We start from the raw sequence: 57,671 nt of genomic DNA on the forward strand, positions 1-57,671 counted from the left end.
CAGCCCCTCGACAACCACCCGGATCCCTGTGGGAGCGGGCTTGCCCGCGATGAACGCCAGCGCAACGCGTTTATTCAGACAGAACGCGTTATCGTTTACGTCCATCGCGAGCAAGCTCGCTCCTACAAGTCATCTGCATCGCGCGGATGGAGCGCAGCTTGCGCCATCTCAAGGCCTGATCCAGCCCCTCGACAACCACCCGGATCCCTGTGGGAGCGGGCTTGCCCGCGATGAACGCCAGCGCAACGCGTTTATTCAGACAGAACGCGTTATCGTTTACGTCCATCGCGAGCAAGCTCGCTCCTACAGTAATGGTTGTTTCGAGATCCGGACCATGAGCTTCATTACCTGGGTGGCGGTGTTGGGGGCTGTGTTGCTGACTCTGGCACTGACCTCGTCGTACCTGCGCTGGATGCCGGTCACCACGTCGGCGGTGTGTCTGGTACTGGGCGTCGCCATCGGTCCGGCGGGCCTGGGTTTGCTCACGCTGGATATCAAGGATGCCGCTTTCTGGATGGAGCATCTATCGGAAGTAGCGGTACTGTTTTCGCTGTTTGTCTGCGGGTTGAAGTTGCGCCTGCCCCTGGGCGATCGCCGATGGCGGGTGGCATTTGCCCTGGCGGGACCGGTGATGATCCTGACCATTGCCGGTGTAAGCCTGTTGCTGCATTTCGGGTTTGGGTTCCCGTGGGGGCCGTCGCTATTGATCGGGTCGATTCTGGCGCCCACCGATCCGGTCCTGGCCTCTCTGGTACAGGTCAGCGATGCCAAGGATTACGACCCGGTCAGGTTCGGGCTAACCGGTGAAGCCGGTTTCAACGATGGCATTGCATTCCCCTTCGTGATCCTCGGCTTGTTGTTACTGCAACACAGCGACAATACAGGTGCATGGCTCGACGACTGGATCCTCAAGAGTCTGCTATGGGCCGTGCCCGCCGGACTGCTGACCGGTTACTGGATGGGGCGCGGCATAGGCCGCCTGACCTTGTTCATGCGCATCAAGAATGCCGACAGCACCTTCTCACCCAATGATTATCTGGCCCTGGCCCTGATCGCACTGGCCTATGTCGTGGCCGAAACCATCCAGGGTTACGGGTTTCTCTCGGTGTTTGCCGCCGGCCTGGGCTTGCGCCAGGCCGAGGTCAAGACAAGCGGTGGCACCCACGCACCGGCCGAACACCTGGTCCAGGCGGTGGTCGGTCATCAGCATGTCGAACCCGAAGCGGCCGTGGCCGGCAATGTGGACCACCTGCAAGACACGCAAGTTGCTGCCGGGATCATGATGGGCGACATGCTATCGTTCGGCAGCCTGGTGGAACGGGCCATGGAAGTGTTTCTGGTCACCTTGCTCGGGGTCGTGTTGGTTGCACACTGGGACTGGCGGGCGCTGGTGCTCGCACTGGTGCTATTCGGGATGATTCGCCCGCTGGCGGTCTGGCTGATGCCCTGGGGTTCGCTGCTCAATGGCCCGCAGCGCTGGTTGATCGGCTGGTTCGGCATTCGCGGCATCGGCAGTTTCTACTACCTGTTCTACGCCTTGAACCACGATCTGTTGCCTTCGGTGGCCACCTTGTGTGCCGACCTGACGCTCTCGGTGGTGGCCCTGAGCATTCTGGTCCACGGCATCAGCACCCAGCCAATGCTGGCCCGCTATGAACAGCACAACCGCCGCGTCACTTCATCGCCAAGGCAATGATTTCCACCAGGTTGAGTTGGGTAAAAGGTTTCGGCAAACGCGGCAGATGAGCGGCAAAGCCTTCCAGCCGCTCGGCATAACCGGTGGCGAGGATGATCGGCACGTCCGGTCGCATGCTCCTGATGGCATTGGCCAGTTGTGCGCCACTCATCTGAGGCATGGCCATGTCGGTGATGACCAGATCGATCTGCGGTTCACTACTGAACAGTTCCAGCGCCCTGGCACCGCAAGGCGCACTGATGACCCGATGCCCGAGGTCCTCGAGCAGCAGGCAGGTGCTGGTCAACACCAGGCTGTCATCGTCCACCACCAATACGCTCAGACCAGGCCCCGTCACGGCCGGCGTTTCGGCGACCGGTTGCACGGGCGAATCACCGGTGGCGACCGGCAACCAGAGTTCGGCGGTCGTGCCATGGTCCTTCTGGCTTTTGAGGATGAACCGTCCGCCCAGTTGTTCAATAAAACCGTGAACCATCGACAACCCCAGGCCCGTGCCTTTACCCACGCCCTTGGTGGTGAAAAACGGGTCCATCGCCGAGACCAGCGTGGTTTCATCCATGCCCTCGCCGGTATCGGCAATGCTCAGGCAGACGTAGCACCCCGGGGCCAGGGATGAGGTGGCTGTGTCGGTCACTTCACGGTTTCTGGCGCTGAAGCTGATGGTTCCGCCATTGGGCATGGCGTCACGGGCGTTGGTGGCCAGGTTCAGTACGGCCAGTTCCAGCTGATTGAGGTCCGCCATCACCGGTTCGAGATCTTCGGGGAAGTGCGTTTCGATTTTCACCGAAGGCCCCAGGGAACTGCGTAACAGCCCGGAAATGCCTTCCACCAAGGCCGGTATCCGCACAGGTTCCGACTTGAGTTCCTGGCGTCGGGCAAACGCCAGCATGCGCTGGGTCAGGGAAACGCCGCGCAAGGCACCCTGGGTAGCGTTGTCGATCAAGCGGGTTAATTTGGGGTTATCCGTCACCCGTTTGCGCACGATTTCCAGATTGCCGAGGATCACCGTCAGCAGGTTATTGAAATCGTGAGCGATGCCACCACTGAGCTGGCCGATGGCCTGCATTTTCTGCGCCTGGAACAAGGCCTCCCGGGTTTGCTCCAGCACCTGCTGCGCTTGCGTGACGTCAGTGATATCACGGGTAATCTTGGCAAAACCGAGCAAGGTGCCGGTGTCACCCCAGATCGGATCGACGATGACGTGGGCGAGGAACCGCGTACCGTCCTTGCGCATCCGCCAGCCCTTGTTTTCAAAGCGCCCTTCACGCTTGGCGATATCCAGCGTCCTTTGTGGCTCGCGGGCTTCGCGATCCTCCGGGGTATAGAAGATCGAAAAATGCTGGCCAATGACTTCTTCCGGCAAGTAACCCTTGATGCGCTGGGCACCAAGGTTCCAGTTGCTCACGCGTCCGTCCGGCGAAAGCATGTAGATCGCATAGTCGGTAACGCTCTGCACCAGCAGGCGGAACTGCTGCTCGCTTAGCTTGAGGATTTCCTCGGCCACCCGGCGATCGGTCAGGTCGCGGGTGATCTTGGCGAAACCCAGCAAGGTGCCCGACGGGTCGAAGATCGGATCGATGACCACATGGGACCAGAAATGAGTGCCGTCCTTGCGCACCTGCCAGCCTTCGCCCTCGAAACGCCCTTCACCAAGCGCCGTGTCCAGTGTCCGCTGGGGCAAGCCGGCACGACGATCGTCATCGGTGTAGAAACGCGAGAAATGCTCACCGAGGATCTCGGCCTCCTCATACCCCTTGAAGCGCCTGGCGCCGGCATTCCAGCTGGTAATGATGCCGTCTGGATCAATCATGTAGATCGCATAGTCGATCACCGCATCGATCAATAGCCGGAAACGACCGTCTTCGATGGCACTGACCTTGGTTCGATCTTCGCTCATTGATCCCACCGCCTCATTGTTTTTCTGGAGTATGCGTCATACCGGGAATTTGGACAGCCCACCAACGCGGCAACAATTGTTTGACCTTACTCTCGCCAAAACGGTCATCGATCAACATCACTACTCCTTGATCCTGTTGCGTACGGATGACCCGTCCGGCGGCCTGCACCACTTTCTGTACACCGGGAAACAGATAGGTGTAGTCGTAACCGGCGCCAAAGATAGCGGCCATGCGCCGTTTCAGTTGCTCGTTCACCGGATTGAGTTGGGCCAGCCCCAAGGTGGCGATAAATGCACCGATCAACCTGGCACCGGGCAAATCGATGCCTTCACCAAAGGCCCCGCCCAGTACTGCAAAGCCGACCCCCTGGCCGTCGGCGTGGAATTGGTCGAGAAACTGCTGGCGTTGCGCTTCACCCATGCCTCGGGACTGCGACCACAGGCTGATGTGCGGATGTTTCTCGGCGAGTAGCTGCGCCACCTGCTGCAAATAATCGAAACTGCTGAAAAACGCCAGGTAGTTACCGGGGCGCTTGCAGAACTGCCTGGCGATCAGGTCCACGATCGGTTCGAGAGAGGACTGGCGATGCACGAACCGCGTGGAGATCTGGTTGACGATGTGCACTTGCAGTTGATCGGCATGAAACGGCGACTCGACGTCGATGCACACCGTGTCCGCCGGCGTTCCCAGTAAATCGGCGTAATAGTGCCTTGGGCTGAGGGTCGCGGAAAACAGCACGGTGCTGCGCGCGGCAGTCAGGCGCGGGCGGATGAACCCTGCGGGTACCACGTTGCGCAGGCACAGCTGCGAGAGATTGCGCTTGCGTTCGAGGTCGCGCTTGCTGATGTCGAACAGGAACTGCTCATCGAACAGTTCGGCCACCCGGCAAAACTGCAGCATGTCGAAGTAGAAGCCTTGCAGTGCGCTGTCCAGCCCTTGTGGGTGATCGTTCAGGTAGTCACCGATGCTGGCGCTGCACGATGACAGTGCCTGAAGGAGTTTTTCCGGCGCCTTGTCATAGGCTTGATAGGCGCCGATTTGCGCGTCATGCAGGGCATTCCACTCGCGGCTGATTCGCTGCATTGGCTTTTTCAGCACCTCGGGTGCGGTTTTTCGCACAGCGTTGAAGGTCGCCTGATCGAGGCTGGCGCTGTACATCTGCCGGCCGCGCTCCACCAGGTTGTGGGCTTCGTCGACCAGCACCGCGACCGTCCAGTGATTGGCCTGGGCCAGACCGAACAGCAAGGCGCTGAAATCGAAGTAATAGTTGTAGTCGGCAACCACCACGTCGGCCCATCGCGCCATTTCCTGGCTCAGGTAATAGGGACAGACATCGTGTGCCAGGGCAACCTCGCGCAGGGCGCCCTGGTCCAGCAGGCTCAGTTGACTGGCCGCCTGCCGCGCGGCCGGCAGGCGATCGTAGAAACCCCGGGCCAGCGGGCAGGACTCACCGTGGCAGGCTTTGTCCGGATGTTCACAGGCCTTGTCCCGGGCAATCATCTCCAACACCCGCAACGGTGGCGCATCGGCGCTGGCCAGCAGCACTTGCGCAGCGTCCAGGGCCAGCTTGCGTCCCGGGGTTTTCGCCGTCAGGAAGAACACTTTGTCCAGCTGCTGCGGTGCCAGTGCCTTGAGCATGGGAAACAGGGTGCCCAGGGTCTTGCCGATTCCCGTGGGCGCCTGCGCCATCAGGCAGCGCCCTGTGCTGACGGCCTTGAACACCGACTCGGCCAGATGGCGCTGCCCCGGCCGAAAATCGGCGTGAGGAAAGGCCAGGCGCTGCGCCGCGAGATTGCGTCCGTCACGATGGACGACTTCCTGTTGCGCCCATTGCAGGAAGCGCGCGCATTGCCGTTCGAAGAACTGTTGCAGCTGCGCGGCCTCGTGGGGTTCGACCAGGCAGGTTTCCTTTTCACTGACGATGTCGAAATACACCAGCGCCAGGTTGATCCGGGGCAGATCCAATTGGCGGCACATCAACCAGCCATAGATTTTCGCCTGGGCCCAATGCAACTGACGGTGGTTGGCCGGTTGTTTGCTCAAGTCACCGCGGTAGGTCTTGACCTCTTCCAGGCAGTTTTGCCCCGGGTCATAGCCATCCGCCCTGCCCTTGACCGTCAAGGTCTGAAACCGGCCCTCAAGGGCGACTTCGCTTTGGTAGCCCTCGCTGCGCCGCGAGGCCACCGTGCGGTGCCCGACAATGCCCTCCAGCGCAGTGGGCGACGGCGTGAAGCGCAGGTCGAGGTCGCCGGTCTTGGCGGTGAACTCGCACAGCGCCCGCACCGCAATGCTGTAGCTCAAGCGTCCTGCTCCGCCCATTGCACATAGCACACGGCGATGGGCATCTGGTGTTCGTGGCAGAACTCCAGCCAGCGCAACTGGTTGTCCTGCAGGCGATCGCCCGGGCCCTTGACTTCGATCATGCGGTAGGTCTTTTGCTGCGGCCAGAACTGGATCAGGTCCGGCATGCCGGCGCGATTGGCCTTGATGTCCAGCAAGAGGCGATTGAACCAGTGCTTGAGATGCTCGGCGGGGAGGCATTCGAGGGCTTGCTCCAGCAACTCTTCGCTGAGCACGCTCCAGAACACGAACGGCGACTGCACGCCCCACTTGGCGGCATAACGCTGGCGAATGGTCTGCCGATAGCGCCCGTCTTCGAGTTCGGCCAGGCAGGCCTGGAACAGTTCGGCCCGGCGGGCCTGGAAGTCCTCGCTGAGCAAATCCACCGGCCCGCGCTGGAACGGGTGAAAAAACGCACCCGGCAAAGGCGCGAAGATCGCGGGCCAACACAGCAGGCCAAACAGTGAGTTGATCAGGCTGTTTTCGACGTAGTGGATCGGTGCTGAATCCTCAGCCAGATGCGCCTGAACGTAAAACTCGACCGACACTGCCGGATCGACTCTTGGTAATTGCAGGTCCAGACGTTGCATTTCCCGAGGCGCCGCCCGTTTGATGGGCGGCCCGCCGAGCTTGCGTCGCAGGCGCGGCAGCACGCGGTGCAACTGCTGGTGTTCGGCGGCACTCTCCGGTGCCTGTTCGGCCTGCTCGGCCAGATCCAGCGCCAACTCGAACTCCCCGCTGCGCTCCAGCACGCGAATGAGCCGCGCCCGCGCACCCGGATAAGCGCATTCACGGTAGAGATCCAGGGCCATGGCGAAATCCGCAATGCGTTCGCAATGCTGGCCCATCTGGAACAACAGCTTGCCGCGCCGGCGTTGCAACCAGGGATTGTCCAGCGCCAGGCCCTTGATGCGCCCGGCCACCTCTTCCAGCGCTTCACCGGCTTCGAATTGTTGCTGGTACGCGTGCAGCAGGACACAGGCATCCACGTCTTCGCGGCTGCGCAAGCCGCGGGACTCGGCGCTGAATTCGACTTTTTCGTAGGTGTAGATACCCAGGTCGGCCAGCACGAACTCCGACCAGTCCTGATACAGGTTGCCGAAGAACATCAGGCGCAGGCGATCGCACAACTCCATGATGGTCAGGCTGAGCAGGCGCTCATCCAGCCATGGGCACCAGTCGTTGAAGCTTTGCGCCTGGGGAAATTGTTCGCTCAGTGCTGGCAGCCAATCGGTTTTCCGGCCTTTGGGTTGATCGATGACGGAGCCAAAGGTCTGGAGGATTTCACCCTTGAGCAGCAGTTCGAACAGTTCCTCGACCGCCAGCGGCATGCGCTCATCGACCCAACCGAGTGTCAACAGCGGGCCGGCGGCGCCGGGGATATCGCCAATTTCGTCGTAATGCAATTTGCCGGCCCTGAAATGAATGCCCTTGCGCATGACCATTCTGACCAGCAGTGCCTGCGATTCACGGGGTAACCGCTTAAACTCATTAATGAATCGCAGCTCGTCGACGCTCAGTACATCGGCAAAGCGCTGCTCAAGCCAATCAAGCACTTGCATGAAGTTGTTCAAGTAGTAGAACGGATCGTCGAGGGGATTTGCGGTCACAGGAAATGGGCCATGGCGAGCGAGTACTGGTTATGCGTACAGATACCAGTTCCACCCTGCCCGGTGCAATCGGAAAAGGATAAATGGAGGCGCTGTACGGAATATTTTCCGGGCAGTAGAACTTTCTGCCCCCTGGCGGCACCAACCGCCATAGGCATGCAGTGACAGGCGCGAATGGATGGCACTGCTTCACAACGAACGGGAGGTGATCATGGACATCAAGACTTTGGGTTTGCCCCTGGCCGTCGCGGCCCTGCTGATGCTGGCCGGCTGCTCGACGCCAACGGTGGTGACCCTGCAGAACGGCACTCAGTACCTGACCAAGGACATGCCGAAGACCAAAACCAAGGACGGATTCTTTGAGTTCGAGGACATTTCGGGAGCGTTGGTGAAAGTCAGGGCCGATGAAGTGGCGACGATTCGCGAGGAAGACTGACGTTTCTCCTGGCACGATGTGGCAGGTTTCGAGCACTGCCTTACACTCGATAGACCCCGTGCGACCGAATGAATGTGCAACGCCTGGACACAGGCGTTGCAATACGGGCATCACGCATAGACTCAGGTGACGCCGAAATGAAAATGGTCATGCCACTTCTGGCCTCTGTGCTCGCCGTCAGCGCGTGCGTGACGGCGAGCCTTTGTGACGCAGCGACAAAGGCAAAGCCAAAACCCTTGCCAACTTACAAAACCAGTTTCGATTGCACCACGCCCCAGGCATCCACCGAAAAGCTTATCTGTCACGACGCTCAGCTGGCGCGCATGGACCTGGAACTCGATCGTCTTTATCGCCTGGCGCTCACCGACGAACATTCAGTGCCGCGCCCGAATAAAGTCGAGATTGACCAGCGGTTCTGGATTGAGTCGCGTAACCAGTGTGGTGCCGGCCCGCAAGCCAAGACGTGCGTCATCGCCAGTTATGCCGAGCGTGCGTTCCAACTGCGCCAGGGTTCGGCCATTGCCAGAACCAAGGACCCGAGCAGGCTCTCCGAAGGCCCCTTGGCTTATCGTTGCGCAGGGTTCAACGCATTGGTTGCCGCGACCTTCTTTACGGTCGAACCGGGCGTGGTGTTCCTCAAATGGGCCAACTCCTCGGTAACGCTGAACCAGGTGCCGAACAATTCCGGAACCCAGTACAGGGGCAAGGATTACAAAGGCAGCTACAGCTTCTGGCAAATCGGCGATGAGGTTTTTTTCCAGATACCCGGCTCAGGCCAGATGAGTTGCGCAGCCGAGCCGGTCGGCTGACAAGGATGGCAACGGGACATCCTGTCCCAATTGCCTGACCAGGTCTTCAGCTGCCGGTGCGAATCTTGTTCCACACGCGTGTGCGAACCCGGTCGATGTTCAATGGCATGGCTTCCAGGGCAAAGAGTTTCCCCATCATTTCCGGGCTTGGGTAAACCTTGGTGTCGTTCTTGATCGCCGGGTCGATCAGGCTGTCAGCCTGCTCGTTGCCATTGGCGTAGTGCACGTAGTTGCTGACGCTGGCCATGACGTCCGGGCGCAGCAGATAGTTCATGAAGGCGTAACCGGCCTTTTCGTCGGGAGCGTCGACCGGCATCGCGACCATGTCGAACCAGATGGCGGCGCCTTCCTTGGGAATCGCATAACCGATGTCGATGCCATTGTTGGCTTCCCTGGCACGGTTTTCCGCCTGCAGGATGTCGCCGGAGAAACCGACCGCGACGCAGATATCGCCGTTGGCCAGGTCACTGGTGTACTTGGACGAGTGGAAATAGCTGACATAGGGCCGCACTTTCAACAGCAAGGCTTCGGCCTTCTTGTAGTCTTCCGGGTTCTTGCTGTGGGGCGGCAACCCGAGGTAGTTCAACGCGGCCGGCAGCAGTTCGGGGCCGTTGTCGAGGATGGCCACGCCGCACTTCTGCAACTTCTGCATGTTCTCGGGCTTGAAAATCAAGTCCCAGGAGTCCACCGGGGCGTTGTCGCCCAGCACCGCCTTGACCTTGGCAATGTTGTAGCCGATGCCGGTGCTGCCCCACAGGTACGGGAAGCCGTGCTCGTTGCCCGGATCGTTGGTCTGCAAGGCCTTGAGCAATACCGGATTGAGGTTTTTCCAGTTCGGCAACTGGCTCTTGTCGAGCTTCTTCAGGGCGCCGCCCTCAATTTGCCGCGCCATGAAGTGGTTGGACGGAAACACCACGTCGTACCCGGATTTGCCGGTCATCAGCTTGCCATCGAGGGTCTCGTTGCTGTCGTAGACGTCGTAGGTGAAGCCGATGCCGGTTTCTTTCTGGAAGTTTTTCGTGGTGTCCGGCGCGATGTAATCCGACCAGTTATAGATTTTGACGGTTTCGGCCGCCTGACTGATCGATGCAACAAGCAGCAGCGGAGCCAGGGTCAGTGTCTTTCGGAGCATGAGTCGATTCCTGTAGGTTGTTTTTGTTGGCAGGCAATCAAGGATCAGAAAATCAGGACGTAGGTCTTGCGCACGGTTTCCTGGATATCCCAGATCCCGAGGCTGTTGGCCGGCAACATCAGTGCGTCGCCCGCTTCTATGTGCAGCGGTTCGCCGCCGTCCGGGGTGAAGGTGCAGCGCCCCTGGATGAAGTGACAGAATTCCTGGGCGACGATCTGCCGCCGCCAGCGCCCCGGGGTGCATTCCCAGACGCCGGTCTCGACGCCGTCGTCGCGTTCGACGCTGGTGGTCGAAGCCACGGCCACGGGCGTGCCCAGGGGCACGGCGACCGAGTTGGATTCCTCCAGCTTCAGGGTTGCGGTGTGCTTGAATTGCGTGATGCTCATGGGATTACCTGTCGATATGGCCTGTCGATGAAGAGCGCGCCGTTTAGTGCATGAAACCTTCCATGAAACCGGCCACCCCGCTGGCCAGCTTGCGCCGCCAGGGCGCGGTAGCCGGGTTGGCCAGGGTCTGGTCCTCATGGACAAAACTGCGGATGATTGCGTTGTAGCCAAGCCAGCGGATCGGTTCCGGCTCCCAGGCCCTGAGCGCGTCGAGGCCCCGCTGCGGGATGACCCACGGCTGGCGCACCAGATCGGTGTCGCGCCCCAGGATCAGGTCGGCCAGCGTTCGTCCACCGAGGTTGCTGGCGCCAACGCCCTCCCCGCCGTAACCGCCAGACAAGGCGATGCCTTTGGTCCGGTCGCAGAGCATGTGCGGCTTGAAGTGCCGGGACATGCCCAGGTTGCCGCCCCAGGAATGAGTGATCTGCACGTTCTTCAACTGCGGGAACAGTTCGCCGAACAGGTAGCGCCGCAGGTCCTTTTCATCCGTGGTCAGCTCGAAGTCATGGCGCAGCTTGCCGGCGAACTGATAGCCGCCACGGGCGCCAAAGATCAAACGGTTGTCAGCGGTGCGCTGGCCGTAGGTCACCTGGCGACTGGCCTCGCTGAATGCCTGGCCACGGCTCAGGCCGATTTCATCCCAGGTGGCCGCCGACAAGGGCTCGGTCGCGACGATCAGGCTCTGTACCGGCATCTGATAACGCCCCAAGGGCGGCAAGGTGACGGCGTAGCCTTCTACTGCCGGAACGACCCAGTGACAGCGCACCGACGCTTTCGCCGTGCGCAGGCTGCCGGATTGCCAATGGGTGACCGGGCTGTTTTCGTAGATCCTGACCCCCAGGCGCTCCACCATCCGGGCCAACCCGCGTACCAGCCTGGCCGGGTGGAGGGTCGCCACGTGTGGCGCATAGATGCCGCCATAGGGTTTGGCGACGCGGATCTGCTGCGCCAGTTGTTCCGGGCTCAGCCAGCGATAGTGGTTGTCGTCGAGGCCCTGGCGATGGAGATCGTCCAGGTGGTGACGCAGGCTGGTCGCCTGCTCCGGATAACGCGCAGCGCAATACAGCACCCCGCCTTTACGGAAATCGCAGTCGATGCCCTCACGTTCGAGGACAGTCTCCACTTCATCCGGAATGCCATGCAACAAATCATAGGAAGCGCGGCGCTCTTCGACCGGCAAACCGGCCAGCAGACGATCTTCACCCAGCAAGTTGCCCATCAGCCAGCCGCCATTGCGCCCCGACGCGCCGAAACCGGCGGTCTGCGCTTCGACAATGGCGATGTTCAGCTGCGGTTTGTGCTGCTTGAGGTAGTACGCGGTCCAGAGACCGGTATAGCCCGCGCCGATGATCGCCACGTCCACATCCAGGTCCCGCTCCAGCGCCGGACGCGCCAACAAAGGCTCGTCGAGCTGGTCCATCCACAAACTGATAGTGCGCCACGCCGGCATGCAAGACTCCGCCACTGAAAACTTCGATGGCGTCGATCCTAGTGCGTGGGCTCAGGCGCTGTCTTGCGCGCGTGCACGCAAAGAAATTTGTTTGACGTAAGCCTTGGGTGACTGACCGGTGTGCTGGCGGAAACAGCTGTAGAACGCCGACAGCGAATTGAATCCGGCGGCGAACGCCAGTTCATCGATACGCAGCGGTGGCGTGGCGCCATCCAGTGCCGCGAGCAAGTGTTGCAGGCGCGCCTGGTTGACGTAGCGGTAGAAGCTCTGGCCCAACACCTGGTTCAACAGATAGGAAATCTGGTTACGGCTGTACCCGCACTCCTTGGCCACCCGTTGCAGGTCGAGCTCCGGATCAAGATACGGCTGCTGGCGCTGGAAATACTGCTGCAGGTCATCGGCCATGAAGCTCAACTGGCGAGGCGACAGGCCCAGCCGGCTGACCGCCGGGCGCTGGCCGGGGGTGGTTTTGCTGACGGGTTGCTCATGCACCAGCGAAGCGTATTCATTGACCCGCCAGATCAGCCCGTCCTTGACGGTGATCGCCTCGCTGGCGCGGAACGACACCAGTCCTTCACCACCGCGCAGGGTGATGCGGTACTGAATGAAGGCGGTGTTGCCGTCCAGTCGAATGCGGTCGGAGTGCTCCAGCGCTTCATCCGGATCCCGGGGCATGCTGCTGCGCACGTAGTCGCGCAATTCGGCCAGGCCCATGACCCGGTTCTGGAAAAAATCGTTGTACTGGACTTCAGGGTGATAGAGCGCCATGACGCCGTCCAGGTCCCGGTGTTTCCAGCGCAAGTGATAGCGCATGACCGTCTCGCCCGTGGCCTGGGTTTGCAGCGGGCCATCATCCTCGGCGTGCATTGAAAGTCTCGACGCAAAAAACCGAGCTTGCCCAACTTCCGCTTTGTCTTCAACGACTAAACGGATACGGGTTTTGGGCCGCCAATATCAAGCAAGCGTGACCTGAATCAAAAAAATGGCGGCAATCGCCAAACGACCTGAAAAAACCACATTCTTTTCACATCCGGATGCTACTTTTAAAGACTGTCACTGGTTGAGCCATTGAAGGTTCTTCCCTCCTACCATGAGCTAAAGGAAGCGCTCGATAATGAAGGCGGGCAACACATGAATAGAGGGTTCAGTAAGGTCACGTTTCCAAACGCCTGCCAGCTGATGCGCTGGCATTTTCATCCCATGGGTTTCGAGGCGAGCATGGACGCGCCGGGCAGCATGATTGCCCGTCTTTTCGATCGTGCCACTGGCGAGACCATGATCGCCATTGCCGGTATTCCTTGCGCCACCGTCATGAATGCCGCGGATGTAGAACGAATAATCGAAGCGGTGGAGGATGAACTTGAAGCCTTCGTACCACCCCAGGCCCTCAGGAGTTATGCCTAAAGCCTGTCCACCCCCCTGTAGGAGCGAGCCTGCTCGCGATGGTCGTTAACGATAACGCGTATTTACTGGCTAAACGCGGCGCTCTTGAGTCCATCGCCGGCAAGCCGGCTCCTACAGTGTCTCGATTCAGGCGGTGCTTTGGCTTTTACGATGATCGACAAAGAACGCTTTGCCCTTGCCGATCCGGTCTGACGCCTTGGGCATGTTCGCAGCCTGGGTGTCTTGCGCATCGACGTACCAGTAGCAATGGCTGACGGCACGGGTAATACCCACGTACGCCAGGCGCAGGATCTCGTCCTTCTGGGCATTGTCGTAGGGTTCGCTGTCACCGGCCTTGCCCAGGCCCGCCATCCGGTAAACCTGATTCTTGTAGGGCGAACTGGTCATGTGTTGGCAGTCGCCCAGCAAAAACACCGCATCGGCCTGGAGGCCCTTGGCACTGTGATACGTCAGTTGCTTGAGCCTGCGAGCTTCATGGGACAAGCTAGAATCAACATTAACTACTGACTGAATATGCTCTTCTATCAATAACTTATCGCTACTTTTTCGATAAAGCATCAAGATTGAATCACCCTTTCGGTAATGCTCCATCAGGCGCTGCGCCATGCCCTGGTCATCTCGATCAAGGACGTTCACCGGCAGCAGTGCCTTGGGTTCACCGCTGGCCTTGGCCTTCTTCCCGGCAATCGCCGGTGCTGCGCGCACAATGTGCTCGGCGGCATCGATGATGTGCTGGTGGCTGCGGTAGTTGTCACTGAGCATGACCTTGGTGGTGCTCGGCGACGGGAACTCCTTGTTGAACTCCATGAAGTAGCTCGGCGAACTGCCGCGCCAGCCATAGATGGATTGCCAGTCATCGCCCACACAGAGCAGCGAGGAACGTTGGGCACCGCGTCCGACGTGCATGGCCGGCCCGCGACTGCGGATCTCCGCCAGGCTGGCCCTGATCCAGGAGACGATCTGCGGCGAGACGTCCTGGAATTCGTCGATCATCAGGTGTGACAACGGCCGCAGCAGCTCATCACTGAGCAGCTTGAGGTTTTCCGGCGAATGCTCGCTGAACAGGGCGAACATCCGGTTGTAGGTCATGATCGGTGGTTTCTGATCGAGCAAATGATCTTCCAGCGCCCGCCAGTAAAGGCTCAGGGCCTCGAAGAAGAACCGGTCGGGATCGTCCTTGGCGAAACTCATCTGCCCCACGGCACTGGGCACATCCAGCCCGAGGTTTTCGATGAACCCGGCGGCGGCGACAAAGCAATCGAGCAACGGTGCGGAGGCGAGCTCGCCCTTGACCTTGTAATCGAAGCCCGGCCCGGCGCTGGCATCGCCCGCTAGCGAGGCCAGAACACGCCTTGATGATTCGTAACTGTCTAGCCATATCAATGGCTTACGACAGAAAGCTTGAAACAGGGTGCGCTTTACTGCCCATTCTGCGCGCACCGTCAGCTTGGCATTGGGGCGTGTGACTTGCGGGTTCTCCCGAGGATCGAACCCCAGCACCACCCAGGCGTCCAGCGTCGGGATGTAGCCGTGACAGTGGAATGCAGAGCCGTTGATATCGAACGACTGGCGATTCGGTTCGATGCCCTTGATGGGCCAGGTACCGGCGCGAAACCACAGGTCTTCAATGACGTCACACAACTCTTCATCACGCTTGGCCGCCAGTTCGGTGACGCCCATGCGTTTCTGCACATCGGGGTGATCCCGCTCCAGCTCCTTGAGTTGCAAGGCATGCCGGGACAATGGCTTGATCAGCTCACGAAAGCGCTCGTCATTACTGTGCAGACGGTGATAGCAGGCATTGAGCTGTTGGCGCTGAGCGTCGTTGATACGCAGGTCGAACGGATTGCTGTCGACCTCTTCGTCCCCCTGTGCAGCCCTCAGGCTGAGGTTCTCGAAAGCCTGCAAACGCTCGAAACCCGGAAGACTGCGCACCATCGGCAGGATCCGCGAGTGAAAGGTGCGCACCAGGTCCCGCGCCTCCTTGAAACTGATCGCGCGGCCCCAGAGCGCAAACAGTTCGATCAGCTTGTTGATGAAGTCCTTGCGCGACTCACGGGTGAAGGTCACCACCGTCATCGAACTCAGCTCGAAGCCCAGGTAATGGCTCAACAGCAATATGCGCAGCACCAGCGTGGTCGACTTGCCTGCGCCGGCACCGGCGATCACCGAGGTGGACGGCGTGTCGCTGAAGATCATTTTCCACTGTGCGGCGCTGGGCTGGGCATGGGCCGGCAGCAACCGGGCCACATCTGCCTTCATGCGCTTCTTCAACTCGGCGCTCAACGGCAGGCGCCAATCGTCGAACAGCAGGTCATCGACATTCGGTGGACGGTGTTCAGTAGAGCGCGAGTCGCGGATCAGCAGGACCTGCCGACCCTCCTCCAACCCCTCGAGCTTGCCTTCCCTGTAGCCGTAATCGACCCCGGCACTGTGACCGCTGCGAAAACCGTCAGCCTGGCCATGCAACCACGATGCACGATGCTGTGCGTGCAGGCGGGTCAGGCTGTAGCCGAAGAACCGGGCGAGCAGGCGCTTGATCAGCGGCATCTCGGCCAGGGGGCGAAGTTCAGGCGGAAGATCGGGGGTGTGTTGCGGCACGCGGACTGACTCCAGGGTGTGAGGCTGTTGAGCGCTATGGTGTCTGCATTTGCCATTGAGTTCTAGTGAATTGCTTATGACTCATTGGCTTATGCGATGAAGTGAAAGTTGGATGAGAAAATTTCGAGCCCATTTCATATCAATTGATTCGATGGGAATGCCGCATTTTTTACGCTTTTTATCGATTGTTGCCTGATGGATGATGGCCATCATCAACCACCGGTCTCGCTTCGTGGCTCAGGCGCCCCGCCCCATGACGAACCTTTTCTGGAGACGATCATGCTTGAACTCAGACCTTTCAAAACCCTTGGCGGTGCTCACCACGGCTGGTTGGATGCACATCACCATTTTTCGTTCGCCGAATACTACGATCCACAGCGCATGAACTGGGGCAACCTGCGGGTCTGGAATGACGACGTGATCGCTCCCGGCACCGGCTTCCCGCAACACCCGCACCGGGACATGGAAATCATCACCTATGTCCGTGAAGGCGCCATTACCCACCAGGACAACCTGGGCAACAAGGGCCGGACCGAAGCGGGCGACGTCCAGGTCATGAGCGCCGGTACCGGGATCGCCCACAGCGAGTACAACCTGGAAGCGACGCCGACCCGGATTTTCCAGATCTGGATCATCCCGAATGAGACCGGCCTGGCACCGTCCTGGGGCGCCAAGCCGTTCCCGAAAGGCGATCGCGAAGGTTTTGTCACCCTGGCCAGCGGCAAGGAAGGCGACGAGCAGAGCCTGCGCATCCGCGCTGATGCCCGGCTGGTGGCTGCCAATCTGAAGGCCGGTGAAACTGCTGAATACCTGTTGGACAGTGGTCGTCGTGCCTACCTGGTCCCCGCCACCGGGGTTATTGAAGTCAATGGCTTGCGTGCAGAAGCTCGAGACGGTGTCGCGGTGGCCGATGAGCAGGTGCTGCGGGTGACTGCCATTGAGGACAGTGAGATTGTTCTGGTGGACCTGGCGTGATCTGCTGAGGGCAATTGCAAAAAAAGGGGCGACCGTGTTGGTCGCCCCTTTTTTGGGTGCCTGTTCAAATGTCTTCGCTGGCAAGCCAGCTCCTACATGGGGAATGCGGTCCAATGTAGGAGCGAGCCTGCTCGCGAAAAACCCGAGGATACCGCGGGGTGTCAGGCTGCCAGCGTTATCGTTGACGACCATCGCGAGCAGGCTCGCTCCTACAAGGAAATGGCACCATCCACCAGCGTTTGCGCCTCGGCCACCAGTTGCTTGAGGTGGTCGTCGCTGACAAAGCTCTCGGCATAGATCTTGTAGATGTCTTCCGTGCCCGACGGACGCGCCGCGAACCAGCCGTTTTCGGTCATGACCTTGAGACCGCCAATGGCCTGGTCGTTGCCCGGTGCGTGGCTGAGGATGCTCTGGATCGGCTCGCCGGCCAGTTGGGTCGAGGTGACCTGTTGCGGCGACAGCTTGCTCAACAGGGCTTTCTGCTCCGGGTTGGCCTTGGCGTCGACCCTTACCGAGAACGGTTCACCCAGTTCATCGGTCAGGGCACGGTACGCCTGGCTCGGATCGCGACCGGTCCGGGCTGTCATCTCGGCAGCCAGCAGGGCTGGAATCAAGCCGTCCTTGTCGGTGCTCCAGACGCCGCCGTCCTTGCGCAGGAACGAGGCACCGGCGCTTTCTTCGCCGCCGAAACCCAGGGATCCATCGAACAGCCCGTCGGCAAACCACTTGAAGCCGACCGGCACTTCGTACAGGCGACGGCCCAGGCGTTTGGCCACGCGATCGATCAAGCCGCTGCTGACCACGGTTTTGCCCACGGCAGCATCGGCGCGCCATTGCGGACGATTCTGGAATAGGTAGTCGATGGCAACGGCGAGGTAGTTGTTCGGTGCCAGCAAACCGCCGGACGGCGTGACGATGCCATGGCGGTCATGGTCAGGGTCGCAGGCAAACGCCACGTCGAAGCGCTCTTTCAGGCCGATCAGGCCTTGCATGGCATGGCTGGACGATGGGTCCATGCGGATCTGGCCGTCCCAGTCGACGGTCATGAAGCGGAAGGTCGGGTCGACCTGTTTGTTCACCACATCCAGGTCCAGACGGTAATGCTCGGCAATCGCCGACCAGTAGCGCACCCCTGCTCCACCCAGCGGATCGACGCCCAGGCGCAGCTTGGCATCACGGATGGCGTCGAAGTCGATCACGTTGATCAGGTCGGCGACATAGGTGTTGAGGTAATCGTGACGATGGGTGGTGCTGGCCTTGAGTGCCTGCTCGTAGCTGATGCGCTTGACGCCTGCGAGCTTGTTGGCCAGCAGTTCGTTGGCCTTGGCTTCGATCCACTTGGTGATGTGGGTATCGGCCGGACCACCGTTGGTGGGGTTGTACTTGTAGCCACCGCTTTGTGGCGGGTTGTGCGACGGCGTGATGACGATGCCGTCCGCCAGGCCGCTGGTGCGACCACGGTTGTAGCAGAGAATCGCATGGGAAATGGCCGGTGTCGGGGTGTACTCGTCGCCAGCGGCAATCATCACGGTGACGCCGTTGGCCGCCAGTACTTCAAGAGCGCTGGCACCGGCCGGCGTGGACAGCGCGTGGGTGTCGATACCGACAAACAGCGGGCCATCGATGCCTTGAGCTTCGCGATACAGGCAAATGGCCTGGCTGATCGCCAGCACGTGCCATTCGTTGAAACTCAAGTCGAACGAGCTACCGCGGTGCCCCGACGTACCGAAGGCAACGCGCTGGGTCGAAATGGCGGCATCAGGCTGGCCGGTGTAATAGGCCGTTACCAGTCGCGGGATGTCGACCAACAATTCTGCCGGTGCCGGTTTACCCGCAAAAGGACTGAGTGTCATGCAAAACCTCTGGAATAGAGTGGTTCAGGAAGTGAGCAGCAGTTTACTGGCAGTTTGACCGCAACGCGATGGGATCGATCCCACACAGTGGAGGTTGTTATTTTTTTGTCACTCACTCGATCGATTCCAGGCGCAGCGCATCCCCCAGCAATCCCAGCGCGGCCGCCAGGTTGTGATCACCGCCGAAGGTATGACTGAGGCGCAAATGCTGCCCATGCAGACCGTGGAGGCTGAACAGTTCGCCCGGTGCGATGATCACCTGTTGCGCCAGCAGGCGCTGGAACACACGGCGCACATTGACCCGGCGCAACGAACGCACCCAGATCGTTGCACCGCCTTGCGGCTCGACTAAATGCAAGGCATCTCCCAGTCGCTCCTGCAACAACTGGGTCATTTGACTCTTGCGCTCCTTGAGTAGCCGTCGCAGCACCAGCAGGTGTTGATCGATGCGGCCGCTGCTGTACAAACGGGCGATGGCTTTCTGGCGAATCGGCGACAGTCGAAACGAACGCAGCAGGAAGTGCCGTTGCAGCTCGGCGCTCAAGTGCCTGGAAAGCAGGTAGCCGTAGGGCGCTTCCGGTCCAATGATTTTCTCGAACGCGGAAAACACCATCAGCCGTTCAGGGTCCAGCAAGTCGCGAAAACGCAGGCCGCCCGGGTCGAATCCGAGTTCGCCATAACAATCGTTTTCCAGCACCCAACTGTCATGCGCGGCCAACAGCCGGGCAATGGCCTGCCTGTTTTCCTCAGGCGCCAGGCTGCCACGGGGCATGTTGAGGGCCGATGACAGCATCACCAGTCGTACCGGCTCGGTCTCCAGCAACGTTTTCAGCCGGTGCGGATCCAGGCAGCCATCTGCTTGCACAGGCCACTCGATCACCCGCACACAGGCGGCTTGAAACAAACGCAGGATCGTCCAGTCGCACGGTGATTCAACCACTACCGTGGCGTCTTTCAAGCCCAGCACGGCGATGAGGATTTCCAGGACGCCGCGCAGGTCGGCACCGATGTAGACATCATCGGCATGCCAGTAACGCATGGGAGACGTGGTGTAGCGTGCGGCCAGGGCGGTGCGCAACTCGAGCTCGCCGCAGGGTTGCGAGGGCGACTGCGGCTGCCTTGGATACTGGCGCAGCATCTCTCGCTCCAGCAGCAACAAGGGGCTGTCGAGCGGCTGCAACAATGCCGGCTCATCGGCGCTCAGGACCAGCATCCCCGGACGCCTGGCATTGACATAGACAGCTTCGAGCAGATCGCTGCCGCTGTCCTGCGGGTTGAAAGACGACACTGGCAACGCGTAATAACCCGACTTGGCCACCGAAAACACGCGCCCTTCCTTCTCCAGCAGCGAATAGGCGTACTGAATGGTCGAGATCGACACATTGAGGCGCTCTGCCAGCTGCCGCAGCGACGGCAGGCGGATGCGTGAATCCCCTTCGGACTCATTGATCAAGCTGCCCAGATACCGATAAACGGCCTGATAGGCGAAATCCGTTTCTCGTGGACCTTTCATGGCTGAAGGCCGACCGCACTGGCTGATAGTCCGCTCACCCTCAGTGACCCGCTGACCATTCATCCACCAACGTGTTGCCAGTGTCAGGATCGCCCGCTGCCTCTTGCAACGCGGCGCACTGGATCTGCGCTTCGAGCCCCCCTTCGTCGCTGCCTGGCGCCCGTTCCATGCGATAAAGCCGGCCAATCAGGCTGACGGGCAATCCGCTGACATCAATCATCCATTGCATGATCTGTTCGGCAACCGGCTGCCCCTGCATGGCCCGGTGCAACTCGGGCATGGCCACCAGCATGCCCGGGTGGCACTGACGCAAAAATCGCTCAAGCCCCGCACCCTCTTCGATAAACGGCGCAAAAAGCAGACACACCAGTTGTGCTTCGCTCAGGCCCAGGTTCTTTTGCGCCTCGACCGCCGCTCGGGCACGCTGATCGCCCAGTGTCGCCGGGTTGCCGAACACCTCGATGGCCTGCTCGCACAAACGCTCGGGCAAACGCTTGCGGCGCATCATCACCAGGGCGCGTTGCAGGTATTGCGCAACGCCTGACTCATAATCGCGGCCCTGCACGAAGCTCGCTTGCAACCCACGTACGTGCGCCGAGATCGACGCGCTGACGAATTCGTTGTCGCTGATCTGCGCGGACAGTTCGTCAGGCTGGAAGCCGAGAAATTCAGTCAGCAATGACCAGCGCTCCTCCAGGTTGCTGACCAGCAGGTCGTGAATCTCGATGCAGGTGGTACGACGGCAGGTCTCAAAGCGCTCTTCAGGACGCCATCGGGCCTGGTCGTCATCGGCATAGAACGCCTGATAACAGTCGCTGCCCAGCTCATCGAGCAATGCAAACAACCCCGCGTGGCCGGCCTCGCCCACGGGCGAAGGCTTGAGCCCTGCCTTGGTGGCGGCACGCTTCAAGCCGTCGATGAACTGTTTCTGCTGACGCGGCGTGTCACTGACGAGCAAAGCGTCGACACCACCGTCCCAGCGGGCGATTTGGCCGTAGAATTCGCCCGTGGCCAGATATCCGTCATCCCACAGGTCGAACCCGCCGTGCCACGCCCGGCGATGCCCGATCAGCAGCAGGTTCAGGCGGCTGGACTCGCGGCCAGCGTCGGAGATCCACGTCAGGTGATCGAACGGCAACACTTCCCGATCATCAACCATCAACACCTCGACCCGCGGATCGTCATAGACGAACAGTGCGCTGTTGGTCCGGTGCATGTTTTCCACGGCCGCCCGGCTTGTCCCGTTCAACCGCAACGAGGCGATGCGCAACTGAAATGTCGCCGGCGCCCGCGTGGCGATGGTCAATTGCGCCGCACGCAACAGCGCCAGGCTGTAGCAGTTGTCGCGGACCCCGGACTGGACCGCCAACACCTTGAAATCGCCAATACGCTCCATGCCCCCCGCCGCCACTGCCAGACGCTGAATCAACAACTGCAATGCAGTGCGCTCGGCACGGGAGAAGAAACCCAGCAATCGCTGCAGCACTTGTTGATAGACATAGTTCATCGCTTGGTCATGGATGCTGGTCATCTTTATTTACCTGGTACTCGTAAGTTCAATATCGCGCGGACAACACATTCCGCTGGACTGTCTGCACAAATGGAGTCATCGACTTTATTGCCAAATGCTAGCAATTGAATTTTCTGGAAATCATTTGAAACAATCGTAACAACCCTTCTTGCGCACGCCGAATACAAAGCTGTAGCGCCCGGCTGGCAAGGGTTTTCTCGATTGGAGACGGAGTCCTAGGAAGCGTCTTACAGAGCCCCACAGACACTTAACACAAGAAATAAGGAAAGCAGTTGTTGCTGACTCTTTGGCTGCTACACAACAACTAACTAAATTGGAAGTGTGCACCGAGGGCGCACATTGAAAAGTTTTAGCCTGACACCCTGCCATGACTCATTCCTTGAGATGAAAGTAATCATTCAATTATCAGGGCTTAGTGGCTTTTTAGAAGCTACAGATTACGGGCAAAAACCAGTTCAGTTGCTGGACCGGGCTGCGGATCGACGGTTTTTTTTGCTCTTCTGTAGGAGCAGCCGGTCGACGCTCGATTGCTCGCGATGGACTTTAACGATGACGCGCAAACTGGATAAGCGTGGCGCACTTGAACCCATCGCCAGCAATCGAGCGTCGACCGGCTGCTCCTACAGTTTCCCAGGATTGCGTGATGAACCTTTTTTTGGGGGGGGCACAAACGAAAGAGTCCGTGTGGGCACGGACTCTTGGGGGGGGGCTTTTGCGTCGACTCTTGGGGTAAGTGCTATGCCGGTTCGACTTGCAAGGCGACCCGCTCGCGACAAGGGCATTCGTCCATGTAGCGGTGTGCCTCGACCACCTCGGCAAACGGGAAGACCCGGGTCTTGAGCGGCAGCAGCACGCGGTCAGCGGTCAACTGGTTGATGTCGCGCAAGGCACGTTGCAGTGCGACCTGGTCCTGGATGATGCCCAGTTCCGGCTTGCCGGTGAAGTTGCCGATGCAGTGCACGAAGAACTGAATGTTCTTCTGGAACGCCGCGCAGGCCGGGAATGGCGTCTGGTTGCCACCTTGCAGGCCGTACAGCACCAGGCTGCCGCGAGGCGCCAGCACATCGCCCAGCAACGACATCTGAGGACCGCCCAAACCATCGAAGACCACATCCACACCGCGGTTATCGGTGATCTTGTTGATCCGTATCAGCAGATCTTCTTCCTCGGTAACGATGACTTTTTCGGCGCCCAGCGACAACAGATACTCACGTTCCTCTGCTGACTTGGTTGCGGCAATCACACGAACACCCAAGGCCTTGCCCAGTTGTACGAACGAAGGTCCGGCGCAATGGCTGGCGTCGGTCACCAGGGCGAATTGCCCGGGCTTGACCCGTGCCAGGTCGGCATAAGCAAAATAGGCGACCAACAGCGGCGTGTAATGCACGCTGGCTTCGATCGGGCTCAGCACGTCCGGGTAACGGGTCAGCGACGAGCGCGGCAGGACAATCAGTTCTCCGTAGACCGGATAGTCGTTCGGGCTTTGGGCCGGGAAACTGGCGACCTTGTCACCGATCGCCAGGTCATCCACACCCTCACCGACAGCCGTGACGATACCGGCCATTTCCTGGCCAAGGCCCGAAGGCAGACGGGCGTGGGACGACGCCAGGTTCTGGCGCCAAAGAGTGTCGTACCAGCTGATGCCAATGGCCTCGACGCGCACCTGCACTTCGCCCGGTGCAGGCAGAGCCGCCGCATGCTCTTCGCATTTGAGCACCTCGGCTGGACCAAACTTGTGAAAACGGATCGTGCGGGACATCACAAACCTCGCCAAATGAACCTCTAATGCCATGAACTCTAGCTGGGCTTTCAACCCAACACTATCAGTGGGTATTAATAGTCGACATGCCTGTCATTGATTCCGCAGCGGCGGCGACATTGTCAAATGCCGCAAGATACCGAAGCCTCCTTTGCAGGAAATCTGAATTACCCGGTGCAGAGTACCAGCCTTTCCCCTTAATATTCCTGCTGGCCATTGTTCTCATATGGCCGCCCACGTCAAGTTTGCTGACTCTGCCAGGACTCCAGATGAATCGTAATGACCTGCGTCGTGTCGACCTGAACCTGTTGATCGTTTTTGAAACATTGATGCACGAACGCAGCGTGACCCGTGCTGCGGAAAAACTGTTCCTCGGCCAGCCGGCCATCAGTGCTGCGCTCTCGCGCCTGCGCGGGTTGTTCGATGACCCGTTGTTTGTGCGTACCGGCCGCAGCATGGAGCCGTCCGCCCGGGCGATCGAGATCTTCGCCCTGCTCTCGCCGGCTCTGGATTCGATTTCCACCGCGGTCAGCCGTGCGGCCGAGTTCGATCCTGCCACAAGTACCGCCGTGTTCCGCATCGGCCTTTCGGACGACGTCGAATTCGCCTTGCTGCCCATGCTGCTCAAGCGCCTGCGTGCCGAATCACCGGGGATCGTGCTGGTGATACGCAGGGTCAACTACATCCTGATGCCAGGGTTGCTGGCCTCCGGTGAGATCTCCATCGGCGTCAGCTACACCACCGACCTGCCGGCCAACGCCAAGCGCAAGGTACTGCGCCGCAGCCAGCCCAAGCTGTTGCGCGCCGACACCGTGCCGGGGCCATTGAGCCTGGATGATTACTGCGCGCGCCCCCATGCACTGGTGTCGTTCGCCGGCGACCTCAGCGGCTTTATCGATGAAGAACTGGAAAAGCTCGGGCGCAAACGTCATGTGGTGCTCGCAGTGCCGCAGTTCAACGGCCTTAGCACCTTGCTGGCCGGCACTGACATCGTCGCAACCGTGCCGGACTACACGGCCGATGCACTGACGGCCGCGGGCGGTGTGCGCGCGGAGGATCCGCCGTTGCCGGTGCGCAGCTTTGAACTGCACATGGCGTGGCGCGGGTCGCAGGATAATGATCCGGGGGAGCGCTGGTTGCGGTCGCGGATTCAGATGTTCTTTGGGGATCCGGATAGTCTCTGAGAAGGATTGGCTGCCTGATCGGCTATGCAGCGGGCAATCCTTCCAGCGTAAATCATGGCAAACGGTGAAATGGGCGCGGCGCAAGCCTGAATGAAAACGGGTGCACCGACGTCGAACCGGGGAAGATCAGCAAAAGAATTTCGTATACCCTAGCGCTATCTCACTCCAAATGACCGCCGCCGTGAACCTACCCAAACTCAACGCACCCGACCTCGGTAACACGCCTTCAACGTCGGAAATCATCACCCGCCATCTGCGGGATGCGATTGTCGCCGGGCATTTTGCCGAGGATGAGCCGATCCGCCAGGACGACATCGCCCGCCAGTTCAATGTCAGCAAGATCCCGGTGCGTGAAGCCCTCAAGCGCCTGGAGGCCGAAGGATTGGTGATGTTCCAGCGCAATCGCGGGGCGATGGTCACGCGGGTTTCCGATGCGGAGCTGGCGCAGATGTTCGAAGTGCGGATGTTGCTGGAGGACAAGATTCTGCGCCTGGCCATTCCGAACATGACCGAAGAGACCTTCGCCCGTGCCGAGCGCATCTGTCAGGAGTTCATCGGCGAGGACGACGTAGGGCGTTGGGCCGAGCTCAACTGGGAGCTGCACTCCTGCCTGTACGAGCCTGCGCAGCGACCGTTTCTGGTGAGTCTGATCCGTTCGGTCAACGACAAGCTGGAGCGTTATCTGCGCATGCAGATGAGCTTGTCGGCCGGTAAGGAACGGGCCGATCACGAACACCGCGAGATCCTGGCGGCCTGCCGCGCCGGGGATGTGGACCTGGCGGTGAAGCTTCTGGACGAGCACATTGCCGGCGTCTGCACGACCCTGTTCGAGCACCTGCCCCACCCCCACTGACCGTTGTGGATGCTGTGCCGATTTCGTCATCGACGCAGACTAAATCCATCAAGCCGACACCCCGCCGCACGGGCCACTCTTGCGTTCACTCAACCGAATGGACGTGGCCCTCTCATGAAACGCATCTCTGTGATCGACTCCCACACCGGCGGCGAACCGACCCGCCTGGTGACCGCCGGCTTTCCTGACCTGGGCACCGGCAGCATGGCCGAACGGCGCAAGGCATTAGCCGAACAGCATGATCAATGGCGCGCCGCCTGTATGCTGGAACCACGGGGCAGTGACGTACTGGTGGGCGCCCTGCTCTGCACGCCGGTGGACCCTGGCGCCTGTGCCGGGGTGATTTTCTTCAATAACACCGGTTATCTGGGCATGTGCGGCCACGGCACCATCGGCCTGGTGGCGTCGTTAGCGCACCTGGGCAAAATCGGCCCCGGCGTGCACAGCATCGAAACGCCGGTGGGCACGGTGCAGGCAACCCTGCACGAAGACCATTCGGTGAGTGTGCGCAACGTGCCAGCCTACCGTTATCGCAAGGCGCTGGCGGTGCAGGTGCCGGGCATCGGCCAAGTGGTCGGTGATATCGCTTGGGGCGGCAACTGGTTTTTCCTGGTCGCCGAGCACGGCCTGCGGGTGGCCGGCGACAACCTCGAAGCGCTGACCGCTTACACCTTCGCCGTGCAGCAGGCACTGGAAGCCCAAGGCATTCGCGGTGAAGACGGCGGCTTGATCGATCACGTCGAGTTGTTCGCCGATGACGATCACGCCGACAGCCGCAACTTCGTGCTCTGCCCCGGCAAAGCCTATGACCGTTCGCCCTGCGGCACCGGCACCAGCGCCAAACTGGCATGCCTGGCGGCCGACGACAAGTTGCAACCGGGGCAGATCTGGCGCCAGGCCAGCGTCATCGGCAGCGAGTTCGAGGGTTCCTATGAACTGCAGGGTGAGCGCATCGTGCCGACCATTCGTGGTCGCGCGTTCATCAGTGCCGAGGCGAGCCTGATCATCGAACAGGACGACCCGTTCGCCTGGGGCATTCGTCCATGAACGAGGGCCAGGTGGCCGATGTGATCGTGATCGGCGCCGGCATTATCGGCGCCGCCTGTGCCCAGGCGCTGGCCCGTCGCGGCTTGCAGGTGCTGGTGCTGGACGCCGGTCTGCACGGCGCTACAGCCGCCGGCATGGGCCACTTGCTGGTACTCGACGACAACCCCGCCGAACTGGCCCTGAGTCAATATTCGTTGCAGCGCTGGCGCGATCTGGGCGCAGACCTGCCCGACAGCTGTGCCTACCGCTGCAACGGCACGCTGTGGCTGGCGGCCAATGCCGAAGAAATGGCGGTGGCCCACAGCAAATTCCTCAACCTGCAAGCCCAGGGCGTGGCTTGCGAACTGATCGGCGCCAGTGCCCTGCGCCAGCGCGAACCGGAACTGCGCGAAGGACTGGAAGGCGGCTTGCTGATCAATGGCGACGGCATTCTATACGCCCCGGCGACGGCCGGATGGATGCTCGAAACACCGAACATCCGCCAGCGCCGGGCGCGGGTCAATGCGGTCGATGGCAACCGCGTCTGCCTCGATGATGGTCACTGGTTGAGTGCCGATGCCGTGGTATTGGCCAACGGTATTCAAGCCAACGAGCTGTGCCCGGAATTGCCCATCGAGCCGAAAAAAGGCCACTTGCTGATCACTGATCGCTACCCCGGCAGCGTCACCCATACGCTGGTGGAACTGGGTTACGTCACCAGTGCCCACAACGCCACGGGGCCGTCGACCGCCTGCAATATCCAGCCGCGCCCCACCGGGCAACTGTTCATCGGCGCCTCGCGGCAATTCGGCACCACCGACCCGCAGGTCGAAGGCTGGATGCTCGCCAAGATGCTCAAGCGTGCCGCCGAGTACATGCCGGGGCTGGCCCGGCTCAATGGCATCCGTGCCTGGACCGGCTTTCGCGCCGCCAGCCCCGACGGTTTGCCGCTGGTGGGCCAGCATCCACACCATCAAGGCTTGTGGCTGGCAGTCGGTCACGAAGGACTGGGCGTAACCACCGCCCCCGGCACCGCCGATTTACTGGTGGCGCAACTGTTCAACGAAACCCCGCCACTGGTCGCACAACCTTATCTGCCCCAGCGTTTTCTCGGAGAACCGGTCTATGCCTGAATTGTTGCTGGACGGCCACGCCCTGAAAGTCGCCGAAGGCACCAGCGTCGCCGCTGCCCTGGCCTTGGCCAGTGACGGCTGCACGCGCACCTCGGTCAGCGGTCAGCGCCGTGCGCCGCTGTGCGGCATGGGCATTTGCCAGGAATGCCGGGTGACCATCGATGGCCGGCGTCGCCTGGCTTGCCAGACCCTGTGCCGTGACGGCATGCAGGTGGAGACTCGCCCATGAATGAATATGCTGATCTGTTGATCATTGGCGCGGGCCCTGCCGGGATGAGCGCCGCCCTTGCCGCCGCCCCCAGCGGCGCCCGCATTGTCATGCTCGACGACAACCCGCTGCCTGGCGGGCAAATCTGGCGCGACGGACCTCAAGCCAACGTACCCGGTCAGGCCCGGCGCCTGCGCGAGCGTCTGGCGTCGTGCAACAACATCCGCCATCACGCCGGTACTCGGGTGATCGCCAATCCCGGCGCGAAACAACTGCTGGTGGAAGATGACGACCATGGCTGGTTGATCAGCTACGACAAACTGATTCTGTGCACCGGCGCCCGTGAATTGCTGTTGCCCTTCCCCGGCTGGACCCTGCCGGGAGTCACCGGTGCGGGTGGTTTGCAGGCACTGATCAAGGCCGGTTTGCCGGTGCAGAACGAGCGCGTGGTGATCGCCGGCAGCGGCCCGCTGTTACTGGCCAGTGCCGCCACCGCCAAACAGCATGGCGCGCAAGTACAACGCATCGCCGAACAAGCCTGCCGCAGCGCCGTCGCCGGTTTCGCCGCGCAACTGCCGCGCTGGCCCGGCAAATGGCTGCAATCGTTCAGCCTGTTCGACCACCACTACCGCACCGCCACCCACGTATTGGCGGCGCTTGGCACCGACCGAGTGGAAGGCGTGCGCCTGCAACAACAAGGCAACATCGTCGAACTGGAATGTGATCGGCTGGCCTGTGGTTTCGGGTTGATTCCGAACATCCAGTTGGGTCAGGCATTGGGTTGCGCCATTGAAGATCAAGCCATCGCAGTGAATGCCTGGCAGGCCAGTAGCCGCGCCGATCACTATGCGGCAGGCGAATGCACAGGGTTCGGCGGCAGTGAGCTGGCCTTGGTGGAAGGTGCGATTGCCGGCCACGCTGCGGTCGGTAATCTGCAAGCCGCCAGGCAATTGTGGCCGCGCCGGGCGCGCTGGCAGGGTTTTGCCAAGGCGCTGAACAGCGCGTTCGCCCTCGACCCGCGACTCAAGTCCCTGGCCCAACCCGACACCCTGGTTTGCCGCTGCGAAGACGTGCCGTACGCGGCATTGACCGGTCACTCTGACTGGCGCGAAGCCAAACTCGCCAGTCGCTGTGGCATGGGCGCCTGCCAGGGCCGGGTGTGTGGCGGCGCTGTGCAGCATTTGTTTGGTTGGCAGCCCTCGGCACCGCGCCCACCCTTCAGCCCGGCGCGGATCGAAACCTTGATGTCCCTGGACGATACCCCGCCGGCGTGATGACCACGCCTGGGGTTTCGGCCACGCTGCCGAGTCTCTATGATCCCGGGGGTCACCCTCAGACTCCCGGCGCCATGTATCCATCGCTCACCACCTTCAAACCTTGCGAGCTGCCGACGCTGCTGAACAGCCTTCAGCCCATCGCGCCGTTGCTCGATACCTTGTCGGACGTGGTGTTTTTCATCAAGGACTGCGAGGCCCGTTACGCCTTCGTCAACCAGACCCTGGCCCGGCGTTGTGGTTTCAAACATAGGGACGAGCTGCTGGGGCGCACCGCCGAAATGGTTTTCCCGGAACGCTTCGGTCCGCTGTACACCGAGCAGGATCGGCGCGTGCTGTCCAGTGGTCGCGAACTGGCCGATCAGCTGGAACTGCATTTGTATTATGGCAATCAGCCGATCTGGTGCCTGACCCACAAACTCGCGTTGAAGGATGAACAGGGTCGGATCGTGGGCCTGGCCGGTATCTCCCGCGACCTGCAATCGCCGCAGTCGAACCATCCGGCGTTCCAGAAACTCGCCGCCGTGGATGCCCATATCCGCCGCCACTTCGCCCGCTCCATCAGCCTCGCCGAACTGACCGCCATCGCTGGCTATTCCGTGGCGCAATTGGAGCGGCACTGCAAACGGGTGTTCCAGCTCACCCCACGGCAAATGATTCACAAGGCACGCCTGGAGGAAGGTTCGCGGCTGTTACTGCACACCGAGTTGCCGATTACCGAGATTGCCTTGCGCTGTGGTTACACCGACCACAGTGCCTTCAGCCGGCAGTTTCGGGCGCTGACCAGTTTGTCGCCGACTCAGTATCGCGATAATCAGCGTTAGGCGGGTGATGAAGAGAGTTCTTCCGGGCCTCATCGCGAGCAAGCTCGCTCCCACAATTGACCGCGTGCGCAAGGCAAATGCGATCCCCTGTGGGAGCGAGCTTGCTCGCGATGAGGCCAGTCCATCCACCAAAAAACCTGCAATGAACCGATAAGCAGGCACGCACCTCTCACCTGCCAGTGTTTCTTAAAGGTGCGTCCACACACCCATTGCTCCCATCTGTAACACTGCCATCGTTTGCCCAGGCTTCCACTCTCCCGCTCGTTGCTCCCCCGCAAGACCTCTACTTCAAGGCCTGACGATTTATTCACCGTCAGAACTGGAATCGGGCACGTTGATTGCTATTGTTAATATCGTATACGAAATCCCCAATACGATATTCAACAGCACTTCACATCAACGAGGCCTCTATGAAAAACCCCGCATTTGCCGTAGCCCTCAGCGCTGTTCTCAGTACCTCCTTTATCGCCACTGCCCAGGCCGACAAGCTCGACGACATCATCGGTTCGGGCAAGCTGCGCTGCGCCGTGACCCTGGACTTCCCGCCCATGGGCTTTCGCGATGCCAGCAACTCGCCGGCCGGCTTCGATGTGGACTATTGCCGCGACCTGGCGAAGATCCTCGGGGTCGAGGCCGAGGTGGTGGAAACGCCGTTCCCGGATCGCATTCCGGCACTGGTCTCCGGCCGGGCTGACGTGATCGTCGCGTCCACCTCCGACACCCTCGAACGCGCCAAGACCGTTGGCCTCACCGTACCCTACTTTGCCTTCCAGATGGTGGTGCTGACCCGCGACGACACCGGCATCAACGGCTTCGACGACCTCAAGGGCAAAGCCGTGGGCAACACCAGCGGCACTTATGAGGCCATCGCCCTGGAGAAAGACGTGAAGAACTGGGGCTCGGGTAGCTTCCGAGCCTACCAGTCGCAAAACGATACCCTGCTGGCCGTCACCCAAGGCCACATCGATGCCACCGTGGTCACCAACACCGTGGCCGCCGCCACCCTCAAGTCAGGCAAATACAAAAACCTGAAAGTCGCCGGTAACGCCCCGTACGTCATCGACTACGTGTCCCTGGGCGCCAAGCGCAGCGAGTACGGCCTGCTCAACTACCTCAACCTGTTCGTCAACCAACAGGTACGCACCGGTCGCTACCAGGAGCTGTTCGTTAAATGGGTCGGCACCGAGATCTCGCCGACTAACCTGACCGTGCCTCAGGTCTACTACTGAGATGTCCGGCATGCCTGGGCCAATGTCTCTGAGCGGGCGCAGCCTGGTGGCGGGTGCCGCGCAAGGCGCCCTGCTGTTCGCCGATGTCGGCTTGAGTTTCTGGGGCGGAGTCGATCCCTGCACGGGTGAAGTCATCGACCGCCATCACCCGCTCAGCGGCCAACACCTGGCCGGCCGCGTGCTGGCGATTCCCAGTGGTCGCGGCTCGTGCACCGGCAGCAGCGTGTTGATGGAACTGATCAGCAATGGCCATGCACCGGCGGCATTGGTGCTGGCCGAAGCCGACGAGATCCTGACCTTGGGCGTGCTGGTGGCGCAGACCATTTTTGCCCGTTCCCTGCCGGTGCTGTGCATCGGTCGGGAGGCCTTCACCGCCTTGCGCGGCCAGGCCTTCGCCCGGGTCGAAAATGCAACGCTGAGCCTGTTCGATCACCTGCCGGGCGACGCCTGGCAGGCGCTCGACAGCCCATTACCAGACACTGACAGCATCGCCTCGATCAGGCTCACCGAGCACGATCGGGCGCTGCTCGATGGCCGGCATGGCAAGGCCGCGCAAATGGCCATGCAGATCGTCCTGCGTATGGCCGAACTGCAGGGTGCCGACCAGTTGGTGGATGTCACTCAAGCACACATCGACGGCTGCATTTACACGGGACCGGCGAGCCTGCGCTTTGCCCGGCAGCTGGTGCAATGGGGAGCAAAAGTGCGAGTGCCCACCACGCTCAATTCAATTTCCGTCGACCAGCGCCGTTGGCGCGAACTGGGTATCGACCCGGCACTGGGTGAACCGGCCAGTGCCTTGGGCGATGCCTATATGGCGATGGGCGCACAGCTCAGTTTCACCTGCGCGCCGTACCTGCTCGACACTGCACCGAAGGCTGGCGAGCAAATCGTCTGGGCGGAATCCAACGCAGTGGTCTACGCCAACAGCGTGCTCGGTGCACGCACCCTCAAATACCCGGATTACCTGGACATCTGCATCGCCCTCACCGGTCGTGCTCCGCTGATCGGCTGCCACCTGGACGCGCAACGCAAGGCTCGGTTGCAGATCGAGTTGCCTGCCCTCGGTGAACTGGACGATGCCTTCTACCCGCTGCTGGGTTACCACATTGGTGCCCTGGCCGGCAGTCGTGTGCCGCTGGTGCTGGGACTGGAAAAACGCAAGCCGAGCCTGGACGACCTCAAAGCCTTTGGCGCGGCCTTCGCCACCACCTCTGCGGCGCCACTGTTCCACATCGCCGGGGTCACGCCGGAGGCCATTGACCCGGCGCGGGTGCTGGATGCGGACATTTCCATTGCCGTGGAAAAAATCCGCCTGAAGGACCTGCTGCGCAGTTGGCGCGAACTCAACAGTGCTCGCGATAACCGGGTGGATGTGGTGTCGCTGGGTAACCCGCACTTTTCCCTCAGCGAGTTCGCTCACCTGGCGCGACTGTGCCGGGGACGGCAAAGACACCCGGATGTGGTGCTTGCCATCACCTGCGGCCGTGCCGTGTTGGAGCAGGCCCGTGAGGCCGGGCACATCGCCGTGATCCAAGCGTTTGGCGCGACCCTGGTCACCGACACCTGCTGGTGCATGCTCGGCGAACCCGTAATCCCCCTGGCGGCTGAAAACCTGATGACCAACTCGGGCAAATACGCTCACTACGCACCGGGCCTGGTCGGCCGCAAGGTGCACTTCGCCAGCCTTGCCGAATGCGTCGACGCGGCCTGCACCGCAACGGCCAGCGGACGTTTGCCGGCCTGGCTACAACCTGCTGCCCTACTGGAGAGCCCTGCGCATGTTTGACTACAGCTTCCAATGGCGTTCCGCCCTGCGCGCCCTGCCGGACATGCTTGCCGGTGCCATCGTCACCTTCGAAACCGCCGCGCTGTCGATGATCTTCGGCGTGCTGATCGCCCTGGCCCTGACAGTGATGCGCGAGGCCAAACACCCGTTACTGCGCGGGTTCGGCAACGGTTGGGTATCGATTGCCCGCAACACCCCGTCGCTGTTCCAGATCTACATCCTCTACTTCGGCCTCGGCTCGCTGAACCTGCACGTCAGTTCCTGGTTCGCCCTGCTGGCCGGGATCACCTTCAACAATGCCGGATATCTGGCGGAGAACTTTCGCGGCGGCCTCAAGGCCGTGCCTGACACGCAGGTGCGTGCGGCGCGTTCCCTCGGCATGAGTGCCTTCCAGGCCTACCGCATGATCATCGTCCCGCAACTGCTGCGGATCGTGTTCTACCCGCTGACCAATCAGATGGTCTGGGCGGTGTTGATGACGTCGCTGGGGGTGATCGTCGGACTAAACAATGACCTGACCGGTGTGACCCAGGAATACAACGTCAAAACCTTCCGCACCTTTGAGTATTTCGCCATCGCAGCCGTGCTGTATTACTTGATTGCCAAGGCGATCGTCGCGGCAGCCCGGCTGATGGCCTGGCGGTTGTTCCGTTACTGAGGAGCTGTCCATGTTTTCCACCGATTTTTCCTCGAATGACCTGATGTTCCTGCTCAACGGTGCGTGGGTCACGATGCAACTGACGTTCTGGTCGATCATTCTCGGTTCCTTGGCCGGGTTGTTATTCGGCCTGCTGCGGGCCTTGTTGCCACGGGCCAGCCTGCCGCTGGCCTGGGTGCTGGACGTGTTTCGCAGCGTGCCGTTGCTGATCCAGTTCGTACTGTTCAACTCACTCAAAAGCATCATCGGCCTGAACATCAGCGCCTTCAGCGTCGGCTGCATTGTGTTGGGGGTTTACGCTGCGGCGTACTTCACCGAGATCGTGCGGGCCGGCGTGCTGGCGGTGCCGTTCACCGTGCGCCGGGCCAGCCGGTCGCTGGGGCTGAGCTTCTTGCAGGACTTGCGCTGGATCGTCCTGCCGATGGCCACCCGGGTAGCGTTCCCCGGCTGGCTGAACCTGGTGCTCGGTGTAATGAAAGACACCGCGCTAGTGATGTGGATCGGCATCGTCGAACTGCTGCGCGCCTCGCAAACCATCGTCACCCGCATCCAGGAACCGTTGCTGGTGCTGTGCATCGCGGGCCTTATCTACTACGTCATGAGCCTGGTGGTCGCACGCCTGGGCGCTCGTCTGGAAAGAAGGTGGCAAGAAAATGATTGAGATCGACAACGTACATAAATCCTTCGGCAACCTCGAGGTGGTCAAGGGCGTCAACCTGACGGTGAACAAGGGCGAAGTGGTGTCGATCATCGGCGGCTCCGGCTCCGGCAAATCGACCTTGCTGATGTGCATCAACGGCCTGGAACCGATCCAGAAAGGCAACATCCGCGTTGACGGCGTCGAGGTCCATCACAGCGCCACCGACCTCAATCGCCTGCGGCAGAAAATCGGCATTGTGTTCCAGCAATGGAATGCCTTCCCGCACCTGACGGTGCTGGAAAACGTCATGCTCGCGCCGCGCAAAGTGCTGGGCAAAAGCAAGGCTGAAGCTGAAGAACTAGCGGTGAAGCAACTGACCCACGTCGGCCTGGGCGACAAGCTCAAGACCTTCCCTGGCAAGCTGTCCGGTGGCCAGCAACAACGCATGGCCATCGCCCGCGCCCTGGCCATGTCACCGGACTACATGCTGTTTGACGAAGCCACCTCGGCCCTCGACCCGCAGTTGGTCGGTGAAGTGCTGGACACCATGCGCATGCTCGCCGAAGACGGCATGACCATGGTGTTGGTGACCCACGAAATCCGCTTTGCCCGGGACGTGTCCGACCGTGTGGCGTTCTTCCGCAATGGCCTGGTGCATGAGATTGGTTCGCCGGATCAGGTGATTGGCAATCCGGTGCATGCGGAAACTGCAGCGTTTCTGAAATCAGTGAAATAGCGACTGGCCCCTTCGCGAGCAAGCTCGCTCCCACAGGGGTTTTGTGTGTACACCACTCATTCCTGTGGGAGCGAGCTTGCTCGCGATGAGGCTTTCACAGACAAAACAAGGAGTAAACCATGCGCTCATCGAAAGTCATTCATGTAGTCAGCTGCCACGCCGAAGGCGAAGTCGGCGACGTGATCGTCGGCGGTGTCGCCCCGCCGCCCGGCGCCACCGTGTGGGAACAGTCGCGCTGGATCGCCCGGGACGAAACCCTGCGCAACTTCGTCCTCAACGAACCCCGCGGCGGCGTGTTCCGCCACGTCAACCTGCTGGTCCCGGCCAAGGACCCACGGGCGCAGATGGCCTGGATCATCATGGAACCGGCGGACACCCCGCCGATGTCCGGCTCCAACTCGTTGTGCGTCGCCACCGTATTGCTCGACAGCGGCATCCTGCCCATGACCGAGCCGCAAACTCGCCTGGTGCTGGAAGCGCCCGGCGGCCTGATCGAAGCCGTGGCCGACTGCCGGGACGGCAAGGTGCAACGGGTGGAAGTGAAAAACGTGCCGTCCTTCGCTGATCAACTGGATGCCTGGATTGAAGTCGAAGGCATCGGCTCGCTGAAGGTTGACACCGCTTATGGTGGCGACAGTTTTGTGATTGCCGATGCCAAGGGCCTGGGTTTCTCCATCCGCCCGGATGAAGCGGCCGATCTGGTCGCGGTCGGGCTGAAAATCACTCGAGCGGCCAACGAACAACTGGGCTTCGTGCATCCGCTGAATCCCGAGTGGTCGCACATTTCCTTCTGCCAGATCGCCGCGCCCATCGTCCATGAGAACGGCATCGCCACCGGCGCCAATGCGGTGGTGATTCAACCGGGCAAGATCGACCGTTCCCCCACCGGCACGGGTTGCTCGGCGCGCATGGCGGTGTTGCAGGCCAAAGGTTTGATGCAGGTTGGCGAGCGCTTTGTCGGCCGTTCAATCATCGGCTCGGAGTTCCACTGCCGCATTGATTCGCTGACCGAAGTTGCCGGCCGCGCCGCGATTTACCCGTGCATTTCCGGCCGGGCGTGGATCACCGGCACCCATCAATTGCTGCTCGACCCAAGCGATCCGTGGCCACAAGGCTATCGCCTGTCCGACACCTGGCCCGGCGCCTGATCACGCAATCCCTCCCCATCCAGACCAACGGCCAGTAAAAACCCCTGAAAACCCAAAAAAGCACTAGCCGAGCATTGTCATTTTAAATATCGTATACGAAATACAATTAACGAACCGGAGGCAACAATGAGCAAGCGCATTAACTGGAGTGGCGTCTTTCCCGCGGTGACCACTCAATTCAACGATGACTTCTCCATCAACCTGGAAAAAACCCATCAGGTGATTTCCAACGTGATCCGCGACGGCGTGTCAGGCCTGGTGGTCTGCGGCTCGGTGGGTGAAAACACCTCGCTGACCGCCGAGGAGAAAATCGCCGTGACTGAAGTCGCTGTCGATGCCGCCCGTGGTCGGGTACCGGTGATTTGCGGCGTGGCCGAGTTCACCAGCCTACAAGCGGCCAAGGTCGCCAATGCCGTACGCCGGGTCGGCGTCGATGGCGTGATGCTGATGCCGGCGCTGGTCTACGGTTCCAAGCCGTTCGAAACCGCCGAGCATTACCGCTACGTGGCGAAAAACGCCGACGTGCCGCTGATGGTCTACAACAACCCGCCTATCTATAAGAACGACGTCACCCCGGACATCCTGATTTCCCTGGCCGACTGCGACAACGTGGTGTGTTTCAAGGATTCTTCCGGCGACACCCGCCGCTTCATCGACGTGCGCAACGAAGTCGGTGACCGTTTCGTGTTGTTCGCCGGCCTCGACGACGTGGTGCTGGAAAGCATCGCCGTGGGTGCCGAAGGTTGGGTCTCGGGCATGTCCAACGTGTTCCCGAAAGAAGGCGAAACCATCTTCCGCCTGGCCAAGGCCGGTCGTTTCGCCGAAGCCATGCCGATCTACGAATGGCTGATGCCGATCCTGCACCTCGATGCCCGTGCCGACCTGGTGCAGTGCATCAAGCTGTGTGAAGCCATTGCCGGTCGCGGCAGCGCCTTGACCCGTCCGCCACGCCTGGCCCTGCCGGAAGCCGACCGCGTATTCGTCGAGCAGATCATGGCCAAGGCGTTGGCCAACCGCCCGGAACTGCCGGACGTCGGTCTCTGAGTGATTGCCGGGCGGACCTTTACTGGCCCCGCCCGGCTGCCCGTTTTTTGCGTCTCAACAAGGTACGTCAGCATGTCGAATCCTCAACACACGCAAAGCGCAACCACACCCTCGGGACTCAAACGCGTGGTGGCCGCCGCCATGGCTGGCACCGTCGCCGAATGGTATGAATTCTTTCTTTACGGCACCGCCTCGGCATTGGTTTTTGGCAAGCTGTTCTTCCGCCAGACCGACAGCCCCATCGACGGCATCATTGCCGCCTTCGCCTTGTACGCGGTCGGCTTTCTCGCCCGGCCGTTAGGCGGCTTGGTATTCGGTCACTACGGTGACAAATTCGGCCGCAAACGCCTGCTGCAACTGAGCCTGGTAGTGGTCGGCATCACCACCTTCCTGATGGGTTGCCTGCCTGGCTTCGACCAGATCGGTTACGCAGCGCCGGTGCTACTGGTGCTGTTGCGGTTGATCCAGGGCTTCGCTTTCGGTGGCGAATGGGGCGGCGCGATTCTGCTGGTGTCCGAACACTGCCCGGACAATCGTCGGGGCTTCTGGGCCAGTTGGCCGCAAGCCGGGGTGCCGGCCGGCAACCTGGTGGCCACGCTCGCCCTGCTGCTGTTGTCGTCGAACCTGTCAGAGCAACAGTTCCTTGCCTGGGGCTGGCGCGTGGCGTTCTGGTTCTCGGCGGTAGTCGTGTTGATCGGTTACTGGATTCGCACCAGCGTCGATGACGCGCCGATCTTCAAGGAAGCCCAGGCCCGTCAGGCCCAGACCAAACAGCAACAGCTCGGTGTGGTGGAAGTGCTGCGCCATCACTGGCGTTCGGTGCTGGTGGGAATCGGCGCTCGCTTTGCCGAGAACATCCTCTACTACACCGTAGTGACGTTCTCGATTACCTATCTGAAACTGGTGGTGCACAAGGACACTTCGCAAATTCTGCTGCTGATGTTCGGCGCGCACCTGGTGCACTTTTTCCTGATCCCGCTGATGGGCTATCTGTCGGACATCGTCGGGCGCAAGCCGGTGTACCTGACCGGCGCGGTGCTCACAGCATTCTGGGGTTTCATCGGTTTCCCGATGATGGACACCGGCAACAACTGGCTGATCATGGCCGCCATCACCCTGGGTCTGGCCATCGAGTCGATGACTTATGCGCCTTACTCGGCGCTGATGGCTGAACTGTTCCCGACCCACGTACGCTACACCGCTCTGTCCCTGTGCTATCAGGTGGCGCCGATCTTCGCCGGTTCCCTGGCACCGCTGATCGCCATCACTTTACTCAACAAGTACCACAGCTCGACTCCGATCGCCTGGTATCTGGTGGGCGCCGCGCTGATTTCCGTGGTGGCTGTCGGCCTGACCCGCGAGACCCGTGGCAAGTCATTGCGCCAGGTGGATGCCGAGTCGGCGGCGCGGGTTGCTGCGCTGGACCCAGCCTCGACTAGCCCACGCCGGGCCGATTCTCTGGCGTAGGAGCGAGCTTGCTCGCGATGGACGTCAACGATACCGCGCTGATCCTGGATAAACGCGGTGCCTTTGAAACCATCGCGAGCAAGCTCGCTCCCACAAAGGTTTTGTGTTGCAAACCCATTTTTCGACAGGAGCTTTTTCGATGCCTGAGATCCTTGGCCACAACTACATCGGTGGCGCCCGCAGCGCAGCCGGCAACATCATCCTGAACAGCCATGACGCCAGCACCGGCGAAGCACTACCCTACTCTTTCGTGCAAGCCACCGCGCAAGAAGTCGACGCGGCCGCCCAGGCCGCTGCGGCCGCCTATCCCGCCTTTCGTAATTTACCGGCGACGCGCCGGGCGCAATTCCTTGAAGCCATCGCCGCGCAACTGGATGCCCTGGATGACGAGTTCGTGGCCCTGGTGACCCGCGAGACCGCCCTGCCCAGCGCCCGGATTCAGGGCGAGCGCGGCCGCACCAGCGGCCAGATGCGTCTGTTCGCTCAGGTCCTGCGTCGGGGCGATTTCTACAGCGCGCGCATCGACCGTGCCCTGCCGGAGCGTCAGCCGCTGCCACGGGTTGACCTGCGCCAGTACCGGATCGGCGTCGGCCCGGTGGCAGTGTTCGGCGCCAGCAATTTTCCGTTGGCCTTTTCGACTGCTGGCGGCGATACCGCAGCGGCCCTGGCCGCCGGTTGCCCGGTGGTGTTCAAGGCCCACAGCGGGCACATGGCAACCGCCGAATGCGTGGCCAATGCGATCCTGCGCGCCGCCGAGCAGACCGACATGCCCAAGGGTGTGTTCAACATGATCTACGGTGCTGGTGTCGGCGAAGCGCTGGTCAAGCACCCGGCGATTCAGGCCGTCGGTTTCACCGGCTCGCTCAAAGGTGGCCGTGCCCTTTGCGACATGGCCGCCGCACGGCAACAACCCATCCCGGTGTTCGCCGAGATGAGCAGCATCAATCCAGTGTTGGTATTGCCCGAAGCCTTGCGCGCGCGGGGCGAGAAAATCGCCGGTGAGCTGGTGGCATCGGTGGTCCAGGGTTGCGGGCAGTTCTGCACCAATCCGGGGTTGGTCATTGGTATTCGCACCCCTGAATGGACGGCGTTCACTGCGCGCCTAAGCAACCTGATGGCCGAACAACCGGCGCAAACCATGCTCAATGCTGGCACCCTCGGCAGCTATGAAAAAGGGGTGCGGGCCTTGCTCGAGCATCCGGGCGTGACGCATCTGGCGGGCCACGACCAGCAGGGCAATCAGGCGCGGCCGCAACTGTTCAAGGCCGACGTCAACCTGCTGCTCAATGGGGATCCGCTGCTACAGGAAGAAGTGTTCGGGCCGACCACCATTGTCGTTGAAGTGGCGGACAAGGTTGAGCTGCGGCAGGCGTTGAACAGCTTGCACGGGCAACTGACCGCGACATTGATTGGCGAAGCATCGGATCTTCAGACCCATGCGGACCTGCTGATACTGCTGGAACAAAAAGTCGGCCGGGTACTGTTCAACGGTTACCCCACCGGGGTCGAAGTCTGCGATGCCATGGTCCATGGCGGGCCTTACCCTGCAACCTCCGACGCCCGTGGCACATCGGTTGGCAGCCTGGCCATCGAGCGATTCCTGCGTCCGGTGTGCTACCAGAACTGCCCGGACGCCTTGCTACCCGACGCCTTGAAAAACGCCAACCCACTGGGGATTGCACGGCTGGTGGATGGCAGCAGCCAACGCGAGCCGGTTTAACAACACGACCTCCTGTGGGAGCGAGCTTGCTCGCGATAGCGGTGTGTCAGTCGACGAAAATGTTGAATCTGATGCCGTCATCGCGAGCAAGCTCGCTCCCACAGGAGTGGGCGCACCCATTCCATTCAAGCCAGCAGTGCTGTCAGGTCGTTGTACAGCGCCTCGGGAATTTGCACGCCTTCCACCAGGCTGCGTGCCCGCGCCGCGTATCGTCGCTGCGACGGTAAGCGTGCGCCCTGCCCTTCAATGCCCTGGAACAACGTTTCGGCCCGGGCCAAATGCTCTTCAGTGGCGTCCCCCAGAAAGCGCCGAGGGTCCAGGGCGATGATCAACTCGCCATGGTACGGCGACGACTTGCTGCCCCCGTCGTAGGCCAACGACTCGGCACTGGTCAGGTCACCGATCAGCGGCCCGGCAATCAACTCCACCATGGCCGCCAGCGCCGAACCCTTGTGCCCGCCGAACGTCAGCATCGCGCCGCTATCAAGCACCACGTTGGCGTCGGTGCTCGGCTGGCCTTGGGCGTCCACGCCCCAACCTTCGGGAATCGCCTTGCCGGCACGCCGGTGCAGTTCGATATCACCCCGGGCAATCGCGCTGGTGGCGAAGTCGAATACAAACGGATCTTGCCCCGCACGCGGCCATCCGAAGGCAATGGGATTGGTGCCGAACACCGGCAGTCGTCCTCCAGCCGGCGCCACCCAGGCGTGGCTCGGATTACACGCCAGTGCCACCAGACCGGCAGCCGTCAGCTGCTCGATCTCCACCCACAACGCCGAGAAATGGACACAGCGGTTGATTGCCAGCGCCGCAATGCCGTTGGCCCGGGATTTCTGCGCCAGCAACGGCAACCCCGCCTGAAACGCCAACTGCGAAAACCCACCGCCAGCATCCACCCGCACAATCGCCGGCGCCTGGTCGATCACCTGTGGCTCGGCATCGGCTGACACCTTGCCGGCCCGCAGGGAATTCACACACCCCAGAATCCGGTACAAACCGTGGGAGGCACAGCCATCACGTTCGCCAACAACCACCGTCGCCGCCACCGCTTGTGCATGGGCCAGATTAAAACCGTTGTGCAACAAGATCGATTCGGCCAACTCACGGGCTTCGATCAGGGTCAGTCGGATCATGGTCATCTCCTTGGACAGACCGGTCAGAGTGGTCTATCCGAGGCGTCATGGCTTGATGGGTTTGGGCATTGGCGATGACGAAATTGGCACAGCGCAGGCAGGTGGACCCCGTTAAACCAATGGCTGATGACGGGTCACAGTGGATGCTGCCACCGGCGGCGAAGTCCGGGGTGTTTTCGGGGGACCGGATAGCTTGGCCTGATCCTGATTGTGTTGAAGGCTGCTGGCCTCTTCGTCGGAACGCCGCCCGGAGCAAGCCCGCTCCCACAGGGGGGTTATGTACGCCACAGAACCAATGTGGGAGCGGGCTTGCTCGCGAAGGGGGCGACTCGGTCCCAAGCCTGATCTTTGCAGACGAGGCAACACAGAATTGTCATCAATCCAATTGATCGCCGATTAATCAAAGGCGCAATCTAGAGGGCTGGCTCGGGCCTTATATCATTCCGAATGATAGTTACCTTCGCCCCATTCGATTCGTGAGATACAAACCCGCCGCGCATCATTCGCCAATCTCAATACATTGGCGGATGCATCCATGGAACAGTCATTCAAACATTTGCGCTTCCCGTTGGCTTTGTTGGCCGTCGTGGTGATCAGCGCTTGCGGCAAGGCCCCGGAAACCGCCGCCACGATGCCAGCAGCCAAGGTCAGCGTGGCCAAGGTGCTGGAACAACCGGTCAACGAGTGGGACGAATTCACCGGGCGCCTGGAAGCGCCGGAAACGGTCGAGATTCGTCCACGGGTCTCCGGCCAGATCGATGAAGTGGCATTCACTGAAGGCGCCCTGGTCAAGAAAGGCGACCTGCTGTTCCAGATCGACCCGCGTCCGTTCCAGGCTGAGGTCCGCCGCCTCGAAGCCCTGGTTGCACAATCGCGCGCCAATGCCACCCGCAGCGAAAACGAAGCCCAGCGCGGTGAACGCCTGCGCATCAGCAACGCCATTTCCGCCGAGCTGGCCGATTCGCGCACCAGCGCCGCCCAGGAAGCACGCGCCGCCGTCGGTGCGCTTCAGGCACAGCTCGACCTGGCCAAGCTCAACCTGAGCTTCACCCGCGTCACCGCACCGATCAGCGGCCGTGTCAGCCGTGCGGAAATCACCGCCGGCAACCTGGTGACCGCCGACACCACGCCGTTGACCAGCGTGGTCTCCACCGACAAGGTCTATGCCTACTTCGACGCGGACGAGCGTGTGTTCCTCAAGTACACCGAGCTCGCTCGCCAGGGCAAACGCGGCGCCACCACCCCGGTGTATATGGGCCTGTCCAATGAAGACGGCAACCCGCACCAGGGCGTGATGAACTTCGTCGACAACCAGGTCAACCCCAAGACCGGCACCATCCGTGGTCGCGCCGTGTTCGACAACAGCGATGGCAGCTACACCCCGGGCCTGTATGCACGCCTGAAACTGGTGGGCAGCGGCACCTACAGCGCCATGCTGATCAACGATGAAGCGGTGGGTACCGACCTGGGCAAGAAGTTCGTGATCGTGATGGACGGCGACAACAAGACCGCCTACCGCGCGGTGGAACTGGGGCCGAAGATCGAAGGCTTGCGCATCGTGCGCAGCGGCCTGAACAAGGACGACACCATCATCGTCAAGGGCCTGCAACGGGTACGTCCCGGCTCACCGGTCACCCCTGAAGTGATTCCGATGGCCAGCGAACAAACCCTCGCGGCACTCGCACAACAACGCCAAGCGCTGGAAGCCAGCAACCTGCCCCAAGTCGCGCCTGCCAAGGTCGCGCCGGGCACGGCTGTGAAACTGGCTGCCACGACCCCACGCGGTTAAGGGATTTTTACGATGAATTTTTCCCAATTCTTCATTTCGCGGCCGATCTTCGCAGCGGTGCTTTCGCTGCTGATCCTGATCGCCGGTGCGATCTCGCTGTTCCAGTTGCCGATCAGCGAATACCCGGAAGTCGTGCCGCCGACCGTGGTGGTTCGCGCCAACTTCCCCGGTGCCAACCCGAAAGTCATCGGTGAAACCGTGGCCGCTCCCCTGGAGCAAGCCATCACCGGCGTCGAGAACATGCTGTACATGTCCTCGCAGTCGACCGCCGACGGCAAGATCACCCTGACCATCACCTTTGCCCTGGGTACCGACCTGGACAACGCTCAGGTGCAGGTGCAGAACCGCGTGACCCGGACCGAACCGAAACTTCCCGAGGAAGTGACGCGCATCGGTATCACCGTGGACAAGGCATCGCCCGACCTGACGATGGTGGTGCACCTGACCTCGCCGGACAAACGCTACGACATGCTCTACCTGTCCAACTACGCGATCCTCAACATCAAGGATGAGCTGGCGCGGCTGGGCGGTGTCGGTGACGTGCAACTGTTCGGCATGGGCGACTACTCGCTGCGTGTCTGGCTCGACCCGAACAAGACCGCTTCGCGCAACCTGACCGCCACTGACGTGGTCACCGCCATTCGTGAACAGAACCGCCAGGTGGCCGCCGGTGCGTTGGGTGCTCCCCCTGCCCCGAATGCCCAAAGCTTCCAGCTGTCGGTCAACACGCAGGGCCGCCTGGTCAGTGAGGAAGAGTTCGAGAACATCATCATTCGCTCTGGCGACAACGGTGAAATCACCCGTCTGAAGGACATCGCTCGCGTCGAGCTGGGTTCCAGCCAGTACGCCCTGCGTTCGCTGCTGAACAATCAGCCGGCAGTGGCGATCCCGATCTTCCAGCGCCCTGGTTCCAACGCCATCGAGATCTCCAACGAAGTCCGGGCAAAAATGGCCGAGCTGAAGAAGAGCTTCCCTGAAGGCATGGACTTCAGCATCGTCTATGACCCGACGATCTTCGTGCGCGGCTCCATCGAGGCGGTGGTTCACACCCTCTTCGAAGCACTGATCCTCGTGGTACTGGTGGTGATCCTGTTCCTGCAGACCTGGCGCGCCTCGATCATTCCGTTGGTGGCTGTGCCGGTTTCGCTGATCGGTACCTTTGCCGTGATGCACCTGTTCGGCTTCTCGCTTAACGCCCTGTCGCTGTTCGGCCTGGTACTGGCCATCGGTATCGTGGTGGACGACGCCATCGTGGTGGTGGAGAACGTCGAGCGGAACATCGAGCTCGGATTGACCCCGATTGAAGCCACCAAGCGCGCCATGCGTGAAGTGACCGGTCCCATCATTGCCACGGCGCTGGTGCTCTGTGCGGTGTTCGTTCCGGCGGCGTTCATCTCCGGCCTGACCGGGCAGTTCTACAAGCAGTTCGCCCTGACCATTGCGATTTCCACGGTGATCTCGGCCTTCAACTCCCTGACCCTGTCGCCGGCACTCGCTGCTGTATTGCTCAAGGGCCATGACGCACCGAAAGACCGCTTCTCCAGGGTGTTGGACAAGATGTTTGGCGGCTGGTTGTTCCGCCCGTTCAACCGTTTCTTTGAAAAGGCGAGCCATGGTTATGTCGGCACCGTTGCCCGTGTGATCCGTTCAAGCGGCATCGCCCTGCTGCTGTACGCCGGCCTGATGGTCCTGACCTTCTTCGGTTTCTCCAGCACCCCGACCGGTTTCGTACCTGGCCAGGACAAGCAATACCTGGTGGCCTTCGCCCAACTGCCGGACGCATCGAGCCTGGACCGCACCGAAGACGTGATCAAGCGCATGTCCGACCTGGCCCTGAAACAGCCTGGCGTGGAAAGCGCGGTGGCCTTCCCTGGCCTGTCGATCAACGGTTTCACCAACAGCCCGAACGCCGGCATCGTGTTCGTGACCCTCAAACCGTTTGACGAGCGTAAAGACCCGAGCATGTCCGCCGGTGCGATTGCCGGTGCCTTGAACGGCCAGTACGCGAACATCCAGGAAGCCTACATGGCGATCTTCCCGCCGCCGCCAGTACAAGGTCTGGGCACCATTGGTGGTTTCCGCCTGCAGATCGAAGACCGGGGCAACCTGGGTTACGACGAGCTGTACAAGGAAACCATGAACATCATCGCCAAGAGCCACAACGTGCCGGAACTGGCCGGCCTGTTCACCAGCTACACGGTGAACGTGCCGCAGGTCGATGCCGCCATCGACCGGGAAAAAGCCAAGACCCACGGCGTGGCCGTCAGCGACATCTTCGACACCCTGCAGATCTACCTGGGTTCGCTGTATGCCAACGACTTCAACCGTTTCGGGCGCACCTATCAGGTCAACGTTCAGGCCGAACAGCAGTTCCGCCTCGAATCCGACCAGATCGGCCAATTGAAAGTGCGTAACAACAAAGGCGAGATGATCCCGCTGGCGACCTTCATCAAGGTCAGCGACACCTCGGGCCCTGACCGCGTGATGCACTACAACGGCTTCATCACCGCTGAAATCAACGGTGCGGCAGCCCCCGGCTACAGCTCCGGTCAGGCCGAAAAAGCCATCGAGAAACTGCTCAAGGAAGAACTTCCGAACGGCATGACCTACGAATGGACCGACCTGACCTACCAGCAGATCCTGTCCGGCAACACCGCGTTGTTCGTGTTCCCGCTCTGTGTGCTGCTGGCGTTCCTGGTGCTGGCGGCCCAGTACGAAAGCTGGAGCCTGCCACTGGCGGTGATCCTGATCGTACCGATGACCCTGCTGTCGGCCATCACCGGTGTGATCGCCTCCGGCGGTGACAACAACATCTTCACCCAGATCGGCCTGATCGTACTGGTGGGCCTGGCCTGCAAGAACGCGATCCTGATCGTCGAGTTCGCCAAGGACAAACAGCTGGAGGGCCTCAACCCGCTGGCCGCGGTACTGGAAGCTTGCCGTCTGCGTCTGCGGCCGATCCTGATGACCTCCTTCGCGTTCATCATGGGGGTTGTGCCGTTGGTGTTCTCCAGCGGTGCCGGTGCCGAAATGCGTCACGCCATGGGTGTGGCAGTGTTCTCCGGGATGCTCGGGGTGACCTTCTTCGGTCTGTTGCTGACGCCAGTGTTCTACGTATTGATTCGTAACTTTGTCGAGCGTGGCCAGGCGCGCAAAGCCGCCAAGGTCGCCCTGAAGCTGGAGTCGCACTGATGAGTTTGAAAGCCTTCCTGCCGAGCCTGCTGGTCCTGGCCTTGAGTGCCTGTGCCGTGGGTCCGGATTACCAGACGCCCAACACCGAGGCGGCCAACATCACGGCCGCCACCGATGGCGCCGCCGGCCAGAAGAACTTTGACCGTTCGCGTTTCGAAGGCATCTGGTGGCAGCAGTTCGAAGACCCGACCCTCAACCAGTTGGTGACGCAATCGCTCAAGGGCAACCGTGATTTGCGCGTCGCTTTTGCCCGCTGGAAAGCCGCACGGGCCATCCGCGATGACATCAGCAACGACAACTTGCCGGTCGTCACCAGCCGTGTCAGCAGTGACCTGGGCAAGGGCCAGATTCCCGGCCAGACCACCGACCGGGTCAACAGCGAACGCTACGACCTGGGCCTGGACATGGCCTGGGAGATCGACCTGTTTGGCCGTATCCAGCGCAACCTGGAATCAGCGAATGCCGAGCAACAATCGCTTGAAGCCGATCTGTACCAGTTGCAGGTGAGCATGATTGCCGAACTGGTGGATGCCTACGGTCAACTGCGTGGTGCGCAACTGCGGGAAAAGATCGCCCTGGCCAACCTGGAGAACCAGCAGGAATCGCGCAAGATCACCATCAACCTGCGTGATGCCGGCGTCGGCGATCAACTCGATGTGGAACGTGCCGATGCGCGACTGGCGTCGGTCGAAGCCAGCGTGCCGCAATTGCAGGCCGAACAGGTTCGGGAGAAGAACCGTATCGCCACGCTGCTGGGCGAGCGTCCGGACAAGCTGACCGTGGACCTGAGCCCGAAAGACTTGCCGGCGATTGCCAAAGCCTTGCCGATCGGTGATCCGGGTGAACTGCTGCAACGCCGGCCGGACATTCGCAGTGCCGAGCGCCAATTGGCGTCGGCCACGGCGCGGATCGGCGTGGCCAAGGCCGACCTGTTCCCGCAAGTCAGCCTCAGCGGCTTCCTTGGTTTCACCGCCGGGCGCGGTTCGCAAATCGGTTCCTCGGCGGCCAACGCCTGGGCGCTGGGCCCGAGCATCACCTGGGCGGCGTTCGACCTGGGCAGCGTGCGCGCCCGTTTGCGCGCCGCCGACGCCGATGCCGAAGGCGCCCTGGCAACGTACGAGCAGCAAGTGTTGCTGGCCCTGGAAGAATCGGAAAACGCCTTCAGCGACTATGGAAAGCGCCAGCAGCGCCTGATCTCGCTGATTCGCCAGAGTGAGTCCAGCCGTTCGGCTGCCGATCTCGCCGAGATTCGCTACCGCGAAGGCACCGCCGATTTCCTCGTGCTGCTGGACGCCCAGCGTGAACGCCTGGCGGCCGAAGACACCCAGGCCCAGGCCGAAGTCGATCTGTATCGCGGCATCGTCGCCATCTACAAGGCCCTCGGGGGCGGCTGGCAGCCTGAGACGGTCGCCAGCAATTAACCCGATGGTTTAAAGCGCTCCTTTGGTTGGCCGCAACCAACCAATTCCTTTGCCCTGCGTCTCATTCGGTCGCGGGGTTTTTTTTGGGTTCTTCACGCATTTCCGGGGAACTGTAGGAGCCAGCCTGCTGGCGATGGACACAAGTGCGCCGCGTTTATCCAGTTCACACGCGTAATCGTTGACGACCATCGCTGCGATGCGGCGACCCGACAAGCCAGCTCCCACAGGGGACCGCGTCCGAGTCAAAACCAGCGAAAGCCCAAAAAAAGGTTCTTCACGGAACCTTTTTTACCTTTCCAGGGCAATGCATATCCCTTGTGGGAGCGAGCTTGCTCGCGATGGACTCAAGAGCGCGGCGTTTAGTCAGTAAGCACGCGGTATCGTTAACGACCATCGCGAGCAAGCTCGCTCCTACAGTGGGTGGTTATTATTGGTCTTTGGATTTTTGGTTTTCCTGGACGGTCACGGTGGCCGTGGTCCCCGCCCTGAGTTTGTCTTTACCGGCATAGTCGGCATCGATCTCGATCCGCACCGGCACCCGCTGCGCCAGTTTGACCCAGGTGTAACTGGGGTTGATGTTGGCCAACAGGCGACCGCCCGGCAGGTTTTCCCGGTCGGCAATGGCAAAGGCAATGCTCTGTACTTTGCCGCCGAAGGTTTCGCCACTCATCAACTCGATCCTGACCCGGTCGCCCTCGCCGATCCGTGGCAACTTGGTCTCTTCAAAGTAACCGCTGACATAGAACGAATCGCTGTCCACCAGCGCCAGCAATGGCCCCCCGGCGGAAGCATAGTCGCCTTCCCGGGTCAGCAGATTGGTGACAAAGCCGGTCACCGGGGAGACAACGTGGGTACGCTGCAGATCGAGCTCCGATTGGGTCAAGGCCGCGATGGCCAGTTGCACGTTGGCCTGGGCCAGCACCAGATTGGCCTGATTTCGCAGTAGATCAGCCTGGGCCACCGACACATCGGTGTTGGCCTTTTCCCACTCTTCGCCGGAAATCGCCGAACGATCCTTGAGCGTGCGCCGCCGTTGCTCCTCGCTCTGACGCTGCTTGAGCAAGGCCTCGCTGGCGGTAATGGACGCCTGGGCCTGCCCGAGCGAGGCTTTCGACACCTCGACGGCACGCTTGGCATGCTCCACCGCCAAGGTGTAACGCGCCGGATCGATCTCCAGCAGCGCCTGGCCCTTGTTCACATGCTGGTTGTCCTGCACGGCCAGGCTGACGATTCGCCCCGAAACATCGGCGGACAGGGTCACCACATCGGCACGCACCCGGGCATCCCGGGTCCAGGGGGCACGGGTGTAATGCTCCCAGGCGAACCAGCCCAGGACCAAGGCCAGCAGTACCACCGCCAGCGTCGTGAGTCGGGGAAGGATGTTCTTCAAGGCATCAGACTCCCATCACCAGTATCAACGTGGCGCAGACGCAGACGTACAACGCGCCTTCGAACAAGGCCTCATGCCAGACGAACTGCAGCACACCGAGGCGGCGCAGCACCCAGTCCAGCAAAAGGAAAATCGGCAAGCCCAGCAGCAACGCCTGGGCAATCGGGGGCAGATAGGCGCCACCCACTTCCAGATCAATGGGCAAGGACAGGGTCTCCTTCAATGCCGGAGGGTTGAAAGTAGCCGCGATAACGCTCGACGAACGACACCACGATCAACAGCGCCACGCGCATACGGAACACTGACCACAGGCGCTCATGGACATCGGTATGCAGGGCATCCAGTTCGTCGCCCAGGGCGTGCAGGCTATCGAGTACCCGGGTCACTTCGACCCCGGGCCGGCCGGCGACCAGCCTGCCCGTTTCCCGGACGGTGGAAAACAGGCGACTTTGCAGATCCGGACTCAACAATGCGTTGTTCTGCCCCTGCTGTCTGAGCTGATTCAAGGCAATCCCCAGCGCCATGCAGGCCAGGCTGACTTGAAACCGCTCATGAGATTTGGCCTCCTGCGTTGCCGGCAGCAGCCCCAGCATCATGGTCAGGCGATCAACCATGCGGCTCTCGAAAGCAAACTGCTGTTCATCGGTCGGCGCGGTTTTCAGCAAGGCGTATACCTGCTCGCCGTTCTCTTTATAGAGCCGCCCCATGCGCAAATCCGGTCTGAACGGAAAGATCAGCGCATAGACGCTCAACGCCAGCACGGTCGCGCAAGTATAGGCCCCGGCAAATTCGAACCACTGGATGGCGGTGTTTTGACCGATCCCCACGTTCAACGGACCGAGCAGCAGAAAAGTCGTGAGCCCCAGACCAATGCCGGTGCCTGTCGTGGCCGGACTGGCCAGCCCCACCGCAACGGCATAGAGCAAGGGCGCCAACAGCAAGGCAAGCATCTCGAAATTGCTGACCATCGGCACGAACAGAAACTGCAGGAGCGCCGAGGCCAGCAGTGCCAGCCCGAATCCCCTCGCGTAGCTTTGCACGGCCAGCAGCGGTCTTGGAAAGGTCGACATCAGCGAGCAAAGGATGCCCACCAGCACCATCCCGGCTCGCGCACCGTCCCAGCCGGTTTCAATCCAGATCAGGCCGCAAATCAACAGCGCGGAAAAAGCCCGGATGGCATTCATGGTCGCCAGGGTGAAGTCCAGATGCAGCGGATTTTCCCGCCCGCGAAACACGCTGCTGGCCGGTCGCCCGCTCTGGATGGCGTCACTCAATTCCAGAATCTGCTCCAGCTGCTGCAGCAGGCGAGCCTGCTCCCAGCGCAGCGACCAGGCCAGCGAGCGCAAGGTGGCCGGCAACGGCTCGGTCAATTGTTCGGCCCTGTAGGCCAGCTCATCAAAGCGTTGTTGCAACGACGTGAAGTGATGGCGCTTGTCACTGGAAAGCGAACGCCCTTCCCGCGCCAGCTCATCGAGAAACGCCAGTTCTTCGGCCCGCAAACGTTGAATTTCCTCGGGCAACTCGCCCTCCCAACGCTCGGTCAACAGCAGCCGCTGGTGGCGCAGGGCTGTCAGCCGCGCGGTCAACAACACCAGTTGGTTGCCCAGTAGTTGCACCAGGCCGTTGGCACTGCGCAACCGCGGCGCATCGAAGTACATGTGCCGGCGCACGCCCTCTAGACCGCTGATCTGGCCCAACAGCTGCATTTGTCGCTGCTGGAAATCGGCTTCGCTCTCTTCGGTGCGGATGACGGCGCTGGCATGGGTGGCCAGCAACCGGGTGATCTGGTCGATCCTGGCGAAGTAGTCACGGGCCACGGCTTCAGGCCTGGCGGTCAGCAGGCTGACCAGACACACGCAGGCCACCGCCAGCAAGGTCTCGGTGACGCGGGTCACCGCCAGCAGAAACATGCCGTCCTGATCCGGTACCGCCAGCAAGGCCACCACCACGGCGGTGTATCCACTGAGGACAAACGCCTGGGAACTGGTATAGCGCAACAAGGTGCCACCGGCGGTGCACAACGCCAGCCACAATGCCAGGGTGGTGATGAACGGCAGCGGAGCCTGGGGAAAGATCGCCATGATCAACACCGCCACGGCCGCGCCCAACGTGGTGCCGATCACCTGGCCAAAACTGCGGGCCAGCACCATGCCGCCCAGTGGCTGGCTGATGATGACCACAGCCATGATCGACCACTTGGGTTGGTCCAGATCGAACAAAAACGCCAGGTACAGGGTCAACAAACCGGCCGCGATGGTTCGCAAGGCAAACAGCAACACCCCGGGGCCGGGGTTGAGCATCGCTTTGAAGTATTGCAGTAGCGCTTGCATGGGAACACCCGTCGACACACTTCCAGCAAGCGTAGTCACTGTGGCGGTGCCTCGAGTGGTTTTGCTGGCGACGCAGCTTGCAGGCCCATTGATTGCCAGCGAGAGGGCTTTTCCGCGGTTTGAATCGTCAGTGTGTGTCGTCAAGGTTTGACTCAAGGCCTGGCCTGACCGAAGCTGGCGCCTTTGCAAAAGTTCACCAGCTTCCGGATTCCTGAATGCCCCAGTCCCGCCGCTATCTGTTTATCAGCCTCTTCGCCCTGCTCGTCATCGGTCTTGCATGGTTTTCCCTGCGCGATACCACCCCGGTGGTTCCCGAAGCCATCAAGCACGGTTATAGCGAAGCGCTGGCAGCGGCCCGGGGTGGTCAACCCGGTGCCGCGCGGGTGCTCTATCAGCAGTTGAAGCGTCCGGACCTGTCCCCCAAGCGCCGTGTCTGGCTACATGCCGAGCTGCCCAATTATCCAAGCTCGGTGGCCCTGAAGCTGGCGGATGCCGACTTGCAGAACGAGTCGCCCGAAGTGCGTATCGCCGCGATCAGGAGCGTCAGCGCCCTGGTACCGAACGGCCAGCGCAGTCTTTTGCTGGGGCCATTGCTCGATGACAACGATCAAAGCGTGCGGCTGGCGGCAATCAATGCGCTGCTGGGGTTGTCCCCGGATGAACTCGGCTTGTATTTCGGGCCGCTGGAGCACGCCGTCGATGCTTGGGAGCTCGTGCTCAAGAGCGAGCCGCAAAGCGCCGAAAACCAATATCAGCTGGCCCGGCTGCACCTGCACAACGCCGAACTCAAGCAAGCGCAACAGGCGCTGGACAATACCCTGCGCCTGGCGCCGGACAACCTGCCGGCGCTGGTGCTGCAAATCGAAGTGCTGGACAAACAGGGCCAGAACGACGCCGCCCGGCAACTATTGGCCAGGCAACTGCAGGCACAGCCCAACTCGGCGTATCTGCAACACGCCTTGGGGCTCTGGCTACTGCATCACGACCAAAGCGAATTCGCCCTGCTCGGCCTGTCCAAGGCCGTTGAGCTTGAACCCGATAACCGCGATTACCGCTACGACCTGGCGACCACGTTGCGCGGTGAGCAGGAACTCGAAGCGGCGCAGATACAGTTGCAGGAAATCGTTCAGCGCCATCCGAACGATCGCAAGGCACGGGTGCTGCTGATCAACTACTGGAAGGAAAGCGGGCAGCTGCAAAACGTGCAGATCCTGACGGCACAGCTCGAACAGATGAACCCTGATGATCCGTCGTTGCAGCAGGGGCTCTGAATACAAAAAAGGTTGAACGCTCGTCCGGGCCAGGGGTCAAGTGAAAAGGCAGCCCGTTGCGGCTCTTGCAAGTGGCTGCCTCATTGTTCCTGGCCACAAGAGGACTCTTATTTGTCTCTAATCAACGAATTGAACCGTACCAAAGCCGCCACCGGTATCGAGGGCCTGGACGATATCCTCGATGGAGGATTGTCCCGCGGTCATGTGTTTCTACTCGAAGGCGAGCCGGGAACCGGCAAGACCACGGTGGCGCTGCACTTCCTGTTGGCTGGCGCGCAAGCCGGCGAGCGCTCCTTGTACATCACGCTGTCTGAAACCGAACGCGAGCTGCGCCAGGGCGCCTTGTCCCATGGTTGGGAGATGGACGACAACGTCCACATCTTCGAGCTGACGCCTCCGGAAAACCTGCTCAATGCCGAACAGCAGCAGACGCTGCTGTATTCCTCCGACCTTGAACTGGGCGAGGCCACCCGCCAGATTTTCGAAGTGGTCGAACGGGTCAAACCGACTCGCGTAGTCCTGGACAGCCTTTCCGAAATTCGCCTGCTGGCACAAAGCTCGCTGCGTTATCGTCGGCAGATTCTGGCCATCAAACATTATTTCGTGCGTTATGACGCCACGGTCTTGCTGCTCGACGACCTGACCACCGAGTCACTGGACAAGACCGTGCACAGCGTCGCCCACGGCGTGATTCGCCTGGAAGAGTTGACACCCAATTACGGTGCCGAGCGACGGCGCGTGCGCGTGGTGAAGTACCGCGGCCAGAAATACCGGGGCGGCTTTCATGACTTCACCATCGCCAGCGACGGCGTGCATGTATTTCCGCGTCTGGTGGCTGCCGAACATCGCGGTCAGTACCTGCGCCAGCAATTGACCAGTGGCATCCGGGAAATGGATGCGCTGCTGGGCGGCGGTATCGAAACCGGTTCCAGCACCTTGATTCTCGGTCCGGCCGGGACCGGCAAATCACTGATCTCCATGGTGTTCGCCGCCGCGGCGGTGGCCCGGGGTGAAAAAGCCGCGCTGTTCATCTTCGATGAAGAGCTGGGGTTGCTGTTCGAGCGCATGAAGAACATCGGCATCGATTTGCAGGCCCTGCAAGACAGCGGCAATTTGCTGGTCGAACAGGTGGACGCCGCCGAGCTGTCTCCCGGAGAGTTTTCCCACCGGGTTCGGCGCTGTGTCGACGAAGGCAATATCAAGACCGTGGTGATCGACAGCATCAATGGCTATCAGGCGGCAATGCCGGAAGAGAACGCCCTGGTGCTGCACATGCACGAGTTGTTGCTGTACCTCAATCGAAAAGGCGCCGCGACCTTCATGACAGTTGCCCAGCATGGCCTGGTCGGCGACATGCAGGCCCCGGTCGACATCACCTACCTGGCCGATACGGTGATCCTGCTGCGTTATTTCGAAGCCCTGGGCAAGGTACGCCGGGCCATTTCGATCATCAAGAAACGCACCGGCAGCCATGAATCGACCATCCGTGAATACCGCATCAGCGCCCAGGGCATGACCATCGGTGAACCGCTGGAAGCCTTCCAGGGCGTACTGCGCGGAGTGCCCACCTATCTCGGGGCCAGCAACCCCTTGCTTGCGGAAGATATCCGGTGAATGCGGTGCTGGCGACACCCGAGCGCACCATCATCCTTGCGCCGCGAGGGCGTGACAGCCAGATTGCCTTGATGATGCTCAACGAAGCCGGGTTTCACGGGGTAATCAGCCAGGACCTGGCCGGACTGTGCGCCGAGTTGGAGCTCGGTGCCGGCCTGCTGCTGATTTCCAGTGAAGCGCTGCTGGGCAGTGATCTTGAACCGTTGATCCGGCTGATTGAACAGCAGCCCGCGTGGTCGGACCTGCCGATCGTGTTGATGACGCACCATGGCGGCCCGCAACAGAATCCGGCATCCCGTTTCGGCCCGCAATTGGGCAATGTCACCTTCCTCGAACGGCCCTTTCACCCGATCACACTGATCAGTCTGGTTACCACTGCCTTGCGCGGACGGCGACGACAGTACGAGGCCAGGGATCGGCTGATCGACCTGAGCCAGAGTGAATTGCGCCTGCAAAACACCCTCGAAACCCTTGAGCAGCAGGTGGAAGAGCGCACCGCGCAATTGCGTCACAACGAAGAGGCGCTGCGCCAGTCGCAGAAAATGGAAGCCGTCGGCCAGCTCACCGGCGGCATCGCCCATGACTTCAACAACATGCTGACCGGCATCATCGGCAGCCTGGAATTGTTGCGTCGACGCCTGGCCCGAGGCCGTACCGAAGATCTGGACAGCCTGATCGACCTGGGGGTGACTTCGGCCAACCGCGCGGCGGCCCTGACTCACCGCCTGCTGGCCTTTTCCCGCCGCCAGTCGCTGGATTCCAAACCCGTTGAGATGAATGCCCTGGTGATCTCCATGGATGAGCTGCTGCAACGCAGCATCAACGAAAGCATTCGCCTGGACATGCAACTGGACCAGCAACTCTGGGTAGCCGAAGCCGACCCCAATCAACTGGAAAGCGCCCTGCTCAACCTGGTGATCAACGCCCGCGATGCCATGCCCAATGGCGGCAGGCTGGTGGTCTCGACCTCGAACCGGCACCTTGACGAGGACTATGCTCAGTCCCAGAGCAATCTCGATGCGGGTGATTACGTCGTGCTCAGCGTGACCGACACCGGTTGCGGCATGGCGCAAAGCATCGTCAACCGCGCCTTTGACCCGTTCTTCACCACCAAGCCCATCGGCCAGGGCACCGGGCTGGGTTTATCCATGATCTATGGCTTCAGCAAGCAGTCAGGCGGTCATGTCGTCATCCACAGCGTCGTGGGCGAAGGCACCACGGTGAGTCTGTTTCTGCCACGCTTTGGGGGTGACCTGCCTCAGGAGCATCCGGCCAATGTCGAACACTCGCCCTTCGCCAACCATGGCGAGACCGTATTGATCGTCGAGGACGATCCGGCGGTGCGGGTGCTGGTCAGCACGGTGTTGAGCGATCTGGGTTATGCCTTCGTCGAAGCCTGTGATGGCGATAGCGCGGTGCCGATACTCGATTCGGCCCAGCGCATCGACCTGCTGATCAGCGATGTCGGCCTGCCCGGCATGAATGGCCGGCAACTGGCGGAAATCGGCCGGCAGCTACGGCCCGATCTCAGGGTGCTGTTCATCACCGGCTACGCCGAGCACGCCGCAGTGCGCGGCGGGTTCCTCGATCCGGGCATGCAGATGATCACCAAGCCGTTCACCTTTGATCTGTTGACAGCGAAGGTACGGGAAATGATCAGCGCCTGAATGCTTACGAAAGCATGTCCTGCATCAGTTCCTGCAATTTATCCAGATCGAATGGCTTGTCCAGGATCGGCGCCTTGCGCGTGATCGGGCTGTCGGTCTCACGGATTTCCTGGGCATAGCCGCTGATGAAGATCACCTTGAGCTCCGGTCGCAGCTTCACGGCGGGTTCGGCGATCTGCACGCCGGAGATTCCACCGGGCAGGCGGAAGTCAGTGATCATCATGTCCAGGTGGGGTTTGCTCGCCAGGATTTCAAAAGCCTGTTCGCCGTTTTCGGCCTGCAATACGCGATAACCCTCGCCCGACAGGTAAGCGGACAGCACCATCAGAATCGAGGGATCGTCCTCGACAACGAGTACTACGTCTTGTGCATCTTCGCTCATGGGAAGCCTTTGTTCGGTCAATTGCTGCTGATACGACCGTGGGGTCGATCAGAGGTTGCGTTTATCTGGCTGTTTTCCTACAGCGGCAGACAAACGCGAAACAAGGCGCCCTCGCCAATCCGGCTCTGGACGGTAATTGTACCGCCATGGGCGGTCACGATCTGTTCTGAAATAAACAATCCCAGGCCCAGTCCCGCGACGGCCTGCCTGGCCGATACGCGCTCGAACTGCTGGAATATGCGCTTCTGGTTTTCTTCGCTGATCCCGATCCCCTGATCGCGCACGTCTACCAGCGCCAGGCCTCCTTCACTGTATACCTTCACCGAGACCGGGCTCTTGGCCCCGTAGCGCAAGGCATTGGTCAACAGGTTGGATATGACCTGCTCAATACGAAATTCATCCCAGTTTCCGATCACCGGTTGCTCGGCATCGAGGGTGACCGACGTCTCGGCGGCGTCGATCTGCCGGGAAAAGTTGTGCAGCAAATCGCGAACCAGCGTCGAAAGATCGAACCGTGTCGGTCGGATCGACAGCTTGCCGGTGCGAATGCGCGAGACATCGAGCATATCCTCGATCAGGCGAATGAGGCTTTTGATCTGCCGCTCGTCGCGGTCGACCATGGCGTGCATCTTGTCCAGGGTGAAGGCGGCGGCGTTGTCCCGGGCCAGGTGCATCTTGCGCAGCTGGGTTTCGAGGATCAGGCCGTTGAGCGGCGTGCGCACTTCGTGGGCGACGATGGACATGAAGTCATCGCGCATGCGCACCGCCTGCTCCAGTTCCAGCTGGGTGTTCTGCAGTTGCTCGAGCAGGGCTTCCTGTTCGCGGCGACTTTGCTCAAGGGCCAGCACTTGTTCCTTCATCGCCTTGCTCTGGCGATACAGGTCGACGAACACATTGACCTTGCTCTTGACCGCGTGGATGTCCAGTGGTTTGTGCAGGAAGTCCACGGCGCCGCTTTCATAGCCCTTGAACGCGTAGTTCATTTCACGCCCGGCGGCGCTGACAAAAACGATCGGGATGTTCTTGGTTTTTTCGGTGCCGCGCATCAACTCGGCCAGCTCGAAGCCATTCATGCCAGGCATCTGCACATCGAGGATGGCCATGGCGAATTCGTGTTGCAACAGCAGTGACAAGGCTTCGTCGGCGGACAGCGCCT

General features: G+C 61.0%; 45 protein-coding genes (1 of these 45 running past the window's edge). 27 read left to right on the plus strand and 18 right to left on the minus strand.

Annotation, left to right across the window (positions count from 1 at the left end):
• Nucleotides 1–334: 334 nt before the first annotated feature.
• Nucleotides 335–1,696 (plus strand): cation:proton antiporter, encoded by a 1,362-nt coding sequence (locus tag Q8X48_RS26310; RefSeq protein ID WP_407802056.1) that lies wholly within the window; start codon nt 335–337, stop codon nt 1,694–1,696.
• Here the strand turns inward: Q8X48_RS26310 and Q8X48_RS26315 are convergent.
• Genes Q8X48_RS26315 through Q8X48_RS26325 form a run of 3 tightly spaced genes read right to left on the minus strand, consistent with a single transcriptional unit; the run spans nt 1,674 to nt 7,496 of the window.
• Nucleotides 1,674–3,593 (minus strand): hybrid sensor histidine kinase/response regulator, encoded by a 1,920-nt coding sequence (locus Q8X48_RS26315; RefSeq protein WP_407802057.1) that lies wholly within the window; start codon nt 3,591–3,593, stop codon nt 1,674–1,676. The two genes, Q8X48_RS26310 and Q8X48_RS26315, sit on opposite strands and share 23 nt — an antisense overlap.
• Before the next feature lie 13 nt (nt 3,594–3,606).
• On the minus strand, nt 3,607–5,895 hold the full coding sequence (locus tag Q8X48_RS26320; RefSeq protein WP_407802058.1) for an ATP-dependent DNA helicase: 2,289 nt from the start codon (nt 5,893–5,895) through the stop codon (nt 3,607–3,609).
• Nucleotides 5,892–7,496, minus strand: a complete 1,605-nt coding sequence (locus Q8X48_RS26325) for a VRR-NUC domain-containing protein (protein WP_407802122.1) — start codon at nt 7,494–7,496, stop codon at nt 5,892–5,894. The genes Q8X48_RS26320 and Q8X48_RS26325 overlap by 4 nt, the downstream gene beginning before the upstream one ends.
• A 259-nt stretch (nt 7,497–7,755) precedes the next feature.
• On the opposite strand from Q8X48_RS26325, the gene Q8X48_RS26330 reads away from it, so the two are divergent.
• Both Q8X48_RS26330 and Q8X48_RS26335 read left to right on the plus strand, forming a co-directional pair.
• Entirely contained in the window at nt 7,756–7,980 is a 225-nt protein-coding gene (locus tag Q8X48_RS26330; protein ID WP_407802123.1) for a YgdI/YgdR family lipoprotein, read from the plus strand.
• Between the two features lie 137 nt (nt 7,981–8,117).
• Entirely contained in the window at nt 8,118–8,789 is a 672-nt protein-coding gene (locus Q8X48_RS26335) for an MliC family protein (protein ID WP_217835087.1), read from the plus strand.
• A 46-nt stretch (nt 8,790–8,835) separates the two neighbouring features.
• Here Q8X48_RS26335 and Q8X48_RS26340 read toward each other — a convergent pair whose 3' ends face one another.
• Genes Q8X48_RS26340 through Q8X48_RS26355 form a run of 4 tightly spaced genes read right to left on the minus strand, consistent with a single transcriptional unit; the run spans nt 8,836 to nt 12,624 of the window.
• A complete protein-coding gene (locus Q8X48_RS26340) occupies nt 8,836–9,921 on the minus strand; it encodes a polyamine ABC transporter substrate-binding protein (RefSeq protein ID WP_407802059.1) in 1,086 nt (361 codons plus the stop codon).
• A 44-nt stretch (nt 9,922–9,965) separates the two neighbouring features.
• On the minus strand, nt 9,966–10,307 hold the full coding sequence (locus Q8X48_RS26345; protein ID WP_407802060.1) for a cupin domain-containing protein: 342 nt from the start codon (nt 10,305–10,307) through the stop codon (nt 9,966–9,968).
• A 43-nt stretch (nt 10,308–10,350) separates the two neighbouring features.
• Nucleotides 10,351–11,757 (minus strand): NAD(P)/FAD-dependent oxidoreductase, encoded by a 1,407-nt coding sequence (locus Q8X48_RS26350; protein WP_407802061.1) that lies wholly within the window; start codon nt 11,755–11,757, stop codon nt 10,351–10,353.
• 51 nt (nt 11,758–11,808) lie between these two features.
• A complete protein-coding gene (locus Q8X48_RS26355; protein WP_126045801.1) occupies nt 11,809–12,624 on the minus strand; it encodes a helix-turn-helix transcriptional regulator in 816 nt (271 codons plus the stop codon).
• A 264-nt stretch (nt 12,625–12,888) separates the two neighbouring features.
• Here Q8X48_RS26355 and Q8X48_RS26360 point away from each other — a divergent pair, with 264 nt between their 5' ends.
• Nucleotides 12,889–13,161, plus strand: a complete 273-nt coding sequence (locus Q8X48_RS26360) for a DUF1652 domain-containing protein (protein ID WP_007970606.1) — start codon at nt 12,889–12,891, stop codon at nt 13,159–13,161.
• Between the two features lie 126 nt (nt 13,162–13,287).
• Here Q8X48_RS26360 and Q8X48_RS26365 read toward each other — a convergent pair whose 3' ends face one another.
• Entirely contained in the window at nt 13,288–15,762 is a 2,475-nt protein-coding gene (locus tag Q8X48_RS26365) for a UvrD-helicase domain-containing protein (RefSeq protein WP_407802062.1), read from the minus strand.
• Nucleotides 15,763–16,041: 279 nt separating this feature from the next.
• Between Q8X48_RS26365 and Q8X48_RS26370 the strand changes: the two genes are divergently transcribed.
• Entirely contained in the window at nt 16,042–16,737 is a 696-nt protein-coding gene (locus Q8X48_RS26370) for a pirin family protein (RefSeq protein WP_007970604.1), read from the plus strand.
• Between the two features lie 209 nt (nt 16,738–16,946).
• Here the strand turns inward: Q8X48_RS26370 and pgm are convergent, their stop codons facing one another.
• The 4 genes from pgm to Q8X48_RS26390 form a co-directional block, all read right to left on the minus strand.
• Nucleotides 16,947–18,590 (minus strand): phosphoglucomutase (alpha-D-glucose-1,6-bisphosphate-dependent), encoded by a 1,644-nt coding sequence (gene pgm / locus Q8X48_RS26375; RefSeq protein WP_407802063.1) that lies wholly within the window; start codon nt 18,588–18,590, stop codon nt 16,947–16,949.
• Between the two features lie 112 nt (nt 18,591–18,702).
• On the minus strand, nt 18,703–20,103 hold the full coding sequence (locus tag Q8X48_RS26380; protein WP_407802064.1) for an aminotransferase-like domain-containing protein: 1,401 nt from the start codon (nt 20,101–20,103) through the stop codon (nt 18,703–18,705).
• A 40-nt stretch (nt 20,104–20,143) separates the two neighbouring features.
• Nucleotides 20,144–21,634, minus strand: a complete 1,491-nt coding sequence (locus tag Q8X48_RS26385; RefSeq protein ID WP_407802065.1) for a hypothetical protein — start codon at nt 21,632–21,634, stop codon at nt 20,144–20,146.
• 736 nt (nt 21,635–22,370) lie between these two features.
• Nucleotides 22,371–23,393: a zinc-dependent alcohol dehydrogenase family protein gene (locus Q8X48_RS26390; protein ID WP_095966744.1), complete on the minus strand. Its 1,023-nt coding sequence runs from the start codon at nt 23,391–23,393 to the stop codon at nt 22,371–22,373.
• Nucleotides 23,394–23,662: 269 nt separating this feature from the next.
• Between Q8X48_RS26390 and Q8X48_RS26395 the strand changes: the two genes are divergently transcribed.
• The 16 genes from Q8X48_RS26395 (at nt 23,663) to Q8X48_RS26470 (ending at nt 40,326) form a co-directional block, all read left to right on the plus strand.
• Entirely contained in the window at nt 23,663–24,577 is a 915-nt protein-coding gene (locus tag Q8X48_RS26395; protein WP_108228796.1) for a LysR family transcriptional regulator, read from the plus strand.
• A gap of 169 nt (nt 24,578–24,746) precedes the next feature.
• Nucleotides 24,747–25,430: a GntR family transcriptional regulator gene (locus Q8X48_RS26400; protein WP_407802066.1), complete on the plus strand. Its 684-nt coding sequence runs from the start codon at nt 24,747–24,749 to the stop codon at nt 25,428–25,430.
• Nucleotides 25,431–25,544: 114 nt separating this feature from the next.
• Nucleotides 25,545–26,477, plus strand: a complete 933-nt coding sequence (locus Q8X48_RS26405) for a 4-hydroxyproline epimerase (RefSeq protein ID WP_407802067.1) — start codon at nt 25,545–25,547, stop codon at nt 26,475–26,477.
• On the plus strand, nt 26,474–27,589 hold the full coding sequence (locus tag Q8X48_RS26410) for an NAD(P)/FAD-dependent oxidoreductase (RefSeq protein ID WP_407802068.1): 1,116 nt from the start codon (nt 26,474–26,476) through the stop codon (nt 27,587–27,589). Before Q8X48_RS26405 ends, Q8X48_RS26410 begins: the two co-directional genes overlap by 4 nt.
• Entirely contained in the window at nt 27,582–27,818 is a 237-nt protein-coding gene (locus tag Q8X48_RS26415; protein ID WP_007994312.1) for a 2Fe-2S iron-sulfur cluster-binding protein, read from the plus strand. The genes Q8X48_RS26410 and Q8X48_RS26415 overlap by 8 nt, the downstream gene beginning before the upstream one ends.
• A complete protein-coding gene (locus Q8X48_RS26420; RefSeq protein WP_407802069.1) occupies nt 27,815–29,071 on the plus strand; it encodes an FAD-dependent oxidoreductase in 1,257 nt (418 codons plus the stop codon). Before Q8X48_RS26415 ends, Q8X48_RS26420 begins: the two co-directional genes overlap by 4 nt.
• Nucleotides 29,072–29,145: 74 nt before the next feature.
• On the plus strand, nt 29,146–29,895 hold the full coding sequence (locus Q8X48_RS26425) for an AraC family transcriptional regulator (protein WP_407802070.1): 750 nt from the start codon (nt 29,146–29,148) through the stop codon (nt 29,893–29,895).
• Between the two features lie 410 nt (nt 29,896–30,305).
• Nucleotides 30,306–31,124, plus strand: coding sequence for an ABC transporter substrate-binding protein (locus tag Q8X48_RS26430; RefSeq protein WP_217835074.1), 819 nt, complete (start codon nt 30,306–30,308; stop codon nt 31,122–31,124).
• A 10-nt stretch (nt 31,125–31,134) separates the two neighbouring features.
• Nucleotides 31,135–32,913: a cis-3-hydroxy-L-proline dehydratase gene (lhpI, locus tag Q8X48_RS26435; protein ID WP_407802071.1), complete on the plus strand. Its 1,779-nt coding sequence runs from the start codon at nt 31,135–31,137 to the stop codon at nt 32,911–32,913.
• On the plus strand, nt 32,906–33,571 hold the full coding sequence (locus tag Q8X48_RS26440; RefSeq protein ID WP_007997725.1) for an amino acid ABC transporter permease: 666 nt from the start codon (nt 32,906–32,908) through the stop codon (nt 33,569–33,571). Before lhpI ends, Q8X48_RS26440 begins: the two co-directional genes overlap by 8 nt.
• 10 nt (nt 33,572–33,581) lie before the next feature.
• Complete coding sequence (locus Q8X48_RS26445) at nt 33,582–34,232, plus strand: amino acid ABC transporter permease (protein WP_095966737.1); 651 nt, start codon at nt 33,582–33,584, stop codon at nt 34,230–34,232.
• Nucleotides 34,225–34,947 (plus strand): amino acid ABC transporter ATP-binding protein, encoded by a 723-nt coding sequence (locus Q8X48_RS26450; RefSeq protein ID WP_047530195.1) that lies wholly within the window; start codon nt 34,225–34,227, stop codon nt 34,945–34,947. Before Q8X48_RS26445 ends, Q8X48_RS26450 begins: the two co-directional genes overlap by 8 nt.
• A 119-nt stretch (nt 34,948–35,066) precedes the next feature.
• Nucleotides 35,067–36,095: a trans-3-hydroxy-L-proline dehydratase gene (locus Q8X48_RS26455; RefSeq protein ID WP_407802072.1), complete on the plus strand. Its 1,029-nt coding sequence runs from the start codon at nt 35,067–35,069 to the stop codon at nt 36,093–36,095.
• A gap of 126 nt (nt 36,096–36,221) precedes the next feature.
• A complete protein-coding gene (locus tag Q8X48_RS26460; RefSeq protein ID WP_095966736.1) occupies nt 36,222–37,139 on the plus strand; it encodes a dihydrodipicolinate synthase family protein in 918 nt (305 codons plus the stop codon).
• A gap of 72 nt (nt 37,140–37,211) precedes the next feature.
• Nucleotides 37,212–38,606, plus strand: coding sequence for a fosfomycin efflux MFS transporter AbaF (abaF, locus tag Q8X48_RS26465; protein ID WP_126045787.1), 1,395 nt, complete (start codon nt 37,212–37,214; stop codon nt 38,604–38,606).
• A 139-nt stretch (nt 38,607–38,745) separates the two neighbouring features.
• The gene (locus Q8X48_RS26470; RefSeq protein WP_407802073.1) at nt 38,746–40,326 is read left to right on the plus strand and encodes an aldehyde dehydrogenase (NADP(+)); all 1,581 of its coding nucleotides are present in this window, start codon (nt 38,746–38,748) and stop codon (nt 40,324–40,326) included.
• 125 nt (nt 40,327–40,451) lie between these two features.
• Here Q8X48_RS26470 and Q8X48_RS26475 read toward each other — a convergent pair whose 3' ends face one another.
• Entirely contained in the window at nt 40,452–41,459 is a 1,008-nt protein-coding gene (locus tag Q8X48_RS26475; RefSeq protein ID WP_407802074.1) for an Ldh family oxidoreductase, read from the minus strand.
• 535 nt (nt 41,460–41,994) lie between these two features.
• Here Q8X48_RS26475 and mexE point away from each other — a divergent pair.
• From mexE to Q8X48_RS26490, 3 genes are read left to right on the plus strand one after another with little or no spacing between them, the layout of a single operon-like run.
• Nucleotides 41,995–43,248 carry a multidrug efflux RND transporter periplasmic adaptor subunit MexE gene (gene mexE / locus Q8X48_RS26480; RefSeq protein WP_407802075.1) on the plus strand — a complete coding sequence of 418 codons (1,254 nt, stop codon included), beginning with the start codon at nt 41,995–41,997 and terminating at the stop codon, nt 43,246–43,248.
• Nucleotides 43,249–43,260: 12 nt separating this feature from the next.
• Nucleotides 43,261–46,440 (plus strand): efflux RND transporter permease subunit, encoded by a 3,180-nt coding sequence (locus tag Q8X48_RS26485; RefSeq protein ID WP_095966731.1) that lies wholly within the window; start codon nt 43,261–43,263, stop codon nt 46,438–46,440.
• Nucleotides 46,440–47,861, plus strand: a complete 1,422-nt coding sequence (locus Q8X48_RS26490) for an efflux transporter outer membrane subunit (RefSeq protein WP_102673809.1) — start codon at nt 46,440–46,442, stop codon at nt 47,859–47,861. Before Q8X48_RS26485 ends, Q8X48_RS26490 begins: the two co-directional genes overlap by 1 nt.
• A 427-nt stretch (nt 47,862–48,288) precedes the next feature.
• On the opposite strand, the gene Q8X48_RS26495 is transcribed toward Q8X48_RS26490, so the two are convergent.
• From Q8X48_RS26495 to Q8X48_RS26505, 3 genes are read right to left on the minus strand one after another with little or no spacing between them, the layout of a single operon-like run.
• The gene (locus tag Q8X48_RS26495; RefSeq protein ID WP_407802076.1) at nt 48,289–49,251 is read right to left on the minus strand and encodes an HlyD family secretion protein; all 963 of its coding nucleotides are present in this window, start codon (nt 49,249–49,251) and stop codon (nt 48,289–48,291) included.
• A gap of 4 nt (nt 49,252–49,255) precedes the next feature.
• A complete protein-coding gene (locus Q8X48_RS26500; RefSeq protein WP_015095039.1) occupies nt 49,256–49,456 on the minus strand; it encodes a DUF1656 domain-containing protein in 201 nt (66 codons plus the stop codon).
• Complete coding sequence (locus Q8X48_RS26505; RefSeq protein WP_407802077.1) at nt 49,446–51,581, minus strand: FUSC family protein; 2,136 nt, start codon at nt 51,579–51,581, stop codon at nt 49,446–49,448. Before Q8X48_RS26505 ends, Q8X48_RS26500 begins: the two co-directional genes overlap by 11 nt.
• Nucleotides 51,582–51,796: 215 nt before the next feature.
• Between Q8X48_RS26505 and Q8X48_RS26510 the strand changes: the two genes are divergently transcribed.
• From Q8X48_RS26510 to Q8X48_RS26520, 3 genes are all read left to right on the plus strand, one after another.
• Nucleotides 51,797–52,852, plus strand: coding sequence for a tetratricopeptide repeat protein (locus Q8X48_RS26510; RefSeq protein ID WP_407802078.1), 1,056 nt, complete (start codon nt 51,797–51,799; stop codon nt 52,850–52,852).
• Between the two features lie 111 nt (nt 52,853–52,963).
• Nucleotides 52,964–54,466 carry an ATPase domain-containing protein gene (locus Q8X48_RS26515; RefSeq protein ID WP_407802079.1) on the plus strand — a complete coding sequence of 501 codons (1,503 nt, stop codon included), beginning with the start codon at nt 52,964–52,966 and terminating at the stop codon, nt 54,464–54,466.
• A 71-nt stretch (nt 54,467–54,537) separates the two neighbouring features.
• Nucleotides 54,538–56,133, plus strand: coding sequence for a response regulator (locus tag Q8X48_RS26520; protein ID WP_407802797.1), 1,596 nt, complete (start codon nt 54,538–54,540; stop codon nt 56,131–56,133).
• Between the two features lie 4 nt (nt 56,134–56,137).
• Here the strand turns inward: Q8X48_RS26520 and Q8X48_RS26525 are convergent, their stop codons facing one another.
• Nucleotides 56,138–56,515 carry a response regulator gene (locus Q8X48_RS26525; RefSeq protein WP_007970583.1) on the minus strand — a complete coding sequence of 126 codons (378 nt, stop codon included), beginning with the start codon at nt 56,513–56,515 and terminating at the stop codon, nt 56,138–56,140.
• Between the two features lie 77 nt (nt 56,516–56,592).
• Nucleotides 56,593–57,671 carry the 3' portion of a hybrid sensor histidine kinase/response regulator gene (locus Q8X48_RS26530; protein WP_407802081.1) on the minus strand. Its footprint extends 103 nt past the window's final position, so 1,079 of the gene's 1,182 nt are visible here — the last part of the coding sequence; its start codon lies beyond the right edge, outside the window; it ends in the stop codon at nt 56,593–56,595.

This window comes from Pseudomonas sp. QLc11A (assembly GCF_052112305.1).
In the GTDB taxonomy this organism is placed as follows: Bacteria; Pseudomonadota; Gammaproteobacteria; order Pseudomonadales; family Pseudomonadaceae; genus Aquipseudomonas; species Aquipseudomonas laurylsulfatiphila.

Coding starts and splice junctions, on each gene's coding strand:
- Q8X48_RS26310 (WP_407802056.1), top strand. CDS start 335: ATGAGCTTCATTACCTGGGTGGCGGTGTTGGGGGCTGTGTTGCTGACT.
- Q8X48_RS26315 (WP_407802057.1), bottom strand. CDS start 3,593: ATGAGCGAAGATCGAACCAAGGTCAGTGCCATCGAAGACGGTCGTTTC.
- Q8X48_RS26325 (WP_407802122.1), bottom strand. CDS start 7,496: ATGCAAGTGCTTGATTGGCTTGAGCAGCGCTTTGCCGATGTACTGAGC.
- Q8X48_RS26330 (WP_407802123.1), top strand. CDS start 7,756: ATGGACATCAAGACTTTGGGTTTGCCCCTGGCCGTCGCGGCCCTGCTG.
- Q8X48_RS26335 (WP_217835087.1), top strand. CDS start 8,118: ATGAAAATGGTCATGCCACTTCTGGCCTCTGTGCTCGCCGTCAGCGCG.
- Q8X48_RS26340 (WP_407802059.1), bottom strand. CDS start 9,921: ATGCTCCGAAAGACACTGACCCTGGCTCCGCTGCTGCTTGTTGCATCG.
- Q8X48_RS26345 (WP_407802060.1), bottom strand. CDS start 10,307: ATGAGCATCACGCAATTCAAGCACACCGCAACCCTGAAGCTGGAGGAA.
- Q8X48_RS26350 (WP_407802061.1), bottom strand. CDS start 11,757: ATGCCGGCGTGGCGCACTATCAGTTTGTGGATGGACCAGCTCGACGAG.
- Q8X48_RS26355 (WP_126045801.1), bottom strand. CDS start 12,624: ATGCACGCCGAGGATGATGGCCCGCTGCAAACCCAGGCCACGGGCGAG.
- Q8X48_RS26360 (WP_007970606.1), top strand. CDS start 12,889: ATGAATAGAGGGTTCAGTAAGGTCACGTTTCCAAACGCCTGCCAGCTG.
- Q8X48_RS26370 (WP_007970604.1), top strand. CDS start 16,042: ATGCTTGAACTCAGACCTTTCAAAACCCTTGGCGGTGCTCACCACGGC.
- pgm (WP_407802063.1), bottom strand. CDS start 18,590: ATGACACTCAGTCCTTTTGCGGGTAAACCGGCACCGGCAGAATTGTTG.
- Q8X48_RS26380 (WP_407802064.1), bottom strand. CDS start 20,103: ATGAAAGGTCCACGAGAAACGGATTTCGCCTATCAGGCCGTTTATCGG.
- Q8X48_RS26385 (WP_407802065.1), bottom strand. CDS start 21,634: ATGACCAGCATCCATGACCAAGCGATGAACTATGTCTATCAACAAGTG.
- Q8X48_RS26390 (WP_095966744.1), bottom strand. CDS start 23,393: ATGTCCCGCACGATCCGTTTTCACAAGTTTGGTCCAGCCGAGGTGCTC.
- Q8X48_RS26395 (WP_108228796.1), top strand. CDS start 23,663: ATGAATCGTAATGACCTGCGTCGTGTCGACCTGAACCTGTTGATCGTT.
- Q8X48_RS26400 (WP_407802066.1), top strand. CDS start 24,747: ATGACCGCCGCCGTGAACCTACCCAAACTCAACGCACCCGACCTCGGT.
- Q8X48_RS26405 (WP_407802067.1), top strand. CDS start 25,545: ATGAAACGCATCTCTGTGATCGACTCCCACACCGGCGGCGAACCGACC.
- Q8X48_RS26410 (WP_407802068.1), top strand. CDS start 26,474: ATGAACGAGGGCCAGGTGGCCGATGTGATCGTGATCGGCGCCGGCATT.
- Q8X48_RS26415 (WP_007994312.1), top strand. CDS start 27,582: ATGCCTGAATTGTTGCTGGACGGCCACGCCCTGAAAGTCGCCGAAGGC.
- Q8X48_RS26420 (WP_407802069.1), top strand. CDS start 27,815: ATGAATGAATATGCTGATCTGTTGATCATTGGCGCGGGCCCTGCCGGG.
- Q8X48_RS26425 (WP_407802070.1), top strand. CDS start 29,146: ATGTATCCATCGCTCACCACCTTCAAACCTTGCGAGCTGCCGACGCTG.
- Q8X48_RS26430 (WP_217835074.1), top strand. CDS start 30,306: ATGAAAAACCCCGCATTTGCCGTAGCCCTCAGCGCTGTTCTCAGTACC.
- lhpI (WP_407802071.1), top strand. CDS start 31,135: ATGCCTGGGCCAATGTCTCTGAGCGGGCGCAGCCTGGTGGCGGGTGCC.
- Q8X48_RS26440 (WP_007997725.1), top strand. CDS start 32,906: ATGTTTGACTACAGCTTCCAATGGCGTTCCGCCCTGCGCGCCCTGCCG.
- Q8X48_RS26445 (WP_095966737.1), top strand. CDS start 33,582: ATGTTTTCCACCGATTTTTCCTCGAATGACCTGATGTTCCTGCTCAAC.
- Q8X48_RS26450 (WP_047530195.1), top strand. CDS start 34,225: ATGATTGAGATCGACAACGTACATAAATCCTTCGGCAACCTCGAGGTG.
- Q8X48_RS26455 (WP_407802072.1), top strand. CDS start 35,067: ATGCGCTCATCGAAAGTCATTCATGTAGTCAGCTGCCACGCCGAAGGC.
- Q8X48_RS26460 (WP_095966736.1), top strand. CDS start 36,222: ATGAGCAAGCGCATTAACTGGAGTGGCGTCTTTCCCGCGGTGACCACT.
- abaF (WP_126045787.1), top strand. CDS start 37,212: ATGTCGAATCCTCAACACACGCAAAGCGCAACCACACCCTCGGGACTC.
- Q8X48_RS26470 (WP_407802073.1), top strand. CDS start 38,746: ATGCCTGAGATCCTTGGCCACAACTACATCGGTGGCGCCCGCAGCGCA.
- Q8X48_RS26475 (WP_407802074.1), bottom strand. CDS start 41,459: ATGATCCGACTGACCCTGATCGAAGCCCGTGAGTTGGCCGAATCGATC.
- mexE (WP_407802075.1), top strand. CDS start 41,995: ATGGAACAGTCATTCAAACATTTGCGCTTCCCGTTGGCTTTGTTGGCC.
- Q8X48_RS26485 (WP_095966731.1), top strand. CDS start 43,261: ATGAATTTTTCCCAATTCTTCATTTCGCGGCCGATCTTCGCAGCGGTG.
- Q8X48_RS26490 (WP_102673809.1), top strand. CDS start 46,440: ATGAGTTTGAAAGCCTTCCTGCCGAGCCTGCTGGTCCTGGCCTTGAGT.
- Q8X48_RS26505 (WP_407802077.1), bottom strand. CDS start 51,581: ATGCAAGCGCTACTGCAATACTTCAAAGCGATGCTCAACCCCGGCCCC.
- Q8X48_RS26510 (WP_407802078.1), top strand. CDS start 51,797: ATGCCCCAGTCCCGCCGCTATCTGTTTATCAGCCTCTTCGCCCTGCTC.
- Q8X48_RS26520 (WP_407802797.1), top strand. CDS start 54,538: ATGATGCTCAACGAAGCCGGGTTTCACGGGGTAATCAGCCAGGACCTG.
- Q8X48_RS26525 (WP_007970583.1), bottom strand. CDS start 56,515: ATGAGCGAAGATGCACAAGACGTAGTACTCGTTGTCGAGGACGATCCC.